This is a genomic window from Nostoc sp. (assembly GCF_036918245.1).
Lineage (GTDB): Bacteria > Cyanobacteriota > Cyanobacteriia > Cyanobacteriales > Nostocaceae > Nostoc.
On sequence record NZ_JBALEF010000070.1, the window covers coordinates 1 to 57,671 of the forward strand.

Annotated in this window: 47 protein-coding genes and 3 pseudogenes (1 of these 50 running past the window's edge); 27 read left to right on the forward strand and 23 right to left on the reverse strand. The window is 41.0% G+C overall.

Annotated features, from left to right (window positions below):
- The first annotated feature begins 500 nt into the window (after nucleotides 1-500).
- Nucleotides 501-1,649, forward strand: coding sequence for a DUF711 family protein (locus tag V7L12_RS18760; RefSeq protein ID WP_335086471.1), 1,149 nt, complete (start codon nucleotides 501-503; stop codon nucleotides 1,647-1,649).
- Nucleotides 1,650-1,651: 2 nt separating this feature from the next.
- Here V7L12_RS18760 and V7L12_RS18765 read toward each other — a convergent pair whose 3' ends face one another.
- Nucleotides 1,652-2,320 carry a 2OG-Fe dioxygenase family protein gene (locus tag V7L12_RS18765; RefSeq protein WP_334824309.1) on the reverse strand — a complete coding sequence of 223 codons (669 nt, stop codon included), beginning with the start codon at nucleotides 2,318-2,320 and terminating at the stop codon, nucleotides 1,652-1,654.
- A 239-nt stretch (nucleotides 2,321-2,559) separates the two neighbouring features.
- On the opposite strand from V7L12_RS18765, the gene sfsA reads away from it, so the two are divergent.
- Nucleotides 2,560-3,285 carry a DNA/RNA nuclease SfsA gene (sfsA, locus tag V7L12_RS18770; RefSeq protein ID WP_334824360.1) on the forward strand — a complete coding sequence of 242 codons (726 nt, stop codon included), beginning with the start codon at nucleotides 2,560-2,562 and terminating at the stop codon, nucleotides 3,283-3,285.
- A 191-nt stretch (nucleotides 3,286-3,476) separates the two neighbouring features.
- Here sfsA and V7L12_RS18775 read toward each other — a convergent pair whose 3' ends face one another.
- Nucleotides 3,477-3,878, reverse strand: coding sequence for a fasciclin domain-containing protein (locus tag V7L12_RS18775; protein ID WP_335086473.1), 402 nt, complete (start codon nucleotides 3,876-3,878; stop codon nucleotides 3,477-3,479).
- Between the two features lie 602 nt (nucleotides 3,879-4,480).
- Nucleotides 4,481-4,621: a hypothetical protein gene (locus V7L12_RS18780; RefSeq protein ID WP_334824306.1), complete on the reverse strand. Its 141-nt coding sequence runs from the start codon at nucleotides 4,619-4,621 to the stop codon at nucleotides 4,481-4,483.
- 46 nt (nucleotides 4,622-4,667) lie between these two features.
- Between V7L12_RS18780 and modA the strand changes: the two genes are divergently transcribed.
- From modA to V7L12_RS18805, 5 genes and pseudogenes are all read left to right on the forward strand, one after another.
- Nucleotides 4,668-5,474 (forward strand): molybdate ABC transporter substrate-binding protein, encoded by an 807-nt coding sequence (gene modA / locus V7L12_RS18785; protein ID WP_335086474.1) that lies wholly within the window; start codon nucleotides 4,668-4,670, stop codon nucleotides 5,472-5,474.
- Nucleotides 5,475-5,540: 66 nt separating this feature from the next.
- Nucleotides 5,541-6,143, forward strand: coding sequence for a DUF642 domain-containing protein (locus tag V7L12_RS18790; RefSeq protein ID WP_334824302.1), 603 nt, complete (start codon nucleotides 5,541-5,543; stop codon nucleotides 6,141-6,143).
- A 279-nt stretch (nucleotides 6,144-6,422) separates the two neighbouring features.
- Nucleotides 6,423-7,076, forward strand: a complete 654-nt coding sequence (locus V7L12_RS18795; RefSeq protein ID WP_335086475.1) for a DUF642 domain-containing protein — start codon at nucleotides 6,423-6,425, stop codon at nucleotides 7,074-7,076.
- Nucleotides 7,077-7,937: 861 nt separating this feature from the next.
- Nucleotides 7,938-8,194, forward strand: a pseudogene (locus V7L12_RS18800) (iron chelate uptake ABC transporter family permease subunit); the annotation flags it as partial.
- Between the two features lie 344 nt (nucleotides 8,195-8,538).
- A complete protein-coding gene (locus V7L12_RS18805) occupies nucleotides 8,539-9,354 on the forward strand; it encodes an ABC transporter ATP-binding protein (RefSeq protein ID WP_335086477.1) in 816 nt (271 codons plus the stop codon).
- Nucleotides 9,355-9,673: 319 nt separating this feature from the next.
- On the opposite strand, the gene V7L12_RS18810 is transcribed toward V7L12_RS18805, so the two are convergent.
- A complete protein-coding gene (locus V7L12_RS18810; protein WP_335086478.1) occupies nucleotides 9,674-11,737 on the reverse strand; it encodes a YfbK domain-containing protein in 2,064 nt (687 codons plus the stop codon).
- A 481-nt stretch (nucleotides 11,738-12,218) separates the two neighbouring features.
- Between V7L12_RS18810 and V7L12_RS18815 the strand changes: the two genes are divergently transcribed.
- Nucleotides 12,219-13,676 carry an alpha-amylase gene (locus tag V7L12_RS18815; RefSeq protein WP_335086480.1) on the forward strand — a complete coding sequence of 486 codons (1,458 nt, stop codon included), beginning with the start codon at nucleotides 12,219-12,221 and terminating at the stop codon, nucleotides 13,674-13,676.
- Between the two features lie 563 nt (nucleotides 13,677-14,239).
- Here the strand turns inward: V7L12_RS18815 and V7L12_RS18820 are convergent.
- Nucleotides 14,240-15,637 carry an ATP-binding protein gene (locus V7L12_RS18820; RefSeq protein ID WP_335086482.1) on the reverse strand — a complete coding sequence of 466 codons (1,398 nt, stop codon included), beginning with the start codon at nucleotides 15,635-15,637 and terminating at the stop codon, nucleotides 14,240-14,242.
- Between the two features lie 160 nt (nucleotides 15,638-15,797).
- Nucleotides 15,798-16,814, reverse strand: coding sequence for a FecCD family ABC transporter permease (locus tag V7L12_RS18825; protein ID WP_335086484.1), 1,017 nt, complete (start codon nucleotides 16,812-16,814; stop codon nucleotides 15,798-15,800).
- Nucleotides 16,815-17,067: 253 nt separating this feature from the next.
- On the opposite strand from V7L12_RS18825, the gene V7L12_RS18830 reads away from it, so the two are divergent.
- Both V7L12_RS18830 and V7L12_RS18835 read left to right on the forward strand, forming a co-directional pair.
- On the forward strand, nucleotides 17,068-17,847 hold the full coding sequence (locus V7L12_RS18830; RefSeq protein WP_335086486.1) for a cysteine hydrolase family protein: 780 nt from the start codon (nucleotides 17,068-17,070) through the stop codon (nucleotides 17,845-17,847).
- A 116-nt stretch (nucleotides 17,848-17,963) separates the two neighbouring features.
- Nucleotides 17,964-18,419: a cupin domain-containing protein gene (locus tag V7L12_RS18835; protein WP_335086488.1), complete on the forward strand. Its 456-nt coding sequence runs from the start codon at nucleotides 17,964-17,966 to the stop codon at nucleotides 18,417-18,419.
- 422 nt (nucleotides 18,420-18,841) lie between these two features.
- Here the strand turns inward: V7L12_RS18835 and V7L12_RS18840 are convergent.
- The 6 genes and pseudogenes from V7L12_RS18840 to V7L12_RS18865 form a co-directional block, all read right to left on the reverse strand.
- A pseudogene (locus V7L12_RS18840) lies at nucleotides 18,842-20,290 on the reverse strand (NACHT domain-containing protein); the annotation flags it as partial.
- A gap of 18 nt (nucleotides 20,291-20,308) precedes the next feature.
- Nucleotides 20,309-20,500, reverse strand: coding sequence for a hypothetical protein (locus V7L12_RS18845; protein WP_335086490.1), 192 nt, complete (start codon nucleotides 20,498-20,500; stop codon nucleotides 20,309-20,311).
- Nucleotides 20,501-20,735: 235 nt separating this feature from the next.
- Nucleotides 20,736-21,212 (reverse strand): hypothetical protein, encoded by a 477-nt coding sequence (locus tag V7L12_RS18850; RefSeq protein ID WP_335086776.1) that lies wholly within the window; start codon nucleotides 21,210-21,212, stop codon nucleotides 20,736-20,738.
- 226 nt (nucleotides 21,213-21,438) lie between these two features.
- Complete coding sequence (locus V7L12_RS18855) at nucleotides 21,439-22,527, reverse strand: 2-aminoethylphosphonate aminotransferase (RefSeq protein ID WP_335086492.1); 1,089 nt, start codon at nucleotides 22,525-22,527, stop codon at nucleotides 21,439-21,441.
- Between the two features lie 42 nt (nucleotides 22,528-22,569).
- Nucleotides 22,570-23,748 (reverse strand): phosphonopyruvate decarboxylase, encoded by a 1,179-nt coding sequence (gene aepY / locus V7L12_RS18860; RefSeq protein WP_335086494.1) that lies wholly within the window; start codon nucleotides 23,746-23,748, stop codon nucleotides 22,570-22,572.
- A 135-nt stretch (nucleotides 23,749-23,883) separates the two neighbouring features.
- Complete coding sequence (locus V7L12_RS18865; protein ID WP_335086778.1) at nucleotides 23,884-24,249, reverse strand: LysR substrate-binding domain-containing protein; 366 nt, start codon at nucleotides 24,247-24,249, stop codon at nucleotides 23,884-23,886.
- A gap of 483 nt (nucleotides 24,250-24,732) precedes the next feature.
- On the opposite strand from V7L12_RS18865, the gene V7L12_RS18870 reads away from it, so the two are divergent.
- The 4 genes and pseudogenes from V7L12_RS18870 to V7L12_RS18885 all read left to right on the forward strand — a co-directional run bounded on the left by V7L12_RS18870 (nucleotide 24,733) and on the right by V7L12_RS18885 (nucleotide 28,914).
- Entirely contained in the window at nucleotides 24,733-25,074 is a 342-nt protein-coding gene (locus tag V7L12_RS18870) for a hypothetical protein (RefSeq protein WP_335086496.1), read from the forward strand.
- A gap of 279 nt (nucleotides 25,075-25,353) precedes the next feature.
- The gene (egtC, locus tag V7L12_RS18875; protein ID WP_335086498.1) at nucleotides 25,354-26,166 is read left to right on the forward strand and encodes an ergothioneine biosynthesis protein EgtC; all 813 of its coding nucleotides are present in this window, start codon (nucleotides 25,354-25,356) and stop codon (nucleotides 26,164-26,166) included.
- A 788-nt stretch (nucleotides 26,167-26,954) separates the two neighbouring features.
- Nucleotides 26,955-27,164, forward strand: a complete 210-nt coding sequence (locus tag V7L12_RS18880; RefSeq protein ID WP_334819849.1) for a hypothetical protein — start codon at nucleotides 26,955-26,957, stop codon at nucleotides 27,162-27,164.
- A gap of 64 nt (nucleotides 27,165-27,228) precedes the next feature.
- A pseudogene (locus V7L12_RS18885) lies at nucleotides 27,229-28,914 on the forward strand (FAD-dependent oxidoreductase).
- A gap of 64 nt (nucleotides 28,915-28,978) precedes the next feature.
- Here the strand turns inward: V7L12_RS18885 and V7L12_RS18890 are convergent.
- Entirely contained in the window at nucleotides 28,979-29,299 is a 321-nt protein-coding gene (locus V7L12_RS18890; protein ID WP_335086500.1) for a DMT family transporter, read from the reverse strand.
- 597 nt (nucleotides 29,300-29,896) lie between these two features.
- Here V7L12_RS18890 and V7L12_RS18895 point away from each other — a divergent pair.
- Both V7L12_RS18895 and V7L12_RS18900 read left to right on the forward strand, forming a co-directional pair.
- Nucleotides 29,897-31,075 carry a GNAT family N-acetyltransferase gene (locus V7L12_RS18895; protein ID WP_335086502.1) on the forward strand — a complete coding sequence of 393 codons (1,179 nt, stop codon included), beginning with the start codon at nucleotides 29,897-29,899 and terminating at the stop codon, nucleotides 31,073-31,075.
- Nucleotides 31,076-32,706: 1,631 nt separating this feature from the next.
- Entirely contained in the window at nucleotides 32,707-34,029 is a 1,323-nt protein-coding gene (locus V7L12_RS18900; RefSeq protein ID WP_335086504.1) for a serine hydrolase, read from the forward strand.
- A 227-nt stretch (nucleotides 34,030-34,256) separates the two neighbouring features.
- Here V7L12_RS18900 and V7L12_RS18905 read toward each other — a convergent pair whose 3' ends face one another.
- Nucleotides 34,257-36,398, reverse strand: coding sequence for a cytochrome-c peroxidase (locus tag V7L12_RS18905; RefSeq protein WP_335086506.1), 2,142 nt, complete (start codon nucleotides 36,396-36,398; stop codon nucleotides 34,257-34,259).
- Between the two features lie 279 nt (nucleotides 36,399-36,677).
- On the opposite strand from V7L12_RS18905, the gene V7L12_RS18910 reads away from it, so the two are divergent.
- Nucleotides 36,678-37,601 (forward strand): DMT family transporter, encoded by a 924-nt coding sequence (locus V7L12_RS18910; protein ID WP_335086508.1) that lies wholly within the window; start codon nucleotides 36,678-36,680, stop codon nucleotides 37,599-37,601.
- A 507-nt stretch (nucleotides 37,602-38,108) separates the two neighbouring features.
- Nucleotides 38,109-39,818, forward strand: a complete 1,710-nt coding sequence (locus tag V7L12_RS18915; protein WP_335086510.1) for an alpha/beta hydrolase — start codon at nucleotides 38,109-38,111, stop codon at nucleotides 39,816-39,818.
- Nucleotides 39,819-39,929: 111 nt separating this feature from the next.
- Here the strand turns inward: V7L12_RS18915 and V7L12_RS18920 are convergent, their stop codons facing one another.
- Entirely contained in the window at nucleotides 39,930-40,373 is a 444-nt protein-coding gene (locus V7L12_RS18920) for a type II toxin-antitoxin system PemK/MazF family toxin (protein WP_335086512.1), read from the reverse strand.
- The gene (locus V7L12_RS18925; protein ID WP_094342324.1) at nucleotides 40,367-40,609 is read right to left on the reverse strand and encodes an AbrB/MazE/SpoVT family DNA-binding domain-containing protein; all 243 of its coding nucleotides are present in this window, start codon (nucleotides 40,607-40,609) and stop codon (nucleotides 40,367-40,369) included. Before V7L12_RS18925 ends, V7L12_RS18920 begins: the two co-directional genes overlap by 7 nt.
- 1,118 nt (nucleotides 40,610-41,727) lie before the next feature.
- Between V7L12_RS18925 and V7L12_RS18930 the strand changes: the two genes are divergently transcribed.
- From V7L12_RS18930 to V7L12_RS18940, 3 genes are all read left to right on the forward strand, one after another.
- Entirely contained in the window at nucleotides 41,728-44,139 is a 2,412-nt protein-coding gene (locus V7L12_RS18930; protein WP_335086515.1) for an ATP-binding protein, read from the forward strand.
- 52 nt (nucleotides 44,140-44,191) lie between these two features.
- On the forward strand, nucleotides 44,192-44,665 hold the full coding sequence (locus V7L12_RS18935; protein WP_334820601.1) for a response regulator: 474 nt from the start codon (nucleotides 44,192-44,194) through the stop codon (nucleotides 44,663-44,665).
- Nucleotides 44,666-44,972: 307 nt separating this feature from the next.
- Nucleotides 44,973-46,775, forward strand: coding sequence for an ATP-binding protein (locus V7L12_RS18940; protein WP_335086517.1), 1,803 nt, complete (start codon nucleotides 44,973-44,975; stop codon nucleotides 46,773-46,775).
- A 29-nt stretch (nucleotides 46,776-46,804) separates the two neighbouring features.
- Here the strand turns inward: V7L12_RS18940 and V7L12_RS18945 are convergent, their stop codons facing one another.
- A complete protein-coding gene (locus V7L12_RS18945; RefSeq protein ID WP_335086519.1) occupies nucleotides 46,805-47,326 on the reverse strand; it encodes a hypothetical protein in 522 nt (173 codons plus the stop codon).
- A 315-nt stretch (nucleotides 47,327-47,641) separates the two neighbouring features.
- Between V7L12_RS18945 and truB the strand changes: the two genes are divergently transcribed.
- Complete coding sequence (truB, locus tag V7L12_RS18950; protein ID WP_335086521.1) at nucleotides 47,642-48,526, forward strand: tRNA pseudouridine(55) synthase TruB; 885 nt, start codon at nucleotides 47,642-47,644, stop codon at nucleotides 48,524-48,526.
- Between the two features lie 49 nt (nucleotides 48,527-48,575).
- Here the strand turns inward: truB and V7L12_RS18955 are convergent, their stop codons facing one another.
- Nucleotides 48,576-50,096 carry an ABC transporter permease subunit gene (locus tag V7L12_RS18955; RefSeq protein ID WP_335086523.1) on the reverse strand — a complete coding sequence of 507 codons (1,521 nt, stop codon included), beginning with the start codon at nucleotides 50,094-50,096 and terminating at the stop codon, nucleotides 48,576-48,578.
- A gap of 252 nt (nucleotides 50,097-50,348) precedes the next feature.
- Between V7L12_RS18955 and V7L12_RS18960 the strand changes: the two genes are divergently transcribed.
- Complete coding sequence (locus tag V7L12_RS18960) at nucleotides 50,349-51,089, forward strand: class I SAM-dependent methyltransferase (protein WP_335086525.1); 741 nt, start codon at nucleotides 50,349-50,351, stop codon at nucleotides 51,087-51,089.
- On the forward strand, nucleotides 51,086-51,229 hold the full coding sequence (locus V7L12_RS18965) for a hypothetical protein (protein WP_334820589.1): 144 nt from the start codon (nucleotides 51,086-51,088) through the stop codon (nucleotides 51,227-51,229). The genes V7L12_RS18960 and V7L12_RS18965 overlap by 4 nt, the downstream gene beginning before the upstream one ends.
- Nucleotides 51,230-51,232: 3 nt before the next feature.
- On the opposite strand, the gene V7L12_RS18970 is transcribed toward V7L12_RS18965, so the two are convergent.
- From V7L12_RS18970 to V7L12_RS18985, 4 genes are all read right to left on the reverse strand, one after another.
- Entirely contained in the window at nucleotides 51,233-52,012 is a 780-nt protein-coding gene (locus V7L12_RS18970) for a hypothetical protein (RefSeq protein ID WP_335086528.1), read from the reverse strand.
- A gap of 229 nt (nucleotides 52,013-52,241) precedes the next feature.
- On the reverse strand, nucleotides 52,242-53,078 hold the full coding sequence (locus V7L12_RS18975; protein ID WP_334820610.1) for a CheR family methyltransferase: 837 nt from the start codon (nucleotides 53,076-53,078) through the stop codon (nucleotides 52,242-52,244).
- Nucleotides 53,079-53,120: 42 nt separating this feature from the next.
- Nucleotides 53,121-53,657, reverse strand: a complete 537-nt coding sequence (locus V7L12_RS18980) for a hypothetical protein (RefSeq protein ID WP_334820585.1) — start codon at nucleotides 53,655-53,657, stop codon at nucleotides 53,121-53,123.
- 184 nt (nucleotides 53,658-53,841) lie between these two features.
- Nucleotides 53,842-54,408, reverse strand: a complete 567-nt coding sequence (locus V7L12_RS18985; protein WP_335086530.1) for an HD domain-containing protein — start codon at nucleotides 54,406-54,408, stop codon at nucleotides 53,842-53,844.
- A gap of 245 nt (nucleotides 54,409-54,653) precedes the next feature.
- On the opposite strand from V7L12_RS18985, the gene V7L12_RS18990 reads away from it, so the two are divergent.
- From V7L12_RS18990 to V7L12_RS19000, 3 genes are all read left to right on the forward strand, one after another.
- Entirely contained in the window at nucleotides 54,654-55,394 is a 741-nt protein-coding gene (locus V7L12_RS18990) for an LmeA family phospholipid-binding protein (RefSeq protein ID WP_335086532.1), read from the forward strand.
- Between the two features lie 33 nt (nucleotides 55,395-55,427).
- Nucleotides 55,428-55,979 (forward strand): DUF2231 domain-containing protein, encoded by a 552-nt coding sequence (locus V7L12_RS18995; protein WP_335086534.1) that lies wholly within the window; start codon nucleotides 55,428-55,430, stop codon nucleotides 55,977-55,979.
- 468 nt (nucleotides 55,980-56,447) lie between these two features.
- Nucleotides 56,448-56,825, forward strand: a complete 378-nt coding sequence (locus V7L12_RS19000) for a hypothetical protein (RefSeq protein ID WP_335086536.1) — start codon at nucleotides 56,448-56,450, stop codon at nucleotides 56,823-56,825.
- 589 nt (nucleotides 56,826-57,414) lie between these two features.
- Here V7L12_RS19000 and V7L12_RS19005 read toward each other — a convergent pair.
- Nucleotides 57,415-57,671 carry the end of an alpha-mannosidase gene (locus V7L12_RS19005; protein WP_335086538.1) on the reverse strand. Its footprint extends 3,085 nt past the window's final position, so the window shows 257 of its 3,342 coding nt (coding positions 3,086-3,342); its start codon lies off the right edge, out of view; the stop codon is at nucleotides 57,415-57,417.

Below are 57,671 nucleotides of genomic sequence, written 5' to 3' on the forward strand. Positions count from 1 at the left end.
TATCAATTCTTGTAGTTCTGCGATCGCAGTTTGCTGATACTGGTTTATCATTGTTCCTTGTTTGACGCCTATATTCCTCCATATTATCTCGTAGCTTTTTTCAGAAATCAAATATGATTCCTATAGACCAAGCTCCTGCTCATATCAGTGGTGCAATTAATTGGCCTAAAAATATTATTCCCCTGCAACAAAGCCACCTCATTCCCCTGAACTTAATCCAATTGAAAGGATGACAGCAGTTTCTCAAAAAATCTCTCAAAAATGAACTTTTTTCTGGTTTGCAAGACTTACGCACTCGCATACAACAGTTGTTCGAGCAATTAACATTTGAGCAGGTAATGTCTATCTCCTCGTAGAACTTTATTTTAGAAGCTCTTTTCTATGCAGCTTCATATTAAATTGGTATAAGTTGTTATAAATGGAATTTATCCAATAGAATATTGTACACTTCCAGATTATAGAGTGAAGTTTAATTAAAATCTCACTAATTATTTATACCAATGAAAATTAGAACTATTACAACAGGTATATCAATTCAATCTCTAAAATATCAGGAAAAAATTAAGCGAGCTGCTGAGTTTAATCAGCAGGTGCAGATTTGGTTTGAAAAACAAGGATATAAAGTCCAAACAACTAGAATTGCTACTAATAGTTGGGAAGAATATCTACAAGGCTTGTCTAAAATCGAAATTATCAATGAAATTCAAGCTTTAGAACAACTTTGCCAAAGTTTGAATATCAGCTTTTTCAATATTGGTTATGCCAGCAAATCTGAAACTATAGATATAATTCCAGATATCAATAAAAATACATCAATTATTTATTGCTCTAGCAAAATTGGTGACAGGGAAAACGGTATAATTTTTGAGAATGCTAAGGAATCTGCCAAAGCTATTAAACGCATTTCTCAAGAAAGTGAAAATGGCTATGGTAACTTTCATTTTTGTGCATGGGCAAACTGCCAGCCAGATATCCCATTTTTTCCTACGGCATACCATACAGGCAATACATCTTTTGCTATAGGTTTAGAGTTAGGTGATTTGGTAATGCAAGCATTTTCACAAGCTAACAATATTCCTACAGCAGAGCAAAACCTGCAATTACTTTTAGAATTAGAATTAAATAAAATCGCAGTTATTGCTGAAAAAATCTCCGATAAATTTGCTGTTATATATAGAGGAATTGATACATCTCTAGCTCCATCTTTAGATAAAGAAAATAGTATTGCTTTTGCTTATGAAAAATTGATGAATGGCAAATTTGGGCATTCAGGAACTCTCGCAATTTCTGGGATGCTGACTCGCGTATTGAAAAATGTATCAGTAAAAATCTGTGGTTATTCTGGACTGATGCTTCCAGTTTGTGAAGATGTTGGACTAGCTACCAGAGCTAATGAACAAACATATAATATTACAAATTTATTATTATATTCAGCAGTTTGTGGCTGTGGACTGGATACAGTTCCGATTCCAGGTGATATCACAATAGAAAAAATTACAGCTTTATTAATTGATATGGCAACTTTAGCCATCAAGTTAGATAAACCACTATCAGCACGATTATTTCCAATTCCAAATAAAAAAGCTGGGGAAATGACTACATTCAATTCCCCATATCTCGTAGATTGTAAAATATTTACAGTTGACTAAAATTATTCTGAAAGCAAGCTGGGAGAAGTTAGCACAAAAACATCTCTACTTCCCTGAGCATCAATCTGTGGTTTGATAGGAGTGGTAAAGTGGAAAAAATCATGGTCATTAACCAATAAGAGTTCTCCCGGATTTAGAACTTTGCTAAACACAGGCTTTTCTTTTTTACCAGTATATAGATGTGTTTCTCCACCTTGAATATTATCTCTATCTACTGAAAATATACTAATAAAATCAGTACCATCTTGATGGATACCTTCAGGTGCTGGATTACCCAAATTATCTGCCGAACAAATAGTTCGAATTTGATGAACTCCGATTTCAGCTTCAGGATGAAGTTTACAAGAATCACTAAATGCTAAGACAAGATTCTTAAAAATATCAAGTTCTATGAGTGCATCTTCTAATTCTGCAAACTCTCTTTTTATGTCACCCACTAATGGATTGTAATCTTTACTTTGAAAGAGGTAGCCATGAGGTAATTTGATTAACTGATTTCCAGAAACTGTGAACCGAGATAATCTTCTGGAACGATAATTGCCTTTGATATAAGGGTCAATAGGCATATTACTAAAAAATGGCTTGAAACCTTCTGGATTGATTGAAGTTACTTTTCTTAGAGTAAAGAGAAAAGCATATTCTAATTCCGTTGATGTCCACACTTCTTGCATAGGATTTACCTCCTTGCACGTTGAAATTCTCCCAGATTTTTATGGGAGGCTTACAATACTTAGTATATGCTACTTTTTATTACTATGTTGTCAATTTAACTACAAAAATTGACAATCCATGATATATAAAGTTACTCAAATTCTGTTGCAGGGCGGAGTAGCTGCTGAAAAGATTTGCAGATATGGGTTTGGTGGGCAAAGAATCGACGTATATTTACAAACAGCAACAAGGTTCCATAATGATAGATTGGCTTTACCGTTACCCACCTTTGTATCCCGGTATTTTACTCAAGCGTTACAAGCGGTTTTTTGCTGACGTTCAACTTACTTCTGGCGAAATAGTGATAGCACACTGTCCCAATACAGGGCCAATGACTGGAGTATCGACACCTCTAAGTGCGGTACAGGTTTCCAAAAGCGATAATCTTAACCGCAAATTGGCTTATACCTTAGAACTAATTCAGGTACATGACAATGAGCCGACTTGGGTAGGCATAAATACTTTTTTGCCCAATCGGTTGGTAAAGCTAGCTTTGGCGAAACACCTTTTCCCGGAATTGGGCAACTACAGCCAAATCAAGGGCGAAGTGGTTTATGGGCTAGATAAAAAAAGTCGAGTGGATTTTTTCTTGACGGGGAGTGATGAGGAACGCCCGATTTATTTAGAAGTGAAAAATACAACTTTGTCTGAGGGGAGATTAGCCCTATTTCCTGACACGGAGACTACAAGAGGGCAAAAGCACTTGCGAGAACTAATGGCGCTGCTACCTTTGACTCGTGCGGTGATGCTTTACTTTATCAATCGGGGTGATTGTATCGAGTTCTCTCCTGGCGATCGCACAGATCCTGTATATGGTAAATTATTAAGGGATGCGATCGCTCTCGGTTTAGAAGTTTTACCTTGCCGTTTTGACATTTCCCCCGAAGGTATCCGTTATTTGGGTTTAGCAAAACTAAAAATTTGATTACAGCTAATTAAGAGAAACTAGCAATTGCAACGTTTCTACACGCATAAAACAATAAATCCATCTAGATTCTGTCTAGATGGATTTATTGGTAGTTGATGTTTACTAAAAAACATTCAACCAGACTGTAATGAAGAAACGACTATAGGTAGTCGCACCCCAGAAATAGCATTCGCTATTCTGACGTTTGGTTATGCAGGAATCAAAACTGTGTCAATGACATGGATGACACCGTTATCAGCAGCAACATCTGCTGTTGCAACTGTTGCATCATTAATCTTAACGCCATTAGAAGCGTCAATTTTTACATCTGAACCTTCAACTGTTTTAGCTGTCTTCAGCTTAACTACATCAGCAGCCAGTACTTTGCCTGAGACAACATGATAGGTCAAGATTTTCTTGAGTTTTGCAGGATCTTTCAGTAATGCGTCTACTGTACCTGCTGGAAGCTTGTTAAACGCTTCGTCAGTGGGTGCGAAGACGGTGAATGGCCCAGTACCTTTCAGTGTATCTACCAGACCAGCCGCTTGGATTGCTGCAACTAGTGTCTTGAAAGAACCATTGTTAGTGGCAGTGTCAATTATGTTGGCCATGTGTTTTACCTAATTCTGTGTAACTTGTTACAAATCTAAACTATTCGTTTAATAAAATCTATCTATCATTAGGCGTATGTTAAATATTTTTTTTTATTGGTATCATAAAAATTTGTATATATTTTTATACAAATAAAGAATTATATGTACATCGTCTAGGCGGATGAGTTATTAGCACTGCTGGATGCGCTCACGATTTTTTTTACGCAGTGCTAGAGGCGATCGCATCCAAAAATTGTCAAAGCAGTACTGAAAATACCAACAAAATTAGTTAAATAGATGATTAAAAGTATTTAGTTGGTATAAATAAAGCTTTAGATATTTAGGAGCGATCGGAAAATTTTATAGCATAATCCATTCTAGATAGACAAATCAAGGTTTTTAGAGAATTTAAATATACTTGGATTAGCTTTTTGTCAGGATTTATTGACCAAAAAAGTTGGTAAGAATCATATTTAACTGATATTATTGCATCACTAAATACATTTCACTCGCTGTTTGTGTAATTCCACTTGGAAATAACAAACGGGCCATTACACCAATGCTTTTAGCAATTGTGATTGCCTGGGCCGTTTATTTCCAGAATTTATGATGCGTAAGATTTACGCCAAAACCTTCTCTAACTCCCATTTATCTATATCCTCTACCTTCTGTGTGGTTGGTATTTCTGTTGCCTGTGCGTAAGTCAGGTATGTCAACAAAGAGACTTTTAGGTAATATTTTCCCCAAACTATGACTTTCATGAACAGAAGAAGACTTATCGCTTGGATTGCTACGGCAGTTACCAGCATGATGCTGGTAATAGGCTCTCAGTTTGTCAATTTCTCGCCAGCCAACTCTGCAACTACACTTAATGTGTATGCGGCTGTCAGCTTAACAAACGCGCTGAATGACATCAAGACTCAGTACCAAAGTGCTAACCCAAGCGTCAACGTTGTTTATACGTTTGGTGCTTCTGGTACTTTACTTAGTCAAATACAAGCAGGAGCTCCAGCAGATATTTTCATTTCTGCTGCCACCGATCAACTGGATGTCTTGCAGAATTCAAGCCCAAGCAAAATAGTAGCAGGTAGCCGTAAAAACGTTGTCAGAAACCGTCTAGTTTTGATAGCTCCGACGACAGCTCCTGTTAGTGCTGGTAGTGCAGCTCTGACTAGCTTCAATGGTTTAACCAACGCCAACATTACTGGTATTGCTATAGGTGATTACACAGGTACTCCGCCAGTTGTACCAGCAGGAAATTATGCCAAACAAGTTCTGACTAGCCGAGGTATTTTCACTACTGTTAGTCCTAAAACATACCTTGCTAGCAATGTTCGTAACGTCTTAACTGCTGTTGAAAATAAAACTCTTGTAGTTGGAGGCGTAAGTAAAACTATTGATGCAGGTGCCGTTTACAAAACTGATGCTGCAACTTCTACCAAGGTAAGAGTCGTAGAAACTGCTCTAACAACAGAGAGCGATCCGATTGTCTATCCACTGGGTATACTCACCAGAACTACAGTTTTATCGACAGCACAAAGTTTTTCTACCTACTTAAGTGGTGCTACTGCCCAGAATATCTTCAAAAATACTTACGGGTTTATCTTGCCTTAATCACCACAAAGAAAATCAATCAAGTACTAGCTGTCGTGAATTTTGAACTATTTGGAGTTATGTCTTGTGAAGTTCACTAAAAAACTCTCAATTATTTTTTGTAGTTTGACTACTGCTCTCCTTAATACTGCTGTGATTACCAATACTTATAAGTCAGCAGCACAAGCAGATGGATCAGAACGAATTATCAACGGGGGATTTGAAAACGATTCTCTTGTAGATCCGAATAATCCCAATGCTGCAAATCCTAATATTACAGGATGGATTAAAAATGGCGATCCGATGGATACATCAGGTACTAGGATTGACAATTTTGCTAACACTGGGAACCAAGGTTTATCGCTTGGTGGATTTTCCGCCTTGAGCTACATATCACAGAATGTCCCTACAGTCGTTAATCAATACTACCGACTTACTTTCTATTTAGGATCCACAGAGGAAGCGCCTGACCTAGATAATCAATTTCAGGCTTTTATACGTGAAAAGCCTGTTTGTACGAAAAAAAATACTTCTTACCAACCCTACACACAATACACGTTTTATTTTCAAGCCAAAGAAACATCCACCGAGATCAGGTTTGCTTCCAGAGCCAAGTATGCATTTTTATATTTGGATGATGTGAGTTTCAAATCTATAGATCAACTAGGGCAAAACTCTGTATGTGAGTGACGCTCCTGGGAGTGAATAAGCCACAGAGCGCCAGCTAACCCTCACTCTCTTAAAATTCCAAGCGATATCTGGCTCTATAGTCTTGAGAATGCCACTTAAATTCATCTGATTAAAAAACTCCATCATCGTTTTATCGAGAGATGAGCTATGGTGAATAACTAACTTTTATCAACTTGGATAAAGTGTTGATTTTTCTTGACACCAATTAGAGCCAGCATACAATGTAACTATCACCTTGTTTAAATTGCCGTAATTTGGAATTATTTGGAGTCAAGTTTTATGAACTTCACTAAAAAACTCTCAATTATTGTTTTTAGTTTTACTACTACCTTAATTAGCACTGCTGTAATTACTAATACTTCTAATGCAGCAGTACAAGCGGCAGAACTTGTTAAAAACGGAAGCTTTGAACTCGATCCCCTTGTAGATCCTAACAATCCCAACGTTACAAATCCGAATATTACAGACTGGACTAAGGCTGGCGATCCGATGGATATATCAGGGATAAGAATCAGCAATTTTCCTCAGCATAATAGTGGTAACCAGGGCTTATCACTTAGTGGATTTATAGACCTCAGCTACATATCACAGACGCTTTCTACACAACCTGGTCAGCAATACGAACTTAGTTACTATTTAGCATCTATAGATGAGGCCCCTGACCTTGATAATCAATTTCAGACATTTGTAGGTGGAAATAAGCTTTTTGATCAAAAAGACATTTCTTTTCAACCATACACGCAATATAAGTTCAATTTTACGGCAGATGCATTATCCACAGAGTTAAAGTTTGGGGATTGGGATAAATATGGATTCTTATACTTGGATAATGTGAGTGTAAAACCTGTGCCTGAGCCATCAACTATTGGAGGAATAGTTGTTACTGCTGGTTTATTGGGAATATGGCTGAAGAAAAAGAAAGCAATTAGCTAGAAAGAACAGCTCTTTTTTACCTTTTGGAAAAGAACAGATCATAAATCCCTCAAACTACTGTGCGGTAGTTATGAGGGATTTGGTCATCTTCTACTAAAAGTTATTCCCTGAATTGCACTAACTATTCATTTTTGTGTTACCTCAATCAAGTCAATTAGCCAAAAATATCAAGATTTGCGTCGAATGCTTGGTGAATACGAATTAATTGTAGATAGCGCAGAACCAGCTATAGAGAGACTTATAGACTATAATAATCAGAAACTATACTATTCGGTAAACAAAAAAATGCACACTCTAAAAAATCAGTTTATTGTGCTGCCGAAGGGAGAAGATATTGTTGATGTATATGTTGGAAAATTATGTAAAACAAGCGATATAGGTTGATTTCGAGAAACACGGCATAAATTCAATGTTGAATAAAAATTTATTGGTGACAAAGCTGATATTGGGGATAATACAATTACTACGCCACATAAAAAACCAAAAAAGTCAGATATTTTACAACTACAAAAGGAACAAAATAAACAACTATTTTCACGGAGAATTGGTGTTGAACACATGATATGTCAATTGAAAATATTCTGAGTAGCGAGTGAGAAATTTTGTTGATCTCGTTATCGCTATAATCAGGTAATAATGGCGGTATGTGGACTTGTCAGATTGCGACTTAATTGCTCATGGTTTTTATCTGTTAATACTTGAGTTTATCTGGGAAAAAGAAACTTTTATTTTTTCTATCTTTCCCTTGCTAACTGATAATTTAGCTCCAGTAATTCCCTCAAAGCCTTATTGTTGCGTCCACTAAGCGCTTGCGATCAGCTACGCTGGGCGGTTACGCCATCGCACTCGGTTAAAATCGCTTTATTACTATTAATTAGTGCAGCACTTTCTGGTGCAGCAGTAGCTGCTGCGGGTTCAATTGGATTTGTGGGATTAATTGCTCCCCATATTGCCCGTCAATTAGTAGGTGGAAATCATCAAGGTTTGATTCCAGTAGCAGGAATGATAGGAGCAATGATTTTGGTTTTCTCTGATTTTATCGGTAGAATTATTTTTGCTCCTATCGAAATTCCGGAATTGTTACTGCTGTGATTGGTGCCCCATATTTTATTTATTAATTAACAATCAAAAAAGTAAGACCTAACTCAGTATATTTCATACTAAGTAAGTAGAGAAAAATTCTTTTTTAGGTGTAGCATTAATAAAAGCGAATAGTGTGATATATCATGTCCCGGTAATTAGTTATGATTCCCATAGTTATTGCACCCTACACGCCAGTTGCTCATGGGGTTTCCCCTGTTACCGCGCTGGCTCCCCTTAATCCCTATCTACTTGCGGGAAGGGGAGACAAAGCGCTGCTTTAGCGGGGTGGGGTTCTTTGGGTTTAATTAAGTAATCAAACGGACATGATACTACATACTTACAAAATCATCAAAATATTCTCTTAAATTTAATTATGTCAATGTCATTATTGAACGATAATCTACATTACCAAATGTCAGCGAAGAATTTGACTTTGGGTTATGATAATATAAACATTATTAAGCATTTAGATTTAGATATACCACCAGGAAAAATAACTGCTTTAGTTGGTGCAAATGGCTGTGGTAAATCCACTTTATTACGGGGTTTAGCAAGATTATTAAAACCTCGTGTTGGCACAATTTATTTAGATACAACAGATGTCTTTAAGCTATCAACAAAAGATGTTGCTAAAAAATTAGGAATTCTTACTCAAGGCCCCGTTGCACCAGAAGGATTAACCGTTCGAGATTTGGTAGCTTATGGAAGGTTTCCTTATCAAAACTGGTTGCAGCAGTGGACAAAAGAAGATGAAAAATTAGTAGAACTTGCATTAGAAATTACTGGGATTAAATACTTGGCAGAACGCGAGTTAGATACTCTTTCTGGTGGACAGCGACAACGTGCTTGGATTGCAATGGCATTAGCTCAAAATACGGATATTTTATTGTTAGATGAACCAACTACTTTTTTAGATTTGGCGCACCAAATAGAAGTTTTAGATTTATTGTATGATTTGAACCAAAACCAGCAACGAACGATTGTCATGGTGTTACATGATTTGAATCACGCCTGTCGTTATGCTGATTATTTAATAGCGGTGAAAGAAGGTCAAATTTTTGCTGTTGGCGAACCTAATTTGGTGATCACTGAGAAGATGGTAAGGGAGGTGTTTGGATTGGAATGTCGGATTATCCCAGACCCGGTTTCCGGTACACCGATGTGTATACCAGTAGGAAGAAAGGGGAGAAAATAGAAACAAATAAAAACCTTACATGGCACAATACAGTTCAGTTAAACATTTCTTCTTTCTCGTCTTGGAGAGTAGGGAATAAGTTTTTTGACTAGCAGTGATGAAAAAACATCCCGCAAATATGCAATGCTCTCTTCTGAAATTAAATTGCTATATTGATTGCAGATATCTAATACAGTGGAGAGCGATCGCTCTTTTGATGCGGATTGTGAATATCTCCAAGATATTACAGCGGTTTTCAAGTAATTGAACTACACCACTCCCTACTCCTCGTCTCAGTTGTGGTCTCAATAATTGAAAAATGCTGTAAAAGCAATCTAAATCATTTTCTTGTAATCAACCCTCTAGATTGCTCCACTAGGCGAATAAACTCACCCCGATAGCCCTCCTGGTCTTCCCCCTTTCCTTGGGTTGCCAATTTCATCACCAAATCATAACTAGCATCCCCCTTATACTCAGAGTCACGCAGCACCATCCCAAAGGTAGCTACCGCAGCAGCAAATCTCAGGTTTGTGGAGGGTATCTGGTCGGTTCTCAAATCATCATCTTGGATGGTTTGGGTAATTAGTTGACTGGTACTGTCCTGGGGCAACTTATAGCGCAGTTTCACCTGCATCAACTCATTACCAGCAGCATCCGAGACAGTTTCACCAGAACGCTGATACCTTAAAGGGTCTATCTCTGGTAATTTCACATCGCTTTTTGTGCCAGTGGGAATTATTTCATAAAGCGCTGTCACAGAATGACCAGCCCCAATATCCCCTGCATCTTTCTTGTCGTCATTGAAATCCTGGTTTTGCAGCAGGCGGTTTTCGTAACCAATCAAGCGATATGCCTGAACTTTCGCCGGATTAAACTCCACCTGAATTTTCACATCCTTGGCAATAGTAAACAGAGTTCCCCTGAGATCGTTAACTAAAACCTTTTTGGCTTCCAATAGGGTATCGATGTAAGCGTAGTTGCCGTTACCCTTATCAGCCAGTTGCTCCATTTTTCCATCCTTATAATTGCCGGTACCAAATCCCAATACCGTCAGAAAAATTCCCTGATCTCGCTTTTGTTCAATTAATCGCGTCAGGTCGCCATCACTGGAAACCCCGACATTAAAATCTCCATCGGTAGCTAAAATTACTCTGTTATTACCAGACTTGAGGAAGCTTTGTTTGGCTATCTTGTAAGCTAATTCAATACCCTGTCCGCCAGCAGTCGAGCCTCCAGCCTCTAAGCGGTCAATCGCCGCTAGAATTGTTGATTTTTGACTACCAGGAGTAGCAGGTAAAACCAATCCAGCATTCCCAGCATAGACTACCAAACTTACCCGGTCTTCAGGACGCAGTTTGTTCACCAGCAATTTGAGTGACTGTTGCACCAAGGGTAATTTGTTTGGGTCATCCATAGAACCGGAGACATCAATCAGAAATACTAGGTTGCTAGGTGGTAAGGTTTTGCTTTCTAGGCGTTTACCTTGCAAACCCACCTGTACCAGCTTGTGTTGAGGATTCCAGGGAGCAGCAGCAACTTCAGTGGTGACGGAAAAAGGGCGTTCGCCTTTTGGTTGGGGATAATTGTAGGTAAAATAATTGATCAATTCCTCAATTCGCACTGCATCCTTGGGTGGTAATTCCCCTTGAGTAATAAACTGTCGCACGTTGCTGTAAGATGCTGTATCTACATCAATGGAAAAGGTGGAAAGAGGGTCATTACTAACGCGATGAAAAGGATTATCTTCAATCCGGTTGTAGTTTTCTGTATTGAATCTGTTATCTGTTTGTGGTTCCGGGGCAACCCTTCCAATACTGCCACGAGTTTGGAGTTTAGGCATATTTGCACGGTTAACAACTCGATCCTGCACAGATGAGCCAGACGGAATACTAAGGGGTAGGGCTGTGGGTAAAGGTTGAGTCTTTCGGGTAGACTCAGTTTGAGTCCGTTCTCTGGTAGTCGAAGTGATGGGACTACGAGCTTCCAATTCATCTATCGGACTTTTTAAGGTTGCTAACTCTGGTGCAAATTCTGACTGCAAGCGTTGCAGAATTTTTATATCTGCTGGGGTAACGCTCTTGGGATCGGTGGCTATTAGCTCATTGCTGCGATTCACGCAGGCATTCAAGACTGTGGCAAACTCAGTCCGGGTTACAGGAAGAGTGCCAAAGTTTTGGACGGGGACGACACAACTATACTGTTGTACCAATGCCTGGAGTGCTTGGTAGTCAGGGTGATTGGGTAGAATGGAAGTTTTTGGAGTAGAACTGGCAGGAGTCTGATTGGCTGGAACTGCAACTGTAGCAGACTGACGTAAAACGGCAATTCCTACCGAGGGTATCAATAAAAACAATATTACAATACTGACTCGCTGCCACATTTTGGATGGAATCGGGTAAGACATGACTAAATCCTTACACTAAATTTTTTCTGTCACATTTGACTATTTACCCAGAATAGTCTTGAGCAGCTTGGGATTTGATAACCGTTTCAGTTTTGGTAACTGTAACTTATACAACATGAACCATTCCCGTCTAGCATTAGGGAATATAACAGTGTTTGTTAGTATCGGCTCAATAATCCGGGTTAAGTAATTACTCAGTCGCTCAACTCCAGATACTCATTTGTGACAAAGTTGACGTGAAGTTTGGTGAAGTTGTATTAGTTGTAGTTAAGAAACATCATAAATCGGGAAACCACTAACCTTATCAATGCAAATCAGCAATTATCCCGTCCCAGTAATTCGTAATTGTTCTTTGTGAAGTCGTCATTGAAACCTAAATAAAATCGGGTGAAGTGAGGATGTGTGACAAAAGTAACATATCCTAGCATCAGAGATTTCTGACAGAAATCTGTAAAATCAAAGATTCTACAAAGGCGATCGCATGACCAACGGCGTAATAATGCAGTATTACCATTGGTACATCTCCAATGATGGTACGTTATGGGACAAGCTGGATAAAACAGCCAATGAGCTAGCTGATGCAGGCTTCACTGCCTTATGGCTGCCGCCAGCTTATAAGGGCAGTGGTGGAACATGGGATGTTGGATACGCAGTCTACGATTTGTTTGATTTGGGTGAGTTCGATCAAAAAAATACTGTTCGGACAAAATATGGAACACGCGAGCAATACTTAAGGGCGATTAAAACGGCACAGCGTGTAGGTATTCAAATCTATGCCGATGTGGTCTTCAACCACAAAGATGGTGGGGATGAAATAGAACGCATCTTTGCCCAAGAAATGGATTGGAATGACCGCAACCGTGCAGTCAGCCATTGGTACGAAATTGCAGCTTATACAAAGTTCAATTTTTCTGGTCGTGGAGATAAGTACTCTAGTATGAAATGGTATTGGTGGTGCTTTGATTCATTATCATATAACGCAGATACCCAAAATGTAGACAAGCTCTACCGCCTTAAAGATAAACATTTTGAGACGGAAGTTAGCCACGAACACGCCAACTACGATTATTTAATGGCCAACGACCTGGATACAGGTAATGACCTCGTCCACGGTGAGTTAATGTATTGGGGGCGTTGGTTTGTTGACACCACAGGTGTAGATGGCTTTCGCATTGACGCTGTTAAACATATCCGCTCCACTTTTTTCCGTGATTGGTTAAATCACCTGCGAGTTCATTTTGGTGGACGGGAACTGTTTAGCGTTGGCGAGTACTGGTCTCAAGATATCGATGCCTTACACGGTTATATTGCCTCTAGTGATGGGCGTTTGTCGTTATTTGATGTGCCTCTACATTTCAAGTTTCACCAAGCTAGTCGCCAGGGTAGTAGTTTCGATCTGCGATCGATTTTTGATAGAACCCTAGTTAAAGAACAACCTGCCCTAGCTGTTACCTTTGTCGAAAACCATGATACCCAACCTTGTCAATCCCTAGAGTCGCCTGTTGAACCTTGGTTTAAGCCCTTAGCCTATGCATTAATCTTACTGCGCCGAGAAGGCTATCCTTGCGTTTTCTATGCAGATTATTATGGGGCACAATATCAAGATAAAGGATGTGATAATACCCTTTACTCTCACCGTTTCTTGATTGACAAGTTCTTGAAGGCGCGTAGAGAATACGGTTTTGGCGACCAGCATGATTATTTTGACCATCCCAATACTATCGGTTGGACGCGCTTGGGTAATAGGGAACATCCGGGTGCAATGGCTGTAGTGCTGACCAATAGCGCACCAGGGAACAAGTGGATGAATATGTTCCGACCTAATCAGGAATTTTACGATGCCACGGGACATATAAACGATATCATTCACACCAATAACGACGGATGGGGAAATTTCCCATGTCCAGGTGGTTCAATATCGGTCTGGCTGCAAAAATAGTTTGAATAGAAAACTAAGGTAAAAGAGGTAGAAAGTAAGGAGTTTTTTCCCCTATTTATCTCTTTTACAATAGTATTCAACGTAGAATGGAGCAAAATTTTCTACAGGATTACGGAATTGCAATGACATCGCTTGAAGTCATAATCATCGGAACACAAACTGACTGCATTCACTGAACTTTTTGCTTGACCAACTCCAAGCAAGAAATCTGAAAACAGCCAAATAACTAAAGCTATTAAGGAGATAAATTAACATGAGCGAGAATAATAACTCACAATCCAAAACAAAAAAACAACCTCCTAATAATGGAAGACCAACAAAAACTGAATTCATTAACTCCGAACAACAGCCCAAAACACCAAAACTATCAGATATTAATTGATTAGGAGTAATCCCAATACTACTCGGTTAAGAAAATTTGTAGGTTGGGTTGAATGGAGTGAAATCCAACAAAGCCCTGAAAATGTTGGGTATAAGAAACTAGAAGTCTAACAGAAATATTCACTTGCTGCTATATTTTGGGAACCATTGGTTCCCATTTTTTTCATCTCTAATCCCATCGCTTATTGATTCAATAAGGGCAAGCAAATAGTGAAACAAGTTTTGCCTGGCTGCGACTCAAATGAAAGTGTACCGTGATGGCGATTTTCTACAATCCGGCGAACGGTTTCTAAACCGAGTCCTGAACCATGCCCCACTGATTTGGTGGTGAAAAAAGGTTCAAAAATGCGGGTTTTAATTTCAGGTGGAATTCCACTGCCAGAATCGATGATGTCAATATGGGCATAGCGATCGCAATGGTGTGTTGTAATTTCTAGCAGTCCTTTACCATCCATTGCATCAATGGCGTTGTCAATTAAGTTCGTCCACACTTGATTGAGTTCACTGCCATAGGCAAGAATTTTCGGAATATGCTGATCGTAATTGCGTTGCACTTGCACACCGCATTTGAGTTTATGAGCAAACAAGCGCAAGGTATCTTCTAAACCTTGATGTATATTTACTTCTTGCTGAGTGCCTTGATCGAGGTAAGAATAAGACTTCATCGCTTGCACAAGTTCGGAAATCCTTTCAGATCCTCGCAAACCATGTTTAATCATCGACATGACTTCAAAGGAAAGCGCTAGCCAGTGCAATCCCATTTCTCGCAATTCCGTGTTGTCGTTGCGCCAACGTTCCATGAGTTGCTCTAGGGTTTCAACCTCAACACCACCTTCGGCTAAAGGTTCTGCTAATTTCCATGCTTGGTTTACACCATAGTCTTCTAACCATTCCAGCAATATGGCTTCGCGATCGCTTAGTGTCACCGGATCTAGGCGATTATTCAAAATCGCATCATAGCCTAGATCGCGTACTCTCAACCAGTGTTGAGTATGGGCTTCCTCAACATTGCGTTGCCCATAAACTAAGTTCATTCGTTGTAACTCTAGGATGGCGGCTGGCATTTCTTTTAAAGTCCGAACCAGGGCTGCGGCTGGGTTGTTGAGTTCATGAGCTAGACCGGCGGCAAGTGTCCCTAAAGCTGCCATCTTTTCCCGGCCACGAATGAAAGACTCTAGCCCCCGGACACGACGTTGCATAATTCGGAAGACCATCCGCTCAAAATCACGACATTCATGCAGCAGTTTACGGAAGTCTTCTCCCTTCATTTCATAGAGGTGGCAATTTGTGAATGCCCGCATTGTCACAGGTGCAGGTTCATCTGTGAGTACTGGAATTTCACCAAAAAAGGATGGGGCTTCGTGTTGCCCGATGGGAATTTCCACTCCTTCACTGCGGCGGGTGATGTTGATTTTTCCTTTGACTAAGATAAATAAGCGACATACAGGGTCTCCCTCATGGGACAACACCTCTGTGGCAGAAAGTTCAACTGTTTGAGTGCGATCGCAAACCCACTGCAATCGCTCTTTAGGAAGTTGTTGAAATGGGTCTAAGTTGATTAATTCCTCAACACATAACATCAATTAACCTCCTTGAGGGGGCAGGAGGGGGTTATACAGCTGTGTTTCCCTATAAAGAATTGTGGCTCAAATAGTTGAAGAAGGCTTTAGTCTCAGTTTATCAGAATTCGCAAAAAACCCGATCCCTCTATACAGTAAGGATGGATAGTGGTCTGATAGCTCAAAATTTATTAAACCCAGCAGAACGACGATAAAGTAACCAGATAAACAGGGGTGAACCCAGCAAGGCAGTGACAGAACCTACTGGTAGTTCTACTGCTCCTAGTCTAGAGAGTAAATCTGCAAAAGTGAGTAACCATGCACCTGCAAGGGCGGAAAGTGGTAAAACAAAGCGATGATCTGTACCAACAATCAGGCGGACACCGTGAGGAACAACAAGACCAACAAATCCAACCAAGCCACTGATGCTGACTGCACCTGCGGCTAATAGAGTGGCGACACCACCAATTAACAAGCGCGATCGCGTCAACGAAAGCCCTAAACTCACAGCTAAATCATCTCCCAAAGCCAGTATGTTTAGCGATCGCCCCAGCAAGCATCCCCCGATCAATGCAACGATGATATAAGGGCCAGTCGTAGCAATTTCTTGCCAACCCCGTCCATTAAGACTACCAACTAGGAAACTGAGCGCAATTTGAATTTGCCCATCTTCAGCTAAAAGCAGCAATGTACTTTGTACAGCACCAAATAAAGAACTCACCGCCACTCCGCCTAAAATCAACCGCTCAACAGAAATTCCCGACCCCGAACGACCCAGTAAAATAACGATCGCGGCAGTTAAAATTGCTCCCATCCATGCTGCTAAAGGAATTGCGATCGGGAATATTTGGCAGACAATCATCAGAATTACAAGTAGTCCTGCACCCGCTGAAATGCCCAAAATAAATGGATCGGCAAGACTATTACGTAACATTCCTTGCAGCAGTGCTCCTGACATTCCCAAAGCTGCGCCGACAATTATTGCAGCAGTAATGCGTGGGAGACGTAAATCCCAGAGAATTGTCTGTTTAACCGGATCGCCTTTGTGGAGAATGGCTTGCCAAAATTCCGACATATTTAAAGGTACTGCTCCTTGAGAAAGCGACAGTGCTAGTGTTACCACCAGTGCTGTCCCAAAGAGTAAAACAGCCCAAAATACGCGGTGTTCAGTAAAAATTGTCTGAAATGGTCTATTCATATTATGTCCAGGTTGCCATCTATGGCAGTGCCAATTACTTGTAGATTGGGGGAAATGGCTGCGATGTCTACAACAGGCTATTTGGCGTCGCTCCATCTACAATCTGTACATCTACTGTTGGATAATCATCACTGACGGCAATCAAAACATTCTGGATAGTGAAATTTACCATATTTAACCTTGATTAAGTAATTGTATTTTGACTTGAATTTCAAGTTACAAAATAGAAAATGGTGTTGGGTATTGCAATTTTATGAATTTACCATTACGGACATTGGGAGTTGCACCAAATGCGTGGACAGTGAATGATGCGATCGCAGATATCACTCGTCTTCAAAAGACCCCACAACCCGTTATTTTATCAACAGAAACTAAAACCCTGCACCTAGACTTGGCAAAAGCTGCTATCCTCGTCATTGATATGCAAAACGACTTCTGTCACCCTGATGGCTGGTTAGCGCATATCGGTGTAGACGTAACTCCAGCGCGTCAGCCTATTGAACCTTTGAACAACTTACTTCCAGAATTGCGTGAGGTTGGTGTTCCAGTGATTTGGGTAAATTGGGGGAATCGTCCCGACTTGCTCAATACTAGTGCTGGTTCGCGTCATGTCTATAACCCCACAGGGGGAGGTGTAGGATTGGGCGATCCACTGCCAAGCAATGGTGCTAGAGTACTCATGGCAGGTAGTTGGGCCGCGGCAGTAATAGACGAGCTAGAACAAATTCCCGAAGATATTCGTGTGGATAAATACCGCATGAGTGGGTTTTGGGATACACCTTTAGATAGTATCTTGCGGAATCTGGGAAAGACAACATTATTTTTTGCTGGTGTTAATGCCGATCAATGTGTGCTAACTACCTTATGTGATGCCAATTTCTTAGGATATGACTGCGTGTTGGTTAAAGATTGCACTGCTACCACTTCTCCTGAATATTGTTGGCTGGCGACATTGTATAATGTCAAACAATGCTTCGGTTTTGTCACTGACTCGCAAGGAATTTTAACAGCGCTGCAAAATGGTGAGGAGTGAGGAGTTAAAAATAATTAGTGATTTTGTGATTTAGAGATACAACTAACAACTCAATATTCAGAACTCAGATTTCAGGAATTTTCATATCCATCAATAACTTTAGAGGGGATAAATAAATGTACGGTACTCGTTGTGTAATTCCCGTTATCAAATCTCCCAAAGATTACCAAGTATATCGCATCAGTCCTAACGACTCTAATCGATTAGCAATTATCTTCGATTCGACAAATGCTAATACTTCCTTGACTTGCTGCGTAGAAATTTTTGATGTTGGTGGACAAACACCGCCAAATCGCCATCAGTGGGCGGTGGAAATGTTTTTTGTCCTCAAAGGAGAAGCGATCGCTATGTGTGACGGCAAGACTACCACGATCAAAGCTGGAGATAGTTTATTGGTGCCTCCCACTGGTACTCATTTGATTAAAAATACTGGTTCTACTCGCTTGTACACGTTGACTGTTATGGTTCCCAATGAAGACTTTTCGGAACTAATTCGCAGTGGGGTTCCGACAGAGTTAGATGAAGAAGATATGGCAGTATTAGGGAGATTTGATGCTTTGATGCCCTGTTAAAGATATTTGAAACCTCTCTCTAAATTTATCTTTTTACTTGGCTACGGTGTACACACAAGTTTTGCCGTAGCCAATGACTGTGGGAATCATAACTAATTATCCAGACTTGATATTATCTGTGAAATTCCTCAATCTGACAACAAATGTCACACACCTGTTGTATGGCATCTGTAGAATCTTGATTTACAGCAGTTTTCATGTATTTGAACCACACCTGTCATAGGGGCGCAAGGCCTTGCGCCCCTACCGCGTGGTCTATTTACCTGAAAATAGCTGTAAGTCATTTGTTGCCACATATTCCGTTTTGCCGATAGAGACAGTTACCGGGAATATTTTCACTTTTTTATCTTTACATGGTTTAGAACCTGACGGCTAATCTCCCGAAGCTCATGTAGGGCTTAGTTTCTAGCCAACGAAGCACATTATCTAGTCCGCAACAACTGCACGAAAGTATTACTCACCGTATTGTCTTTGGTGTCGGCGGCGTATTGAATCAATTCTTCCCGCAGTTTTTTGGCTGCATCTATCTCAAGTAAGGTTGCTAGCAAGAAATAAACACCACGAAAACGCGGATCGCCCATTCTATCAACTAATAGTCCTTCGGCGGTATCAGTTTCGCCGAGAAAGTTTTGCACTAAGAAGAAATCCATGATTTTATCGTGGCGGAAATACCACTCTTTCTGGGCTTCGCCTTTTTCATCTTGCCACTGACGGCTGACTACCATCTTGTATTTCTCGTCTTCCAAAGACATAGCAACTTGGTAAAATTCATCTGCGGGTAAGGCTTGTTTGTCTTCGAGTCGCATTTGGTAGACGGCGGCTGAGAATTTCTTTAAGGGAAATTCTTGATTCCATTCTTTGAGGTATTCTGCCGCCATTAAATTGTATTGCTGTTGTTGCAGGTGAAACAAGTTAGGGTGTTTGCCTTGTGATAACATCAGCGCTACCACTGTTAGATCCATTGGATTGGAAAGAATTCGGCGGATAGCATCTAACTCTTCTTTGGCTTGTTGTTGGAAGACTTCTGATAAATAATCGGTGCAGGCTTTGGCGTAATCAGCACCTTGAATTTTGGCATCTTGGGGTAGTCGCAGCTGACGGGAAATCAAAAACTCTTGAATTTGTTGTTGCTCAAGGGGCTGCAATTTATATATCTTGGCTGTTGAGGGTGGTGTCCACTCTAAGGGCTGGGTAGTCATTATAATGTTGCCCCGGAAATAGCTTTCGACAAACTGGCAGATTTTTGCTCGTGTTTCGGCGGTAACTTCGTTGAGTCCGTCGATGCAGATGTCAATTGCACCACTGTAAATCAGGTTTTTTAGGAAGTCGGCATCTTGGGCTTGGCCGTGTAGCTTGTCTTGGATGGCTTCAATTACGCCTTTATAACATTTCTGGGCGGGTAGATAAACGACTATGCGTTGGGAGTTTTTCAACAGATGACGGAGAAACATCGACTTGCCTAAGCCGGAATCTCCTTCTAAGATAATTTGTCCTTGAATCCTGGGTAATGCTGCGGTAATTGGCAAGATGTCTCCTGAGACGGGAACTTTGACTTTAGATGCTGGGAAGTATGATTGGTCATAAAAATTATCTAAGCCAGCATCGGCTAATAGGGAAGGTTTGAATGGTTCAAATAATTTGCGCCGGAAGGGGGGAAACCAGGTGAGGAGAAAGCCGACATAGCCGACGCCGAGAATCCGGCGTACCCAAGGGTTCCAGAAGAAGATAGCTTGGACTTGGGGAAATTTGGGGTAGGCGAAGATCAGGGCAAGCCAAAAGGCAATGTGAGCGATGATGGTGATTCTGGCATTGAAAAACCACTGCCAACCCTTGAGGTTAACTATGACTGATTGCAGCGAATCAGCTTCGTTATTCCTGATTGAGAGTCTTTAATACTCGTGGACGAGTATTAAAGACTCATTAACGATGCTCTGAGGTTCATCGACGATGCTTTGAGGTTCATCGCCGATGCTTTGAGGTTCATCGACGATGCTCTGAGGTTCATCGGCGATGCTTTGAAGTTCATTGGCGAAGCTTTGAGGTTCATCGACGATGCTTTGAGGTTCATTTACGAGTATCAAAGACTCATTTAACGTAAATTTGATAAACCTCTCGCTGCCTTGAACTTTACTTCAAGCCTGTCCCTCTCCGAGTCAGAGCTATAGCGTACACACAAGTCGAAAATAGTAGTCTGTCAAGGAATAATTGACGAGTACATTCTCTCTCCGGACGGCGATTTATCGCGTCTCTCTAACGTGCCAGTTTATTAGACGCGATAAATCGCGTCTCTACATGAGGTCTGGCAATGTTTACAGGCTATGAATTAGATGCAGCTTTTGCAGGTTTACTTTTTATAGCTTTAAACCGTTCGCCTAATTGTTCAGCAATAGTTTTTAACCCTGGAGTTTTCTTAGCAGCAGTCTTCACGTAATCATAAACTGTCAAACTGCTACCCATTGCTTCGCTACCGACTGCCATTAGGGTATCATCTACCTGTTCTGTCAGTTGTCGCAGTCCAATCAAAACTTCAGTGAGGTTAGCAGCTAGTTGATAATCCCGCACAAATTCATCTAAATCAAAACTGGCTGGTAAAATATCTCGGTTAGATTGGGCAGCAATCAGGCTATTGTTGACAAAAGCTAGTCTTTTATCGCCCATCTTAAATAAGTTGCGTCGTTCTTCTGCACTCAGAGTCACGAGAAAAGGCATCTTTGCTTGGATAGTCGCAAAGGCTGCTTTAATTTCTCGGATATCTGCTGGGGAAAGGGAAGCGGTAATGTTTTGGTATGCCATTGGATGTTTATTGTGGTAAATCTGTTTGTTATGATTCCCACTGGTAAATGCGATCGCACAGTATTTAAGGAATGGGGAGTAGGGAAAATAACCTCTCTGGTTGTACACACAAGTCGAATTACCCCCCTTAATCCCCCCTTGGAAAGGGGGGAAACCAGAAAATCTAGTTCCCTCCCCTTTCCAAGGGGAGGGTTAGGGAGGGGTAAAACTTACGCTTCAAGTCAGTTTACCGAATAATTTCCTTAACAACAGCAACAAAGCGTTCCATATCAGCGTGGGTAATAGCTCCCATTGTCGAGACTCGGAAGATAGATTGAGCTAAATTCCCCTGTCCAGAATAAATTATATAGTCCTGTGCTTTCAGTTGGTCGTGAAATTCCTCATAGCTGAAACCGTTTGGCAAATAGTAGGCATTCAAGACAACGGATGAACTGCCAACAGGAAGTAAGGGTTTAATTCCGATTGAGGCTAACCCGTCTTTAACTAAGCTAGCAAGTTGGTTGTAATGGCTGTATCTGGCACGCCAACCTCCGGCTTCTGCCATTTCTTGCAAAGCTTCTGTTAGGGCATAAAATGTCTGTACTGATTGCGTAAAAGGTGTGCCGCCTCGGTCTTGCTGCTGGCAATAGGTTGCTAAATCTAAATATAAAGTGCGAGGGATGGTGTCTACTGACGGCAGTGCATCCCTTTGCAAGATGACAAAGGACACTCCAGGAACACCATGCAGACATTTATTCGCTGTCGCAGCGCAAGCGGTGATTCCCCAATCTGCAAAATTTAGTTCCTCAGCACCAAAGCTGCTGACTGCATCTATTAATAGTTTGATACCGCGTTCTTGGCAAATTGGCGCAAGTTCCGCTAAATTATTTAGGCGACCGGTAGTAGTTTCGTGATGGACGATCGCAAGGTGGGTGATGTCGGCGTTTTCATCCAGGAGTTTGACTAAAGCCTTGATATCTATTTCGGCATTCCAGGAATGGGAAAGTGTAATGTAATTAATGCCGTGGATTTTGGCAATTTTGGAAAGTCGTTCGCCATATACACCGTTTTCAATTACCAGCAATTTCCCATCACTTGGGACTAAACTGCTGATCATCGCTTCCATTGCTGCGGTTCCAGAACCAGTGAGGAGAACTGCTGCCCAGCAATCGCTTCCAAGACCATAAACTTGAAGTAGCTGTTCGCGGATTCTGCTTTGAAGTTGGGAAAATTCCACCTCACGGTGACACAAATCAGGGCGCAACAGGGCATTTCTGACGCGATCGCTCAAATTGACAGGGCCGGGATTTAGTAAAATCATTTTGTCATTTGTCATTTGTCATTAATAAATTAAGAGTTTGTACTTTGAATTTATTAATTACGAATTAGGAATTATAAGGTCAGAACCAATATGTTTCATAAAGCGTTGTAAAACTGCTTCTGGGGTGAGGTTGGGTCTGGGTAGCTTTTCTAAAGTTCCGGGACGGATTTTTAAATGAGCGAATTTAGGTCTAGTGTCGCTATCTGCGGTAAATAAGGCATCTAAAAGGGCGGGGTCATCTCCGGCTAATGTAACGCCGTAACCGCACGCTTGTGCAATTTTAGCAAAAGATATACCCGCAGAAACGGTGGCTTGTGCGCCTGTGGAATCGTGGACTTCATTATCTAAAAGAATATGGGTTAAGTTAGCACCGCCATAAGTGCCGATGGTAGCAAAATTACCCATTCGCATCAGTGCTGCCCCATCGCCATCAATTACTACTACCTTGAGGTCTGGACGTGCTAAGGATAATCCCAATCCCATTGAGGAAGCACAGCCCATCGAGCCGACCATGTAAAGATGATTGGCACTGTCTTTACTAGCGAAGAGTTCGCGTCCCGTGTATCCGGTGGTGGCAATTACTACAGTGTTTTCTGGATCGATGAGTTCCACAATCCGAGCCAATGCTTCGCTGCGAGAAATGCGTTGTTCTTTGTTATCCCGAAAAAAGCTTTGCTGAATATGAGCGCTATTACTATTTTCTCGTTCGGGGATAGAAGAACAGGTGAGTGCATGGGGGGCAATCGCTCCTTTACGCATAATTAAAGCATAAGGACAGCGTTCTTGTTGCATATAGGCTGTAGCTCTTTGTAGAACGGGTTCTATTTCTGCTGCGTCTGTGGGAAAAAATTCCCAAGGTATAGTCATTGTTTGCAGCAATTTCTCTGTAATTTGCCCCATTAATTGATGTTGCGGTTCATCTTGCAACAAGCGATCGCCTCTTAGAGTACAAATCAGCAGCAGTGGAATCCGAAAGATATAAGTGAGGGAGGTTAGCGGGTTAACTGCATTTCCCAAACCAGAGTTTTGCATCATCACCACAGCAGGTTTACCAGCAATTGCTGCTCCAGCTGCGATCGCTACAGCATCTCCCTCATTGGCTGCGGAGATATATCTAAGTTGAACGTCATTGATGACGTAGTTAATAAAAGGCGTGAGAAAAGAACAGGGTACGCCAGTGTACCACCCAAAGCCAAGATTACGCGCAGCTTCTACAAATTCCTCTGCCTGAATCATAATTAAAAATTTACAGTAAATTTTGAGATAGGGAGAGACACGATTAATCGCCTCTGTAGTGGAGAATTGAGAGAAAAGATTATTACTTCGACCTCATAACTCGAAACCTCAACCTTAGAATAACGTGAGGTGGCATCATTTTAACTGACCAGATTCAGCAATAAAATCAACGAAGGTTCGCACTTTCGATGAAAGATATTTGCGGCTGGTGTACACAGCGTAAAGCATGGAGGCTGGAAATCGATAATCCAGCATCACCCTCTCTAGATGTCCGGCGGCAATATCGTCTTCAATCAGCCAAGTCGGTAAGAATGCCAAACCCATCCCATCCATTACCGCGTTGTGGATTAGATTTTCATTGTTAGTTCGCAGCACCGACGACTTGATCTGAACACTTTCTTTCTTGCTTACTCCTTCAAAAGGCAGTTCAACATCTGAAAGTAATGAATAAGTAATCATAGCGTGCTGCGATAAATCTTTACAAATGCTTACTACGGCTATGCTTGTTGGGGAGCAAAAGCTAAAATTGCAGACTTAGAACAATGCTATCCCGAATTATTAGCAACCATACTCCAGCAGCCACAAATCAGTTTAAATCTAGATCGTACCATTATCGATTTTGCTGATAAAAATGCCTCATTCCAGTAGAAATAGTTGACAAGATGCATAGTTTTTGCAGATGCTAATTTATCGGAGAATACGGTATCAGGTTGCAGCAATCATCACTGTAAAATACTTTCATTTCTCCGTTGGGGAAAAATCTCGCGCACCATCCGTTTCTAAGACGCTATAGCGTATTTCAGGTAAATGAAGTACACGGGTAGGGGCACAACATGTTGTGCCCCTACGATTATCTGTACCTCACCCTGCGGGTGACGCTCCTGCGTCGCTAACGCTGCGCTAACAGCAGTCGCTCATGGGGGAAACCCCCAGACGCTCGTTCGCCCTTGGCGTCTCCCCTTGGGAGAGGACTCGCTCTAAGCGTTGGCGCAGCCTCTTGTAGAGAAGCCATGCCAAAGGCTTTACGCTGCGCTATGCGCTAAAGCGTCTCCCCTTCTCCCAAAGGGAGAGGCTAACGCCTTTCCTTCTCTACGAGAGGCTGCGCCAACGGAACGCTCCGCGTTCGCGGAGCGTCTCGTAGAGAAGGGAGAAGACCGCGCTGCTTCACCAAGATGCAATCTGCTGTATCTCTTGATTACAGGTGACTGGTATCTAATCAGTAAAGACAAAGCCACAAACCCTGACTATCCAGTAATAACCAGTGTAGAACTGACCCGTATTTTCCAAGCTTTGCTGCAATTTCAGCTTCAATCCCTTCCAGCCTAATTAGCAGATTAATATAATCTACGATGTAATACTAAAGTTAATTAACTTAACTTTTTTCGTTTATTTATTGATATCTAAATTCCTTAAATCTTTTTTTAAAAAATATTTTTTTAAAAATCATAAACAAAACCATGACTAAAGTCACAGTTCAAACATACACAAGATAAACAATAGTTGTTAAATTAGTAATGCTTCGCAATAATTGTCCAGTTAAAAGGTTCGATTTTTATCGGGGCTTGTGACTAATTTTTCTTACTCTTTCAGCAACATCGTTTTTTTATGTGTAGATTAATTGGCTATCTTGGTAACGCCATCCTCTTAGATGAGTTGCTGTATAAACAAGAGCATTCGCTCTACAAACAAAGTTACAGTCCTTTGGAATTAAAATCAGGAGTAGTTTGTGGAGACGGAGTAGGTGTAGGCTGGTACGACGAAGTGGGTAAACCCTTCATTTACCGAAATACGATCCCGCTGTGGAATGAGCCGAATCTGGAAGATTTGAGCAACTATGTACAATCCAGTTGTACTGTAGGCTATGTCCGATTAGCTGGGATAGGTGAATCGCTCGACATTAGCAATTGTCAGCCATTTCGTAGTGGGAAACTTTTGTTTGTGCATAATGGCGAAATATCAAACTTTCAACAAACTCTTTATAGACCAATACGTGAGAGCCTCTCTGATTCCACATACCGCCTGATTAAAGGCACGACTGACTCGGAACACATCTTCGCCCTACTAGTGGAAATGTGGCAGTCGTCTCCAAACAGCACTCTGTTGTCAGCATTAAATGCCACACTTCAAAAATTGACTAAGTTGGCATCAGAACACAACACCAGCTTTAGTGCCAATGTAATTGTCAGTGATGGTCAAGCAGTTGCAGCAATTCGCTATGCTTATCGCACACAAGCCCCTACTCTTTATTGGTCTTATGATGAACTCAAGCAGCCAAACCAAGTTATTGTTGCTTCTGAGCCTTTATCCAATAACCAAAATTGGACTGCTTTTGGTGAGCAAAGTGCGCTATTTGTTGAAGCCCAGTCATTACAGCCAACAATTAGCCTGTTGGAGAGATTTGTTCCCATTGGGGTTTAGATAAGCATTGCGATTTTGTGGAAATTGAGCTTTTCCCTCTAAAGTTGGTGTGATGGTAGACAAGCATTGCTGTTGCTTGTGCCAAAAGACAACAGTTAGAGGCAAGTCAGAGAGACAACATAAATTATCCGTCTTTCAACTACTCTGGGAGTTAGCGTCACCGATAGCGAATGCGAGTGCGTCTCGTAGAGAAGCGTTAGCGAGTCATTGGTGACGCAATCATCATTTGCTTTATGGCTCCCTTGTACTCTGTCCACCACTATACCCACGCAAGGTAGAACGATCGCATACTTACTTATAATTCTTAGAGGAATATGGTAGCTGTTCGTTCGCTTATTTTAGAGATGGCAAGATGAATTAATGCCTTGAGAACAAAGGAATAGGACAATTTTCCAACCCAATCGCATAACGTCTGCTATTTCTCAGTAGTGTAAAGAACAGCAATAGCGCAATACTTGGCTAAAAGCGTAGTTTACCAACGTTGGCAAAGCCTCTCATCGCTGATTGTGCCGAGTACGAGTATAGGGGGAAACAGATGATTTCCTAAGACCTCAACGTCAGGAATGCCCTGCTGCCTTATTCAATCCAATTTCAGATTAGCGTGAATGACCCAAATAGTTTTATGATTCTCTACGAAAGCATATTTGAAATTATTTAGGTCTACTACCAAAATATTCTCAAGCTCATTCTGGAACATGGTGAATGGTGAATTACCGAAAGGTGATTTGTGCAATACTGGTTTTGAAGCTTCTTCCAGAGTCAAATAAAGTGCAGGGAGATGAAAAGGTATGGTTGAACACTCATTTCATGACCAACTGAGTTTAGAGGAACAAACTGAAAAACTCGGAAAGCAAGCAGTAAGCTTGGGTTTGATTCCCAGCTTTGTGGTACATTACTTTCCTGATACTTGGGTATTTTATATACCCAATGAAAGTAAATCGGAACCGCTGACACCAGAAGAGGCATACTTTCGTTTAAAGCAACTGGTTAAACAGTAGATATTTTGACGACAGATTTTTGAAGATAACGGCTAGACACTGCAATTGTTAAGTAATAGTAGTTATGGCGAAACCAGCAATTTTAACCGTCGATGACGATCCAGAAGTGTTGCAAGCGGTGTCACGAGACTTGCGTCATCAGTATGGCGATCGCTTCCGCATTGTCCGGGCAGATTCAGGTATCACGGCTCTGAATGTGGTGCAGCAACTAAAATTGCGGAATGAAGCAGTTGCTCTATTTTTGGTGGATCAACGTATGCCCCAAATGGGAGGCGTGGAGTTCCTTGAACAGGCAAAAGGCATCTTTCCCGATGCGAAACGTGCTTTGTTGACAGCCTATGCAGATACGGATGCTGCCATTAAATCGATTAATAGTGCCAGACTTGATTATTACTTACTCAAGCCCTGGAATCCACCAGAAGAGAGACTATATCCGGTTTTAGATGATTTGCTAGATGACTGGCTAGCTGGATTCCGCCCACCCTTTGAAGGCATTCGAGTCATTGGTAATCGCTGGTCGCCTTTTTCACATCAGGTGAAAGACTTCCTGGCGCGTAACCAGATTCCATTCAAGTGGTTAGATATTGAATTGGAGCCGGATGCAGCAAAATTAGTGGAATTCGCCCAAGCTGATTGTAGACAACAATTGCCATTAGTGCTGTTTCCCGATGGTTCCCGGTTAATTCAACCATCTAATTTAGAGATTGCCGCTAAAATTGGACTACAAACTCAGGCAGAGCGCCCCTTCTATGACTTAGCGATCGTGGGTGCTGGCCCTGCCGGACTGGCAGCCGCCGTCTATGGTGCTTCTGAGGGATTGAGTACTGTCTTAATTGAGCGTGAAGCGCCAGGAGGCCAAGCAGGCACGAGTTCGCGGATTGAGAACTATTTGGGGTTTCCTATTGGCTTGAGTGGTAGTGATTTGGCAAGGCGGGGAGTCACCCAGGCGCGGCGATTTGGGGTAGAAATTCTCACTCCTCAAGTCGTAAGTGGGGTTCGACTGGAAGATCCTTATCGGGTTTTGCAATTGGCAGATGGTAGCGAGATTAGTTGCCATGCACTTTTAGTTGCAACCGGCGTTTCTTACCGTTGGCTAAAGGTTCCAGGAGCAGAGAAACTCACAGGAGCAGGAATTTATTATGGTGCTGCCATGACTGAGGCGCTCGCCTGCACCAACGAAGAGGTTTACTTGGTAGGCGGGGCAAACTCTGCTGGACAGGCAGCAATGCACTTTTGTAAGTATGCCAGCAAAGTGATTATATTAGTGCGGGGTGAGTCACTAACATCAAGTATGTCCCAATACTTGATTGACCAAATTGCCGCTACAGAAAATATCCAAGTTTGCACGGGTTGCAGCGTCGTGGAAGTCAAGGGAGAAGAATATTTAGAAGCAATTGTGATTACCCATGCCAACACTGGACAAACGGAAACCGTGCCGGCGCGTAGGCGTAGCCCGTCGTAGACATCGCTGTTTATCTTCATCGGTGCTAGCCCCAAAACTGATTGGCTTGAAGGTGTTATTCAACGCGATGCTCAGGGTTTTATCATCACAGGGCCAGACTTGATGCATAATAGCAAATCTCCTCGTGGTTGGCCTTTAGAACGCTCTCCTTTCTTATTAGAAACCAACATTCCCGGAATCTTCGCAGCCGGAGATGTCCGCTATGGCTCAATTAAACGGGTGGCATCCGGTGTGGGAGAAGGTGCGATCGCCATTCAATTCGTTCACCGCTACCTAAGTAATGTTTAGCTAAAGCAGCCAATACTAAGCTGTATAAAATCTGCAAACCCTCTCCCCTGCCCCCCTGCCCCCTTCATTGACTTGCGTTGATGCCAATTACCCCGATGATGATTAAGGCGATCGACACAAGTTTGATTAATGTGGCAGATTCCCGAAACCAAATAATACCAATAATAGCTACTAGAATAGTTCCCAATCCAGCCCAGACAGAATAGGCGACACTTACTTCAAGTCTCTTGAGAGCAAAGGTCAAAAAAGTAAAACAAAGTCCATAGAAGACAAATATTAATACTGAAGGAGCTATTTTAGTAAATCCCTGTGATAATTTCATGCAAGTTGTGCCTGAAACCTCAAAAAGGATTGCTAATATAAGATAAATCCAACTTGTTGACATATTTTTTGTAAGTAATTTGTTAAGAGCAGATGGCCCTAAAAATAGAATAAACAGTCTTGAGGTAACTCATGAAAAATCTTTACAAGTATAATATCAATTCTCCATGAAGATGCTTTGGGGGCAAGGCGTAGCTGAGGGTAAATATATGCAGCCTTATAAAGAAACGATCTAAGTAAATACAGTTCAGAATGAGCAACAAAACCCAAATGTAGAGACGCGATTTATCGCGGATTTATCGCGGATTTATCGCGTTTTGAAAGACTAATTATCTACACCAATAACCCTTAATTGAACATATTAGACTTCTTGCATGAATCAATGAGCTTTCACCCTAAATCCATCTCCCATGGGAGATGGACTTTGAATTTGGCTCCCCTTCTCCCAAAATTGGGAGAAGGGGTTAGGGGATAAGGGCGAATTTTGCATTTGTGCAAGAGGTCTATTGATTGCGATATAAGTATTCCAACATTTAAAACCAAACGTGCAGTAGTATAATTGAGGCTAATTCCGGGGCTTTATGGCGATGAAATTGCTCAAGCATTGGGGCAACATCTGCTGTAGTATGATTGTGTTTTTGTCCTACTAATGGTATAAGAGATGACGGCTCAATTTGAATACAGCACTCTTGCCCATCCACAGGATATTCAGCAGCTTGGGGCTATCTTTGACCAATGTTTTGTCAACACACTTGGCACTGAGGAAGTTTACATCAACCAGGTTGGCGTAGAAAATTTTCGCATTATTCGTGAATCAGAGCAATTAATTGGTGGATTGGCAACTCTGGATATGGGTCAGTGGTGGGGTGGTGAGCGTGTACCAATGACGGGAATTGCCGTAGTGGGCATTGCTCCAGAATACCGTGGTTCGGGAGCTGCGATCGCTCTCATGCAGCAGACGCTCAAGGAACTTTATGCTAGAGGTATACCGCTCTCTGCTCTTTATCCAGCAGTTCAAGGCTTGTATCGAAAAGTCGGATATGAGCAGGGGGGTAGCTGGTGTAATTGGGAAGTTCCGACTAAAAGTATCCAAGTGCGGGGTCAACCCCTACCTTTACAACCAATAGTGAGTATCAATCATCAAGTCTTTCACGAACTATATCAGCAGCAGGCCAGATTAACACATGGATATTTAGACAGACATCCCGCAATCTGGGAGCGCTTAATTCAACCAGATGACAAGGAAACATTTTACGCATATTTTATCGGTACAAAAGAGAAACCTGAAGGCTACATCCTTTTTAGTCAACATTCAACAGAGGATGGCGCAATCCTGCGAATCAAAGATTGGGTAATTCTCACAGCTGCGGCTGCACAAACATTTTGGTCTTTTCTTGCCAGTCATCGCTCCCAAATTGAACAGGTGCGATGGAGGAGTTCTGTGAGCGATTCTTTAACATTGCTGCTACCAGAGCAAACTGCCAAGCTCAAGTATACGATGCGTTGGATGCTGCGGGTAGTAGATGTAGTCAAGGCGCTGGAGATGCGGGGTTATCCATCGGGAATTCAAACTGAACTGCACTTAGACATTCAAGATAATTTGCTAGATGCAAACAATGGTAAATTCATTCTTTCTGTTACCAATGGACGCGGTGAAGTTACAAAAGGTGGAAAGGGTGAGTTGCAGCTAGATGTTCGAGAACTAGCACCAATATATACAAGTTTGTTCTCTCCCTACCATTTGCAAATAGCTGGAAAACTGCATGGGACAGAAACAGCTATTTCAGCAGCTACGCAAATATTTGCAGGTAGTTCTCCTTGGGTGGCTGATTTCTTTTAACGTGAGATGTCAACCAACCTTTCTCTGCGTCAGTTCAAGTCTGTAAGGGGGGACAGTAATGTGTAGTTAAACCAGCCGATCCCGTCTCAATTTTGTCACGCTTCGCTTCGTCTCGTCAAACGCTTACGTCTCGTCAAAAAGATAGGAAAAGTGGGAAAATTGCAACATTTGAGTAATGACACGCCAGTAGAGTGCGTTATGGACACGCCGAAATAACAAATGCGTTCGCCGAAATAACAAATGCGTTCGCCGAAATAACAAATGCGTTCGCCGAAGTAACAAATGCGTTCGCCGAAGTAACAAATGCGTTCGCCGAAATAACAAATGCGTTCGCCGAAATAACAAATGCGTTCGCCAAAATAACAAATGCGTTCGCCGAAATAACAAATGAGTTCGCCGAAATAACAAATGCGTTCGCCGAAATAACAAATGCGTTCGCCAAAATAACAAATGCGTTCGCCAAAATAACAAACATAGCGGTTCTCAATTGCGGGAAATACAGACCTAACCCCCAGATCCTTCCCTGCGTTCGCGCAGCGTCTCGTTGGCGTAGCCTCTCGTAGAGAAGAGAAGGAAGGAGAGTAAGCCTCAAAGCCTTTCTTTTTTTAGACTACAGTATACACACAGTCAAATTACCCCCTCAATCCCCCCTTGCAAAGGGTGGAAGCCGGAAATCTAGTTCCCTCCCCAATACATACGGGGAGGGTTAGGGTGGGGTAAAACCCTGAAAACCTGGTTAATCAGCTATTTGCGACTTGTGTGTGCACCGTAGCACCGATGCCTTGGGCCTAGGGTGTACACACAGTCAAATTACCCCCCTTAATCCCCCCTTATAAAGGGGGGAAATAAGAAATCTAGTTCCCTCCCCGTATGTATTGGGGAGGGTTAGGGTGGGGTAAAACCCTGGTTAATCAGCTATTTCCGACTTGTGTGTACACCGTAGCACCAAGGCATCGGGGAGGGGCGGTTTTGGCTTTAGACAAAACCGGGGTGGGGTGACGCGGTGAGTAACCGTAAGTGAATGAACTCTATATCACGTCTTGACAAAAGTTTTACGTTAAGTTGACACTAATGGGCAATGCTGTGCAGGGCGACCGCATCATGTCAACAAAAGGATTATATTCTCAATAAGCTCCAAAATAGGTCGCATTAATCCCTGCTTATTGACACACATTTAGCGATCGCTTTGAGCCTGGGAAACTAAACCAAACGAGAAACGCTGATTAAATCGATTGCTTCTTAACCTTGGTTCCGATCAAGAGTAATTTAGATGCGTTTGCCCTGCAATGCTGTGCCCCTACGCGAAATCTACATGTATTAGGGTTTTAGTAAATGGGTTTTACTTTCTCTCTCTACAAAACATAAGTTGGAAACATAATTAATCCTTCGCTCGTCCTTCCGCTAGATTAACAATTTCTGTTGTTGTCAACTCACACCACAAATAAAACTGTCAGCGATTTACTTTTAATAAGTAATGATGATTTATCGTGCTTATCTAATCCCAAATATCATCTCAAAAAATAACTCAACGGGATTTATGACTTTTTCTCCGGAAGTTCAGCACAGTCATCAGAAAACAATCTAAGTAAACCTGATTAGTTGATCCTTACTTGCACACCCACATTCAGAACATGAAATCACATCTACTGGCGATTGGTTTAAGCAGTTTGGTTCTAGTTGCAGGACAAGCTAAAGCCTCACAATTACAGTCTTGGTACTATGATTCTAGCCAAAACCAATTAGACTTAACTACCACTTCGGGAATAGAACCAAAAGCCTTTTTATTAGATAATCCGAATCGGTTAGTGATTGACTTACCTGGAACTAATTTTAATTCCGATACTGTCAAACAAAGTTTTGGTAAGGCGATAAAAGAAATTCGCCTCGGCAAACCAGACTCTCAAACCACTCGTTTTGTCGTCGAGTTAGCTCCTGGTTATGATGTTACTTCCCAAAATATATCAATTAAAGGAGATTCCCGTTCGCATTGGATTTTCAAATTCAATTCATTTAACCGCCAAAGTAATCCCATTCTTGGAGAAAATCGAGAAGATATTGCCATCAAATCCACAGATGCATCTACATTTGCTGGAGTTGTGAATCTTGGTCAAGAGATGGCTGGTATTACTTCTCAGATTCGCAGTTTGTTAGCAAGTTATAAAACATTGAATCCGGGAATATTTTTCTTAGATTTAGATACAGGAAATTATATAGATATTAATGGCGAAAAAAGATTTGCTGCTGCCAGTACAATCAAATTTCCCTTATTAGTGGCTCTTTTCCAAGAAATAGACGCAGGTAGAATTAAACTTACCGATAAATTAGTGATGCGGCGCGATTTAAAGGTTGGCGAATCTGGAATTATGCAATACAAACCCATCGGCACTAAATTTAGCGTCCTAGAAACTGCTACCTTGATGATGACAATCAGCGATAATACTGCCACAAATCTGGTTCTCGATCGCTTGGGTGGTGCCGCAAAAGTTAGCCAACGTTTTCGCAGCTGGGGATTGCAAAATACAGCACTTCGGAATCTACTTCCAGACATCGGTGGCACAAATACAACTAGTTCTAAAGATTTGGTCAGATTAGCGGCGTTAGTTTCTAATAATCGTTTGTTATCCCCAACTAGCCGCAATCAAGTTTTAGGCATTATGCGCCATGTCAAAACCAATAGTTTACTACCAGCAGGTATCGGCCAAGGAGCTACCATTGCCCACAAAACTGGTACATTGAGATTTATCATTGGTGATGCGGGTATTATTCAAATGCCCAACGGCAAAAGCTATTTAGCAGGTGTTTTAGTGCAAAGACCAAACTACGATCCCAAAGCTGGAGATTTTGTCCGTGAAGTTTCCAGAAGAGTCTATAATTACCTAGACAATACCAAAATTAGCAATATAGAACCGATACTTGGCGATGCCTCCGGCGGGCTACGCCTACGCACTCCTTAGTCAAGCAATCGTAACTACTAGTCCACCACATCAACTTTGGTGGATGAATAAGTTCGTAGTAAGGACTTTAGTCCTGGATTTTTAAGCATTGAAGTGCTTACTACAAACTCATCATATTTAATGGGACAAACTACCACTCTAATTGCACCAAATCGCAAAAATAGGGACGTACATCTGTACATCCCTACATATCTATCTGTATTCAGGTATTTCGTCGTGAAATAGGATTAACTCAGGAAATTTGGTGTACCACTATTACCATTCCTACCAACAGCAGGAATTTCCACTGTGTCATCTTTAGCTTTACCAGTGCCGTCATTGACAACGTTATTAGAGTTACCCACATGTCCATCAGGGATAAACAATTGTGGATGGTCAAAGGGCGCTTTATCATACCGAACTCGGTCATCAGTCAGCCCTTTTAAAAAGGCGACCAATTCCTGTTTTTCTTCTGGTGAGAGATTTAGCGGTGGAAGTACTCCAAAATCACCACCCCGATTGTAAAAATCAATCAATTGCTCTAGAGTCGCCTGACCTCCATTGTGGAAGTAGGGAGCAGTGAGTTCCACATTGCGAAGTCCAGGTGCTTTGAAAGCTCCGTTTGCAAGCACAGTTTCACTGGAATTCAACGGTGGATTAAGGGTTGGGGGGTTTTCGCCAAGGAGATCCTTAAATTTGCCCAACTGAGCCAATCGTGCCTCTGAAAGCGGATTACTACCCGGGAAACCGTCATGACCACCCAAACCGGGGTCGTCTGTGGGCGGTCTGACACCGATATTGAAGAAACCAGTGTCTTCGGGAGATTTTGTCCCGAACGGCGCACGTTTGATTCGTCCGTCTTTAGCCACGCTGCTTACTGAAGCCGCTGTTAATTCTACTCCACTGTGGCAAGCAATACACAGTGCTTTGCCCTCAAACAGTCCTTTCCCTCGTTGCTGCTGCGCGGTTAGAGCGCTGGTGTTTCCTTCCAAAAAGCGATCGTAGGGCGTATCATTGGCAATGAGTGTAGACTCGTACAACTGAATTGCCAGCCCAAAGAATAGCGAGAAGTTGTACTCTAGCAATGTGTACTCATTAGTATTCAAGGAGCGATCAAGTTTCTTGAGGACAGTGCGTTTACCGTCAGCGTCAATTTGGATGAGTTGATTAGACTTCCACCACTCAGGCTTGAAGGCATCTTGAATCATTTGAGTGTAGGTTCTATCTCTAAGTCCAGGTTGAGGCGATCTACTATCTTCACCTAAAACGCTGTCTTGTGGATGAACAAGCTGTTTACCTAGCGGTCTAAGAGGTAATAACTTTTTCGCAAGTTTTCGAGGGAGCTTTTTACCCTTACTAACGCTGAGGGATCTTATGTCAATTCGCCCGAACTTATCACCAATTTCTTGAAAAGTGCGACCATCTGCGGACGACTCAAAGGAACTGAGTGGCGGCCCAACTGCTTGGGATGCCAAAGACGAGTTCTTCAGGCTGACTTTCACAAATTCTAGATTACTAATTGGGTTTACAGCCTTGGCGAGAGCGGCATTAGGATCTCTTAAACCGAAGGGATTCACCCCATTAAAGATGTTTTGTGCCCTTCCATCCCAAAAGTTGCGGAAGTTGAATGCGGCATTAATCACGGTTGGCGTGTTACGCGGCTCGACGCGTCGCACATTGATACCTCCCACGTTAAACACCGGATCTGACTCGTTTGTAACTTTGTCTTCTGCATTACCAGGTGTGACATCCAGAAACTTCGTATTGAAGATCCCCTGAGAAGAACTGACATCGTTACGGTCAGATACAATAGTCGTAGGATCGTTTGGGTTTGACAGCTTGTGGAAGGGAAAATCTTCTGGTTTAAGTTGATAGTTTGGTAGCCCGCCGACATTAAAAACTGAATCTGGATTCTCTGTACCATCGGCATTGACACGCAAAAGCCCAGGAGCGATCTGATTTTTGGATCTGTTGTCGGCTCCAGCATGGAAGTGACAACTAGCACAGGAGGTCTTTCCATCGCTCCCAACCTGCATATCCCAAAAAAGAGTCTTTCCTAACTTGATTGCAGCTGTTTTGTCTTTTACGAAGTCTCCAAGATTGTCAGGTTCTGGAACCGATACGCTCTTGAGCGAAACTGGAGACGGGCCTGTAACTGCTGATACAGTATTTCCGGCTATTACTGCTACCAGAATAATGGCAGCAATTGTTATAGTCCTTGAAAATCTCGATCTTAAGTAGTTGGGCTTGCTATATCTGAATCTCCACTCTTGCCGCTTTATTTTTGTCACCAAAGATTTGAGCAAAAATCGACCTCTTGAGGTCAGCAGTAAGCAACTTGATAAGGCAGTGGTAAAGATTACTAAGCTGATTATGGGTATAATCCCCATAGTTGTTTTATAAAGTAACGCCGAGATAAAGTATACATTTACGAGGAAGTTTGAAATTTAAGATTCATGTAAAATGAGCACATAAATTACGAATTTTACGTGAACAAAAAAAACACCCTCTTCCGGCTACGAATAATAAATTAAGTTAGATAAATGGATTATCTTATATTGAATTTACATCAACTAAGCTATTAATATCTTTTGTCAACAAGAGTTTGATAAAATCAGTTAGGTATATCTTAAACTTATTATTAGCCCTACTTTGTGTAGGAGATTTGAATGTTACTACATCAAAGTTCTGGTCGGTGGCGCTTAGGGCTAGCGTTATCGCTATTAACAGTGTTATTGTGGGGAATTTTACCTATTGCTCTAGCAGTAACTCTACAAGTACTTGATATCTATACCGTAATTTGGTTTCGCTTTTTGGTATCATTTATATTGCTTGCTGTGTATTTAGGAATACGCAATAAATTACCAAAATTAGAACAATTACGCTCTGCTTCTGGTAAATTATTAGCGATCGCCACAATATTCTTAGGGATTAATTACTTTTCGTTTACCCAAGGTTTAGCATTAACATCGCCTGCTAACGCTGAAGTTCTCATTCAATTATCTACCCTTTTATTAGGTTTCGGAGGGTTAGTAATTTTTAAAGAACGTTATCGGCTGTCTCAATGGATTGGCGTTAGTGTAATGATTTGCGGTTATCTTTTATTTTTCCACGAACAACTAACGAATTTAATTACAGCACATGGCACATATATACTAGGTAGTGTTTTAATCGCGCTAGGATCGACAGCTTGGGCTATTTATGCTTTGGCACAAAAGCAGTTATTACAATCTTTATCTTCCACCAGTATCATGTTGATCATTTATGGAGGCTGTGCTTTATTATTCACTCCTCTAGCTAAATTTAAATCACTTTTTATACTTGATACTTTCCATTTAGGAATGTTGATTTTTTGTGCCTTGAATACTTTTATTGCTTACGGTGCTTTTTCGGAATCATTACAACATTGGGAAGCATCACGAGTAAGTGCAGTAATAGCTTTAGCTCCTATTGTCACATTAATATCAGTCGTGGTTGTATCAGTTATTGCACCTGATTGGACACCACCAGAACACTTCACCCTCATCGCAATATTCGGAGCGGGTTTAGTAGTCACAGGTTCAGTAGCGATCGCCTTGGGAAAAGCTGATTAATTGCAATGCTTTTCAGGATTTTTACTAGCTTTTTCATTTAGTGATTTTGTGCAATATTCAAAGCTACAACATAAATACTGAGGCAGACTATTTTTTATTTGTTATGATTTAATAGTGAAGGCAAACTACTGAAGTCAGCTGGATACTTTACCCATCTGCGTGATTTTGTAGTATTTGATTGTTGACTTTCTAGCCGAAATCTCCTTGAAAAAGAATTCAAAAATCAGAATTCAGGAGTCAGAATACATTACTAGGGAATTGGGAATCACTACTTTTTAAAACCACACAATTTAAGATTTAGTAGGAATTTAAAACCCATCATTACCCATCACTTTAAGCAAGCTACATTCGCAATTCATACATAATTCCTCCTGATTTATAACTCCTGACTCCTAAATTCTGTTTTGATAAAATTGAGGCTAATAACTTTAAGTAAACTAAGCAGGGCGCCCGAATAACTACCAAAGCCAACACCCGATAAAACTAGACTACTGAAATAGTTGAGCGATGAATAGTTTGTTTGGTAATTGGGCCAGCACTCTCAAAAAAAATTCTTTATTGCTGGTTCTTTCAATGGTGCTGCCAACATTTGGAATTAGTAATTCCGTCTTGGCAGCAGAGCGGATTTATGCATCTTATTCAGCTTTGGAGCTTTCCATTTCAGTCACAACTTTAGAGAACTACGCCAAAACAGGTGTAATTAACGAAGACTTAGCAGCCTATCAGCAATATCTGCCTCTAGAACAGCTTCAAGAATTGCGGCAAATTTTACTTAATCGTGTGAAAGTTAGTCCGGTAGTAGTTTCACAACTTCTTTACACACCGCAAGGAGAATTTTTACTGCATCGGTTGGCGCAAGTGATTAAAACTAGTCAACCAGAACCAGGATTAAGTACTTTGCGTTCGGCGCTAATTTTAGCCTCTGGTGAATCGGGAGGCTTGACACTTTTAAATGTGTTGCGGAAATATCCCACCAGCAGCATTCACCTTGATGTCGCCGAGACTTTGGAAATAGGTACACAATTAGAGGAACTTGTTAATCAAACCCATCAAGCGATCACAGCTGTTTCCCAAAAGTCTAAAATAGAAGCTGATAGCATTTCCCAACCAAATTTCTCGCAATTGCCCGATTTAAAGGTTCCGGGAAAATTTAAGTCGCAAAAATACACCCTGAAGTTTTTCGACTCAACCCGCAATCGACTTTTATTGACTGATGTTTACATTCCCAATGTCCAGAAGACTGCACCGGTAATCGTAATTTCTCACGGCTTGGGTTTAGACAGCAGTAACTTTCAATATTTAGCTACTCATCTAGCTTCTTACGGATTTGCCGTTGTCGTTCCCAATCATCCTGGTAGTGATGCTAAACAATTGCGTTCTCTGTTAAAAGGACGCGCCATTGAAGTCGCACAACCAAGTGAATTTCAAGACCGACCTTTGGATGTAACATATATACTGAATCAATTGCAAAAAGGCAATCAATCCGATTCACGATTTAAAGGTCGCCTAAATCTGCAACAAGTCGGAGTATTTGGTCAATCTTTGGGAGGCTACACAGCCTTGGCCCTAGCAGGCGCTAAAATTAACTTTCAGCAGTTAAAACAAGACTGTCAACCAGCAGCACTGCAAAATACCTGGAATATGTCTTTACTGCTTCAGTGTCGCGCTTTAGAATTGAGCATCAGCAAGTCTGGCAAAGATTATAACCTGCGGGATGAGAGAGTGAAAGCTGCGATCGCAGTTAATCCCATTACTAGTTCGATTTTTGGCAAAGCTGGTTTAAGTCAAATTAAAACTCCAGTGATGATTGTCAGCAGTAGTGATGATACAGTTGCACCAGCTTTATCCGAGCAAATTTTACCTTTCTCCTGGTTGGCAAATTCCCAAAAGTATCTCGTCATGCTTGTTGGTGGCACACACTTTTCCACCATTGGCAATGCAAACCCTGCAAATCAACAAGTAGCATTACCTGCCGATATGATCGGTGATGCTTCTCAAGCACGTCGTTACATGAATGTTTTAAGTTTACCTTTTTTCCAAACATACATTGCAGGCAGGCCGCAATACACACCCTACCTAAACGCCGCTTACACTCAAAGCATTTCTGGTAAGTCTCTTGGCTTGAGTCTCGTCAAGTCATTGAATACAACCGAATTAGCACAATTATTGGATATAAAAGGAGCCAAACTCGTAAAAAAAAAGTTCCCAACACCATAGTCAGCTTCGGATTTTGGATGTTGGATATTGGTGTTGCATTGCTGCATGTAATGATTTTTATTTGATTTTTACAGACGTAATTAATTACGTCTGTAAAATTTATTTGCGTGTTTATAAAATTAAAGGCTCAATTTTTGCTTGAACTTCTTCAATTAGCTCCTGTTCAACTTTCTCGACAAACAAAACCTTCCTAGCTTTCCAATCAAGCGATTTGATCTGAGAGGCTAGCACCACGCCACTGGTTATCATTCCATCAGGAAGCAGAACCTCAAAATTAAGACCTTTTTTTTGATTAGTAATTGGACAAATTAGAACTATAGAAGCCATTCGATTGTATTTTAATGGCGACATAACTAAAAAAGGACGGTAGCCCATCTGCTCACACCCTTGAGGTTTTAGTTCAGCATTAAGCGTTTCAGCGATATCTTCAAATGACATTCCTGATGTTCTCAGGGCTAATACACGTCGAATCGAATCAGCCGTAATTTGCTTTGTAGTTCCGCAGTCCAACTTGACAATATCACCTCTATCTGGAATGTATGGTTTAACTACCAAACTTCATTCCCCACAGCAGATCCAGTATCTATTTCAGAATGGAAATTATCTGGAGTCATACCTTCCAACAATTCATCAAGCGTATATTTTTTTCGCTGCTGCGGCGTGATTACAATACTATTGCCTGAAATGCTGAAAGTTATGTCTGTCCCCTCTTTGACATTAACTTGTTCAGCCAAAGCTTTCGGAAGTCGAATAGCTAGGCTGTTTCCCCACTTAGCAACAACTGTAGTCATAACTACCTCAAAATAAATGCTTTATTAGAGAATTTCACACCCAAACATAAAACTTTCGGAGCTTGACGCACCTATTTTGGACTATTTTACGTATCTACTTTGAATATACCATAAGCTGTAAGTGACTTACAAAAAAGCCACAAACAAGCATCTATAAGTACATTCCCAAGATGGTGTGGTAATTACTGATATAAATTTAGGTTAGAATTTTATTTGATTATTGTATTCATCTAATATTCTAGTTGTAGTTGTAGTTGTTAGCGCCAATTTAAATTTAGTCCCTATAATTAAATATATTTCTGAAGATATAGTAAGTCAAATTTTAATAGAAAATACTAATAAACAATCTTTTTACACAAAATTCATCATTGATACTTTTAAGGTTTTACAAATTATTGCTAATGCTTTTAATAAAGTTTATTAAAATTATAAAGCTTACCAAATTGAAATATGTATAAATAGAATTATTATCTTTACAGCAGAAATCAATCAAACAAAACATATCAATTTGAAACTGGCTACAATGCTTATAGCTTACGAATATCTCTTGTTAAAATACTTGATATCTAAAGGTTTAGCAAGGGATAAAATTGGAGAAAATATTCAAAAAAAGTTAAATCAAGTAAATTGTTATCTAGGATTTATTCCAAGTGAGATGACGAAAGATACTTTATGAGAATCCATTCGTAATCCACTATTTCATCAAGGAGATCTCCCTGATTTTGATATTTACGATAAAATAGATATTTTTAATAAATACTACGATTGATTGATGAGAATTATACTAAAAGTTCTCGGTTATACAGGAAAATATGTATCTCTATTAACTCATGAACCTACAGATACTTAAAATACCGCTATTACTTCTCAAAATGTTTTTTTTACAGCCAGTCTCTTAAGTAAAAGTTAGATATAAGGCTACTTCAGATTTTCGGTGCGTTATGGAAGCCGTAATACACCCTACACCATCTTCTCATTATTTGCACTTACCTTATTTACTGTAAAAACCGTAACAAGCACAGATATATGCGATCGCATTCATACTTTCGACATATACTTTAAAGAAATATGACATTTAATTACGCTATTGTAAAAATCAGCTTTACATAAGTTCAGTTATGAGCCAGCCTGAATATACTACAGCCCAAGTTACTGCCCTGACTAACCACGATCGCAAACCTATTCACATACCTGGCTCTATTCAACCTCATGGCGTTCTAATAGCACTCAGTACTCAGCTAGAGATACTGCAAGTTAGCAACAATACCCAAGTGTATTTGGGCAAAGCTCCAGAAAATTTGCTCGGTCAACCTTTGAGCTATTTACTTGACCCTCAGCAAGTGGAAATTGTCAAGCAGTGCTTAGTAAAAAAGATTGGTAGTGCTAATGCTTTTAAAGTATTAATACATACTTTATATGGGGAAATATATTTTGATGCTATTGCTCATCGTACAGAAGAAGCTGTGATTCTGGAGTTAGAACCAACTGACTCGGAATCTGAGGTGAGTTTCTTAAACTTCCATAGTTTGGCGAGTGAAGCGATCGCTAAAATGCAAAGCACATCCAATCTGGAAGAATTTTTGCATTTGATCGCTGAAGAAATCCAAAAAATCATCGGTTTCGACCGGGTGATGGTCTATCAATTTGACGAGTCAGAAGCGGGTTCTGTTGTTGCAGAAGTTAAACGGGAAGATTTATCACCTTATTTAGGACTCCACTATCCCGCTACAGATATTCCGGCGCAGGCTAGGGAGTTATACACGCGCTGCTTTCTGCGATTTCTCCCCGATTTGACTGCCGAACCTGTCAAACTAGTTCCAACAGAAAATCCAACAACACATCAGCATCTTGACTTAAGCTACTGTCTGCTACGGAGTTTTGATTGGTGTTGTACTGAATATCATCAAAATATGGGAGTAAAGGCTCTTTTGGTGATTTCACTTATTCAAGAGCAGAAACTTTGGGGATTAATATCCTGTCACCATCAAACACCAAAGTATATTTCTTACGAAGTCCGCAAGATGTGCGAATTTTTGGGACAGATTGCGTCTTCAGAGTTAGCACACAAAATTAGTCACTCAGAATGGGATTATAAAGTAAAACTCAAATCGCTACAGTCTGAGTTTCTAGAATCTATTTCCCAAGCAGACAATTTTATCGATGCCCTAATCAAACCGGAAATTCGCTTGTTGGATCTTGTTAGTGCTTCAGGAGCGGCGGTTTGTCTGGATAATGAAATTACCCTTGTAGGGACAACACCGAATATTGATGAAGTTCGGGCGCTCATTGAATGGGCGGATACCCAAGTTAGTGATAACCTATTTTCTACTGATTCTCTGCCAAAGCTTTACCAAGAGGCGCTGGTATTTAAAGATACTGCTAGTGGCTTGTTGCTACTGCGGATTTCTAAAGTCCGGCGCTATTACATCCTTTGGTTTCGCCCCGAAGTTATCCAAACGGTACACTGGGCAGGAAATCCACAAAAATCCATGCAAGCACAGGCAGATGGTAGCCTTACCCTGTCTGTACGAAAATCCTTTGAACAATGGCAAGAAACTGTTAGATTAACTTCTCTACCTTGGAAACCTTGTGAACTTGACAGTGCGATCGCTTTGAATAATGCGATCGTTGGTATTGTACTCTCGAAGGCGGATGAATTAGCTAAAATCAACCTGGAGTTAGAGCGCAGCAACCAAGAACTAGCATCCTTTGCCTACGCCGCTTCCCATGACCTCAAGGAACCTTTGCGGGGCATTTATAACTTCTCAACAGTGCTGCTAGAAGACTATGCCCAAGTATTAGATGATGAGGGAATTGAGTGTTTGCAAACAGTAGTGACCTTGTCTGTACGCATGGAAACTCTGATTAATGCTCTGCTGCGGTTATCGCAGTTAGGACAAGCACAACTGCGCTTGCAAGCAACTGACCTCAACGAATTACTCAACCAGGTAATTGACGTTTTTCGTGCTAGTCGCCAAGACTCTGGGCTTGTGGATATTCGCATTCCTCGGCCTTTACCAACAGTTTTATGCGACCAAGTTCTCGTTAATGAAGTCTTCAGTAATCTGCTTGGCAATGCGTTCAAATACAACGATAAGGCAGAGCAATGGGTTGAGATTGGCTACTTAGATCAGGGACTGGGGACTAGGGACTGGGGACTAAGGAAGAGTTTTCTTAACCCAATCCCCATTACCCCTTATCCCCAGAGGGGACCCCACCTTCCCCATTACCCCTTATCCCCAGAGGGGACCCCACCTTCCCCAATCACCAATCCCCATTACCCCTTATCCCCAGAGGGGACCCCACCTTCCCCAATCTTTTATATCCGTGATAACGGTATTGGAATTCCAGAGCATCACCTAAAAATCATCTTTAGATTATTTAAGCGGCTCCACTCTCAGGAAAAATACGGTGGAGGAGCAGGTGCGGGACTAGCTATTGTTAAGAAGATTGTTGAGCTTCATAACGGTCAAATTTGGGTTGAATCTAACGTAGGCATTGGCTCGATGTTCTATTTTACGCTGCAATAGTTTAAGATAATGACTAAATATATATTTTTGTTAAGTTCTTTTAAGACCACTAATGACAAAAAAACTTCATGAACCGCTGCTCGTTGTTGAAGACAGCAATGAAGATTTTCGGATCCTACAACGTCTGATGCAGCGTATGTCCGTCCAAAACCCCATACATCGTTGTACTAATGGAGATGAGGTTTTAGAGTTCCTTTATCAACAGGGAAACAATGCCTACGCTAAGAGCGAAGACCGACCCAATTCTAAAGTAGGATTACGACCCTCTGTAATCTTGCTCGATCTCAATTTGCCAGGTGTTGATGGCCGTGACATTTTAGATCGGCTCAAGCAAGACAAGAGTTTCAAGGGAATCCCCATCGTGGTTTTTACCACATCATCTAACCCCAAGGATATTGAATTGTGCTACCAAAAGGGTGCAAATGGATATCTGGTCAAACCGATGGATGCTCAGGAACTAAAAAAGACGATCCAGGCATTCGTGGACTACTGGCTTGAAGCCAATACACCGCCAGTCTTCGATTAATTTGTTTATTTATTATTCTATTGATGAAGCAGTAGGGACAAAAGGACAACAAGAAAGACGGCTCAGAGGGCACAGCCATATTTTCCTCTTTGAGTCGCTGTGTCTACTTGTCTGTTGTAGATGAGTTTTCTGATCGTTCTGCTTTTCCGACTGTGTTCGACTGCTTGTATTGCTTTAAAATCACTAAAGAATTTAGATTTTATTTATTTATTTATTTATACTACTTTTATATTAGTTTTAGAATTATGCAATAAAAACACAATCTGGATAAAAGGGATCTACATCGCTCACTGATCCTCATAACCTTATGTTGGACACATGGACGCTACTTATCATCGATGATTGTGCCGCAGATCGGAAAATCTATCGTCGATATCTTTTGAAAGATCCGCACCAGTCCTACAAGATTTTGGAGGCAGACTGTGCAGAAGAAGGACTTGCTTTGTGCCAAAAAGAACGCTGCGATGTCATACTGCTGGATTTTTGCCTACCTGATATGAGTGGGTTAGAACTTTTCGATCGCATACAGCAGGAGATATTTAAGACTTCTGTCCCCGTGATTATGTTGACAGGGCGGGGCGATGAAGAAATTGCTGTGCAAGTAATGAAACGGGGTGCTTTAGATTATTTAGTCAAGCAACATTTGACACAGGATGTGCTGCAACTAGCAGTCCGCAATGCCATCAAGCAATCGTGCTTACAAGCCCAACTGATCAAAACTCAAGAGCGACAACGCCTAATTGCTACGACTGCTTTACGAATTCGCCAGTCTCTTAATCTAGAGCAAATTTTGAATACGGCTGTAGCCGAGGTACAGCAACTTCTGAAGTGCGAACGCGTGATAGTGTATAAGTTTGCCCCAGATACAGATGGTAAAATAGTTGCCTCATCAATTGAGCCATACCGGACTGTGGCATTGTGCGATCGCGTCGCGGCTGGGGACAGGGGACAGGGAACTGGGGACTGGGGACTGGGGACTGGAGACAAGGAGACTAGGAGACTAAGAGACATACTGATAACTAGGGAAGAATTTTCCCAATCCCCAATCTCCAATCCCCAATGCCCAATCCCCAATCCCCATTACCCCTTATCCCCCGAGGGGGCCCCACCTTCCCCAATACCTTATATCTATGAGCTTAGCTTGTGTAATTGTGTCAACCTAAAAGAGCAATTTAATACTAAGGCAAATCTGGTAGTTCCGATTAATTTGAGCAACAATGGGAACCCAACCCCCAAGCTTTGGGGTTTATTGATTGCTCATCATAATTCCGGGGAGCGACACTGGCAAACTGATGATGCAGAAATGCTCAATGAAGTATCAGTACAACTAGCAATTGCTATTCAACAGGCGGAATTGTTAGCCCAAACTCAAGCAGCCCTTGCCAAAGAAAAGCAACTCAATGTATTTAAATCCCAAATAATTACAACGGTTTCCCATGAGTATCGAACGCCGCTAACTTCAATTCTGGCTGCGGCATCAACTTTGGTAAAACATAGTCAGCAACTGGATGAGTCTAAACAACAGAGGTTCTTGGGAATCATTGAACAGAAAGCAAGGTATATGTCCAAACTCGTGGATAATATGCTTCTGGTTAATCAACTTGAATTGGAAAAACCCAAGTTTCAACCAATCTCAGTCAATTTACTGCAATTTTTTTCTGACCTTTTAGAACAAGAGCGAGAAACAGTAGGCGATCGCCACGAATTGATTTTTAAAATTACTGGTAATCATCATGGATTTTGGGGCGATCGCGGACTTTTGCAACAAATTTTTATTAACTTAATGTCCAATGCAATCAAGTACTCTCCAGATGGAGGTAGTATAGAATTCCACCTGATCGGCAAAGAATCAGAAGCAATTTTTTACATCCAAGATCGGGGAATTGGTATCCCGATGGCAGATCAAGAAAATTTGTTTCAATCCTTCAGTCGTGCAAGTAACGTTGACACAATTCCTGGTACAGGCTTAGGGCTAGCGATCGCTAAAGCTGGTGTCGAGTTACATAGTGGCAGTATTACCTTGTCAAGTGAAGTGGGGCAAGGAACTAAAGTTACAGTTAGCTTACCAAAGATATGCCCAACTGGTCAACTATCCCCATCATCCACTTGATTTAGATAATTTTAAAAAGCAGATTGTAATTATTGATCTTGAATTTCTATCTTGCTAATTAACCATTCTTTGATTGTTTTCCCGCAAGGCTCAGAACTTTGGCAATCACTGACGTTCTCTAGAGAATAATACATTTTTGCTTTTTTGTTGACGTATTTATCTGGTTCGCAAACCTCAAAGACTGCACCGACACCTTCATATACTTTGCCATTTTCATCGACAACAGTAACGTAGCATTTTAAGTCTCCATTTTGCATATCTTTGATAGTACCAGAAATTGGATTATTGTTTTTAATTTCCTTGGATTGATTGTTTTTAAGAGATGTTTTTTCAGTTGATGCTGAATTAATAGTTTTTTTGCTATTATCTAGTTTGACTTGATTTACAGAAATAGATTCAGAATTAACTTGGGTAGCTGTTGCAGTATTTGCTGGATTAACTTTATTCTGTTGATAAGCACTATTGCCTGAGTTACTACAACTCACAATCAATATAGAGAAAAAAAACAATGTAGTAGTGAAGATTGATTTTTTCATTTGATTTATGTTCATAAAAACTATTGCTAGTTCTTTTGCTAAAAGCGCTACAGGTAAAATATTTGATTTACAATAAAAACTTTCATGAAGTTTTCTATTATATTTCTTGATTATTACAGTTTTATGTCTTGGAAGTTATAAATGACATCGTGATATTTGCGGAAAATACTCGGCGTTATCTGCACTTTTTGGATATTATTCGGTAAAGTGCTTAGAGAATGTCTTGATACTGATAAAATAATGCTTAAATAAACTTTGATTGTTAAATATTAATGCTTTGAGCATTAAAGAAGTATTTAATAGAGTTTAGAAACTGTAAGTATTGATTTTGTGTTATTTCAAGGTTTTCTCAACTTAAACAAACCATTTGACTGGACTTCCCACGACTGCGTAGCGCGGGTGCGAAAATTGTTGCACCTCAAACGTGTAGGACATGCGGGAACCTTAGATCCAGCAGCAATAGGGGTCTTACCGATCGCACTTGGTAAAGCCACAAGATTATTGCAATATCTGCCAGAAAACAAAGCTTACAAAGCTACTATTCGTCTGGGTGTGCAGACTACAACCGATGATTTAGAAGGTGAAATTATTAGTTCTCAAGCTTGTGCTGGGTTGAGTTTGGCAAAGGTGAAAACTGCACTGGCACAATTTGAAGGCAAGATTGAGCAAATCCCACCAAATTATAGTGCAATTCAAGTGGATGGGAAACGTCTCTACGACTTAGCACGCCAAGGGAAAATAGTGGAAGTTCCAGTGCGGACAGTGGAAATTTTTCACATAGAAATTTTGGACTGGAGAGAAGGAGATTTTCCCGAATTGGATGTGGCGATCGCCTGTGGATCTGGTACATATATTAGAGCGATCGCTCGTGACTTAGGTACAATCTTAGAAACCGGTGGCACACTTGCGGCTTTGATCCGTACCCAAAGCAGTGGTTTCGATTTAACAGATAGTCTCACTTTCACCGACTTAGAAACTAAATTGCAAGGTGGGACATTTCAACCTGTTGCTCCTGATACAGCCTTACAACATTTGTTGTCTGTGACTTTACCAGCAACATCTGCTCAAAAATGGTGTCAAGGTCAGCGAGTTTCTCTAAATTCTGAGGTTACTGGGATAGTGCGAGTTTATCAAGAAGAGATTCGCTTTTTAGGTGTTGGACAATTACAAGATGAAGTGTTAATTCCTCAAATGGTTTTTGAACCGATTTCTTAAAACTTACCTCATTTTTCGACCCCTGAGTAGTCACAACCAAGATTCTCTATCACTTGCTCTTTTCCTTAATGGGATTGAGCGATCGCTCAAAGCGACTAAACGCTTGAGAAGAAAGCAGCGTCAGAAATAAATAAACCAACGCAACAGTGGCGTAAATCTCAAATGAACGATAGTTGTCAGCGACAATCAACTGTCCTTTGCGGAACAACTCTTCAAACCCGATGATAGCGACTAAGCTGGTGTCTTTGAGCAAGCTAATAAACTCATTGCCCAAAGGTGGTAGCATCTGCCGGAGGGCTTGAGGAAAGATGACATAGCGCATCGTTTGCACTGAGCTTAAACCCAGTGATTGAGAGGCTTCTCCTTGCCCAGGCTCAATTGATTGAATACCTGCCCGGACAACTTCAGCAATGTAAGCAGCGCTATTGAGACTCAATGCAATCACCGCTGCTGCTAAACGATTTAAAGTGAAGGTGAAACCAAAACTTTGGGCTAAAGCAGGCAACCCAAAGTAAATCATAAAAATCTGCACCAGCAACGGCGTTCCCCGGAAAAAATCTATATAAGCCCTAGCAATCCAGGGTAAAGGCGGAGTGGGGAAAAGGCGAACAATTCCAATCAGTGTACCGCCGATCATACCCAGCAAGACTGAGATTGCTGTGAGTTCAAGTGTTACTAAAGCCCCACTCAGCAAGGTGGGTAGCGACTTAAAAATAATGCTTAGTGAGGTAAATAGTTGAGATACGCCTTTTTCGGGAGTCTGGTTTTCGATGGGTGATTTTTCTGGTAGTTGTGGCGGTTGGATACCAAACCACTTTTGGTAGATTTTGGCGTAAATGCCATTTTTCAGCACCGTTTCTAAACCTTGGTTAATCGCTTGCAAGTTGGGCGATCCTTTAGGTGTAGGAATGCCATAAAATTCTTCTGTTAGCAGAGTGCTAACCACTTTGAGTCCCTGAAGGTTGCCGCTCTTTATGCCATATAAAATAACGACCTGATCATTAAGAACGGCATCGACATTACCATTGATTAATGCTTGAAGGGTTAAAGGTGAATCATTAAAAGTGCGAATTTCAGATCCGGGAATACTTTTAGCCTTTTGTGCGCCAGTTGTGCCAATTTGCACGCCAATGGTTTTGTTCTTAAGATTATCGAAATTGGTAATGTTTTGATTATCTGTGCGGGTGACGATCGCTAGCCCTGATTTGAAGTAAGGACGCGAGAAGGAAATTGTCTTGGCCCGTTCGGCAGTAATCGTCATTGCCGCAACTGCGGCATCTACAGTTTGCGCTTGCAATGCTGGAATCATACCAGCAAAAGGCATATTTTGATACTTAACTTTCAAGCCAGCAGATTGAGCGATCGCATTCATCAAATCAATGTCAAAGCCTTGCAACTCACCACTGGCAGATTGAAACTCGAAAGGCGCAAATGTAGGTTCTGTAGCAACCGTAAGTGTCTTAGCAGCTGTGGAACCATTTGTGATACAACCTGAAAGTAAAAGTAGACAGCTTAAGCCCAAGCCAAAAACTAGCTGACGTAACCAAAGGACAACAGTTAATCGAGTCATATTCTTTAGACTTCTCCAAAAATACCCAAGTTTAGACTATGACTGGCGATCCTTAATAAAAAATCCAGTTAAGCACAATTGTTGTAATAATAGTAAAATTTTGTAGAACAATGGACACTTTGTTGTGGTAAAGAGTTGTCTGTAGACGCTTATGTGGATGGGTTTGCAACTGATGCTGGCAACTTCAGTAAATCCTTTTCAAAAGTATCATCCCACACATATTGAAAATTCACTTTATAAATCAGATTCAAAATGGTTGCAAATACATTTCATGGTAACAGCGTGTTCGAGGAAGATTATCTTTATTTTTATGAAACGTTGTTGACACCAGAACGTACTCAACACGAAGTTGCTCTCATTTGCCGATTGCTAGATTTACAAGCAGGGATGAGTATTTTAGACTTAGCTTGTGGGCATGGACGGATTGCTAATCAGCTAGCATCTCGTGGTTATCATGTGACTGGACTTGATGCAACAGCTTTCTTCTTAGAAAAAGCCTGTCAAGATGCGGCTAGTAACGGCGTTAAGGTAGAGTACCTTCAAGGCGATATGCGTTCCCTACCCTTTAGCGATCGCTTCAACTGCATCATCAACTGCTTCACAGCCTTCGGTTACTTCGATGACAATGAAAATAGATCGGTCTTAACCCAAGCGTATCGTGCTCTAAAAGCAGGTGGGAAATTGCTAATTGATATTCAAAATTTTAGCCGCGTCTTGCAAGAATTTACGCCTGAATTGATTACTGAGCGTGAGGGGAATTATATGCTTGCACGCAGCCGCTACGATGCGCTTACCAATCGTACCTATACCGAGCGGATTATCATTCGTGATGGACAAGTGCGGCGCGGTCAATACTTTGTTCGCAATTTTACCTTTCCTGAAATCCGTGATTGGCTCCTGCAAACAGGCTTCAGCGAAGTAGAGGGCTATGGTTACGATGGTGAATCGTTTGCGCTTGATAGTCGCCGAATGATTGTGGTAGCAAGTAAATGAAGAGTCATGTTAGCGGAGCGGGGCGTTTAGCTCGTGCTGAGTTAGCAGTGTTGCCAAATACTAGATGCAATCGTTATCACCCGCCTTATATCCCGCCACTGATTCAAAGTACCAAATTCAGTGGGGGACTTATGGCGTAATAGTTAAACCAAATAACTCGTATTGGGTACGATCGCAAAGAAGGCATACTCATACCAAGCAGTCCAGATGAAACTGCGAATCCATCGCTGACGCTTGTCGGGACTCAATTCATATTCAAACGCCCCACGAGATACATCAATGGAAGATAAGTGAGAGTTGCAACCGCAGCCATGCTGATAAGTAAAACCATATTTAGAAGCAATACTTTGCACCTTCATTTGGATAGCAAATACCTTACCTGCATGGAGTATGGCATCCCAAGCACGTTTATGCTCTATATCGCGTTGATCAAATCGCAAGGCACGTTCTTCAAAAACATGATCGCGGTAAATTGGTGCTAAATGCACGTGATAAAAGCTAGCAGGTAGTTCATAACCAAATTCATTGAACAAATCTATGCCAATACGAGCCACTTTTACTTCATTCGCGTAATCGATTCCTTTTGACTCTACATCACGGAGAATTTCTGCAAAGTTCGGATAGCTGTGTTTGAGAAAGTCTTGTCCAAAAAACTCTAAAGTTTCCCATGCCAGTTGTGCAAATAGCTGGGAAAATGATGCTATCAAGTGAGCTAGTTGGGGGCGATCGCTAAATAAATCAACATCACCACGTTGTAATTTATACAAAAATAACTGTGCCATCTCAACATAGCTTTGGGGCTGGGAAAGTCCGACACTCGTCGTTCCTCTAGCAATGTCTTGCCATATAGAAGGTAGTTGAGAAACATGAACCGCATTTTCTCCAGCAATGACTGCAATAGGAGGACATTCGAGAAGTTGCATCGACAATCTCCTTTAAGGCTTTAATGTGTAATTTACCTTAAGCGATCGCTAAATCTATCTTCTGAACACAATAAAAAATGTTTGACAGACTGTCTTTTGACAGGGATCTCTACGATGGGCTATGCCTACGCAATTTTATTCATAATTTTTAGAGCATTGGGCATTAGTTATTTTAGGATAATTCATACTTCATAATTCATAATTCAATTACCCACTCAAAGCATTCTCTTCACCCACCAGCTATTTTCCGATATATTTTCTCACCCTTGATTAACTCTTCATAGTACTGCTCATAAGAGGTGAACCTGATAGATTCTTGTTTTCCTAAACCTAAGATACCAAAGGTGCAAAGGCTATTGTAAAACAGTTCGTGTACCCGTTTTTGAAGTACCTGATTAAAATAGATAAGGACATTACGACAAAGAATAACATTAAACTCATTAAAAGAACTATCAGTGGCTAAATTATGCTGGGCAAAAACAACATTTTCTCTTAGAGACGAGCGAAAAATAGCATTGTCATAAGCTGCTGTATAATATTCTGAGAAAGATTTCTTGCCGCCTGCTTTCAGATAAAGGTGAGTATATTCCTGCATGATTTTCAGCGAGTAAATCCCACTTTTGGCAGTTTGCAATACCTTCTCATTCGTATCAGTGGCATATATGCGACAACGGTGATAAAGTCCTTCTTCTTGCAGTAAAATTGCCATTGAATAGACTTCTTCACCAGTTGAACATCCAGCGTGCCAGATCCGAATAAACGGATAGGTTTGTAAGAAGGGAATAACCTGATTTCTGAAGGTGTTATAAAAGCTGGGATCGCGAAACATTGATGTTACGTTCACCGTCAGAGCAAGCAAAAATCTTTCTAGATAGGGGCGGTTGTGGAGTAACCGCTCTTGCAATGCAGAAATATTTGCTACCCCTTCTAATTGCATGAAGCTCTGAATGCGGCGCTTGAGCGAGGAAAGAGCATAATTACGAAAGTCATAACCATAATACTGATACACACCTTCCAAGAGCAGGTGTATTTCTATGTCCTCCAATATCGGTTTGGGCAGAGGCATAATATTCATAATTCATCATTGATCATTCATCATTCATAGGTTTCAGTTTAACCAAGTGGCTCTTACTACTAAAACAGCGATCGCAATTATTGAAATTCCAGCTAGCCATTTAACTTGATAGCGCAGATTTTTAATCTCTTGGCTCAGATTTTCTGTCTCTGGTATGGAATATGGTTCCAGTTTTACAACTTCAATAGGTACTTGTTCGGGTGTCTTTTGGAGCTTTTTAAAAGATACTTGCGTGTGTAGCCAATTAGTAATCAGTTGGGGACAGTTCTTTTTAAACCAATTTAAAGCTAAGGTTCTAAAAACTGGTTTGGACATTCGGGCAATTAATTTCATCACCCTATTTAAGGGTTTCAAGCGAAGCTTTTGATTGATCAGATTGACTGAACCAACATCATAAAGACAATCCAGAATGAGTTTCACAGTGGCTTCTTCACTGTTAATCAAGTTTTGCAGTAAAAGCAGAACATCATGCATACGCTCTGCTTCCATATACTTTTCTGCCAAGTTTTCTGGAGGATTTACAGAAGGATTTAGAGTTGGATTTAGGGTGTTTTTTCTTACTATTGTCATATTGGTAACATAGCAGCCAGCATAATATTATTATACCTATCTACCGAGAGAAAGATTTTTTATCTAGAGAGAGAACCTAAAAGCTAAAATTTATTCGTGAGATACATCACTATATCGTGTCTGTAAAAAACCTATTTATGTATATTTGGTAAAGTTTTTATCTACTTCTAGGTAAATAAAATTTTTATTTAGATGCTAACACCTCAATTTGCAAAATCACCCGTTCTAATTCCTCAATAATTACAGGACTTTCAGTCTTTTTAAAAGCATCTACAAACGCCCGATAATACCAAAGAGTACCTTCTTTACGCCCCTGGAAACGTTCCCAAAGTGATTCGCCCAAAATGCGATAATCTTTGAGAATAGACTGGGCATTGTAAAGTTTATCAGCTAATGACACCAGCAGTACTGATGGGGAAGCTGTAGGAATATGAGCAATATATGCCTCCTTGCGCTGTCGCCAAGGGGGTTTTGGAGTTGTATCAGCGTCAGTACAACCATCTACAATTGCCGTTACATTGTCACCAAAGCGACGGCGAATTTCTTCTCGTGTTGCAGCGCCACCTTGATCTTCGATCGCATCGTGTAAGAGGGCTGCGATCGCTTCATCTTCATTTGCCCCGTATTCTAAAGCAATACTAGCGACACCTAATAAATGAGCAACGTAGGGCACACCTGAACCTTTACGAACTTGGTTGGCGTGTAGTTGGGTGGCGTAGGTAAGGGCTGCGGTAAAACGTTCTGAGAGCATTGTATAAAAAAATTCCAGCAGTCAGAAGAACTCAACTGAAATATTGGGTTTGTGTCAATTTTATAACAAATCGCTCCAAGTGCAGAGGTAATAAAGGATGAAAAGGGTATAGAGGTAAAATTGAAATTTGAAATTAGATAGACAACATTTAAATCTATATTCCATCGCCAGATAGATAAAACTCTGCTGTTAGTTTATTAAATTTACTCAAGGATGTACTTTAAACTAGGAGTTAACTTAACAGAATGCCAGAAAATCCTGGATTAGGAGAGCAAGCGCTCAATAAAGCGGCAGAAATAGGATTATCTAGTCAATTAGATGAAGTAGAAAATTTAGATGTAGATATCAAGACAGACCCGCTGAAACTGGTTCAGGGAGAAGTGGATGAAGTCACGATTAAAGGTGAAGGTTTGGTTATGCAGAAAGACCTCCGCATGGAGGAATTTGAAATGCAAATGACTAGTGTTGCCATTAATCCTTTAAGTGTGGCTTTTGGCAAAATTGAACTAACTAAACCGACTGAAGCTCATGCACAGGTTGTGTTAACCGAAGCTGATATCAATCGTGCTTTCAACTCCGAATATGTGCGTTCACAACTGCAAAGTCAAAAAATACATATTAACGGACAACTGAGGACTATTGAACCTCAAGATGTAGATTTTCGATTACCGGGTGATGGGAAAGTAGCACTAAATGCCAGCATAAAATTAGTAGAAACTGGTGAAAATCAGCAAGTTGCTTTTTCCGCAGTCCCCAGGATTAGCAGCAATGGAAAAAGTGTGACTTTGGAAAATATCGAGTATGGTGAAAGTGAGGAAATCTCGCCAGATTTGACAAAAGCTTTGATAGATCAAACTAGCGGAATTTTGAATCTAAGTAACTTTGATTTAGATGGCATAAGTTTGCAAGTAAATCAACTAAAAGTAGAAGTAGGCAAACTAATCCTACAGGCTGAAGCTTATGTTGAAAAAATTCCTTCAGCTTAAAAATGTAACGTTCATAAATTCAGGATACTAATAATGGAAACTACAGAAACAACGCAAACAGGTTCAACACCTTTTCCAAATATTCCACCAGTTATTGAAAGTAACGACAGTGAGTATCGTGATACCGGTGTACCCAGTACAGTTGCGATCGCCGGACATCCCCTACACCCCTTGAGTGTGATCTTTCCCATAGCCTTTTTAGCCGCCGCCTTGGGAAGTGACATTGGTTACTGGTTAACTAGCGATTTCTTTTGGGCTAGGGCTTCGCTATGGTTAATCGGACTTGGATTAGCTGGAGGTGTCCTTGCATCTGCGATCGGTCTTAGCGACTTTGTGAAAATTGAACGAGTCCGCAAACGCACCGCTGGTTGGACGCATTTGATACTTAACGTTTCTATATTAGTTTTATCACTCGTTAACTTTCTCCTACGCTTGGGCAACGCTGAGTCCCGAATAGTACCTTGGGGACTATTAATCTCGCTCGTTGTTGGTACACTAACCAGTGCTTCTGGTTGGTTCGGTGCTGAACTTTCCTATCGCCACAAAATTGGTGTAGTTGGTGGAGGTAGCAAAAGATATCCTTAAAGGAAAAACGCAGCACTTAACAAGATAGTTGGTCAAACCTACAAACTCAGTAACAGATTATTATTTACAGCTGACGCTAAGAATATTTAGCAGTTATCGTTTGTATTTGATACAGTTTTGATATATCTTGTGGGATGGAGATAAGTCCGATACAAGGGGTTCCAAAATTAAAATTTTGGAGGATATTTCCTTTACCAAGTAAGACTTTTAAACCCATCTCACAGGAAAAAATGTAGTTTGTTTAATGAATAACTGTATACTTTATCTATATAGTGAAAAAAATTACATACTGTTAAATATTAACTATTTATATACATAAGCTTATAAAAATTACAATCAGACAAAAGGGTGAAATTGCAATATTTAATTTCATACTAATATTAAGTTTAAAAAAGTTCGCCAGCGGTAAATTTCCGACTTTAAAGTGTTTTAATAAAGTTATTACCGAAAGTTTAGAGAAGCAAAAACATGAAAGGTTTCAGGAAGTTATCTTCAATAGCACTATTGCTATTTGCCTTTGTGTCTCCGCCCTCATTAGCTGAAGCGAAAGATATTTCTCTAAGTAATTCTTTGAATGAACAGAGCGTTACTCCAGATGCCAACATAGTTGGAAATAAAACTGGAGAGCTTTTGATTGCTCAACGGCGGTCAGGACGATACCAGAGAATCCGACGACGGCAGATAATCCGACGACGGCAGCCCTACGGACGATACCAGAGAATCCAACGACGGCAGCCTTACGGACGATATCAGCGAATCCAACGACGGCAGGACTTCAGACAACGCCAGATTATCGAACGACGGCAGCCCTACGGACGATACCAGATTATCCGACGACGGTATTAGAGATATGAGTAAAAATGACGTAGGCATAATACCCTTCTCATAACAGAGACGCTACGCGTAGCTTGCTTCCACGAAGTGGTATAGGAAGCCTTCGGCTACATGGATTTTGCCTACTAAGGATTTTGGATAAGGCACATAATTAGTTTCTAGAGATGTCTATTGAGGACTGGTAATACAAATAATATCGTGTCCGGTTAAAGACTTATCATTAAGACCGCAGAGGGGCAGAGGGGACGGGTTTTTGGTCTTTCTGGATAGATTCGGGAATTATAACTAATTAGCCGGACATGATATAAGCCAATTGTTAATAGAAATCTGGTGAAAAAGAATAGACCTCTTGCAAAAATCCTTGAATCACCCCTCCCCAACCCTCCCCGATGTGTTGGGGAGGGGGTAAGATTTCAAGTTTCCCCCCAATATATCGGGGGGATAAAGGGGGGTCTATTCGACTTATGCAAGAGGTCTAATGTAGAGACGCAGCACTGCTACATCTCTACAAAGGTTTGGATAACACATATTTAATTTCACCAGATGTCTCTCTAATGGTTAGTGGTTGTTCTATTAATCACTAACCATTAACTATAGTGGCTCACTCCAGCCTGGGATTAATCGCTGGTATCACCTTGAAATTGGCGATTTTCCAAGGTTGTATCATCAAGATTTGTTGTTGAGATGAAAATTCAGTACTGGCAGAACGCTCTAATAAATCTACTGTATTTCCGAGATTCAACCCTAAATCACTTTGCAAAGATAACTCGGCTCTTTCTCCGTGAGATTCATAACATCGTAGAATTAACTGCTGTGGATCGTCTTCAGATGGCTTCAAGGCCATCAAGATTAAATTTT

Bases quoted from the DNA above. Each gene is read 5' to 3' on its own strand.
- V7L12_RS18760 (WP_335086471.1), top strand. From the start codon at position 501: ATGAAAATTAGAACTATTACAACAGGTATATCAATTCAATCTCTAAAA.
- V7L12_RS18765 (WP_334824309.1), bottom strand. From the start codon at position 2,320: ATGCAAGAAGTGTGGACATCAACGGAATTAGAATATGCTTTTCTCTTT.
- sfsA (WP_334824360.1), top strand. From the start codon at position 2,560: ATGATAGATTGGCTTTACCGTTACCCACCTTTGTATCCCGGTATTTTA.
- V7L12_RS18775 (WP_335086473.1), bottom strand. From the start codon at position 3,878: ATGGCCAACATAATTGACACTGCCACTAACAATGGTTCTTTCAAGACA.
- V7L12_RS18780 (WP_334824306.1), bottom strand. From the start codon at position 4,621: ATGAAAGTCATAGTTTGGGGAAAATATTACCTAAAAGTCTCTTTGTTG.
- modA (WP_335086474.1), top strand. From the start codon at position 4,668: ATGATGCTGGTAATAGGCTCTCAGTTTGTCAATTTCTCGCCAGCCAAC.
- V7L12_RS18795 (WP_335086475.1), top strand. From the start codon at position 6,423: ATGAACTTCACTAAAAAACTCTCAATTATTGTTTTTAGTTTTACTACT.
- V7L12_RS18805 (WP_335086477.1), top strand. From the start codon at position 8,539: ATGTCATTATTGAACGATAATCTACATTACCAAATGTCAGCGAAGAAT.
- V7L12_RS18810 (WP_335086478.1), bottom strand. From the start codon at position 11,737: ATGTCTTACCCGATTCCATCCAAAATGTGGCAGCGAGTCAGTATTGTA.
- V7L12_RS18815 (WP_335086480.1), top strand. From the start codon at position 12,219: ATGACCAACGGCGTAATAATGCAGTATTACCATTGGTACATCTCCAAT.
- V7L12_RS18820 (WP_335086482.1), bottom strand. From the start codon at position 15,637: ATGTTATGTGTTGAGGAATTAATCAACTTAGACCCATTTCAACAACTT.
- V7L12_RS18825 (WP_335086484.1), bottom strand. From the start codon at position 16,814: ATGAATAGACCATTTCAGACAATTTTTACTGAACACCGCGTATTTTGG.
- V7L12_RS18830 (WP_335086486.1), top strand. From the start codon at position 17,068: ATGAATTTACCATTACGGACATTGGGAGTTGCACCAAATGCGTGGACA.
- V7L12_RS18835 (WP_335086488.1), top strand. From the start codon at position 17,964: ATGTACGGTACTCGTTGTGTAATTCCCGTTATCAAATCTCCCAAAGAT.
- V7L12_RS18850 (WP_335086776.1), bottom strand. From the start codon at position 21,212: ATGGCATACCAAAACATTACCGCTTCCCTTTCCCCAGCAGATATCCGA.
- V7L12_RS18855 (WP_335086492.1), bottom strand. From the start codon at position 22,527: ATGACAAATGACAAAATGATTTTACTAAATCCCGGCCCTGTCAATTTG.
- aepY (WP_335086494.1), bottom strand. From the start codon at position 23,748: ATGATTCAGGCAGAGGAATTTGTAGAAGCTGCGCGTAATCTTGGCTTT.
- egtC (WP_335086498.1), top strand. From the start codon at position 25,354: ATGTGTAGATTAATTGGCTATCTTGGTAACGCCATCCTCTTAGATGAG.
- V7L12_RS18880 (WP_334819849.1), top strand. From the start codon at position 26,955: ATGGTTGAACACTCATTTCATGACCAACTGAGTTTAGAGGAACAAACT.
- V7L12_RS18890 (WP_335086500.1), bottom strand. From the start codon at position 29,299: ATGTCAACAAGTTGGATTTATCTTATATTAGCAATCCTTTTTGAGGTT.
- V7L12_RS18895 (WP_335086502.1), top strand. From the start codon at position 29,897: ATGACGGCTCAATTTGAATACAGCACTCTTGCCCATCCACAGGATATT.
- V7L12_RS18900 (WP_335086504.1), top strand. From the start codon at position 32,707: ATGAAATCACATCTACTGGCGATTGGTTTAAGCAGTTTGGTTCTAGTT.
- V7L12_RS18905 (WP_335086506.1), bottom strand. From the start codon at position 36,398: ATGGGGATTATACCCATAATCAGCTTAGTAATCTTTACCACTGCCTTA.
- V7L12_RS18910 (WP_335086508.1), top strand. From the start codon at position 36,678: ATGTTACTACATCAAAGTTCTGGTCGGTGGCGCTTAGGGCTAGCGTTA.
- V7L12_RS18915 (WP_335086510.1), top strand. From the start codon at position 38,109: ATGAATAGTTTGTTTGGTAATTGGGCCAGCACTCTCAAAAAAAATTCT.
- V7L12_RS18925 (WP_094342324.1), bottom strand. From the start codon at position 40,609: ATGACTACAGTTGTTGCTAAGTGGGGAAACAGCCTAGCTATTCGACTT.
- V7L12_RS18930 (WP_335086515.1), top strand. From the start codon at position 41,728: ATGAGCCAGCCTGAATATACTACAGCCCAAGTTACTGCCCTGACTAAC.
- V7L12_RS18935 (WP_334820601.1), top strand. From the start codon at position 44,192: ATGACAAAAAAACTTCATGAACCGCTGCTCGTTGTTGAAGACAGCAAT.
- V7L12_RS18940 (WP_335086517.1), top strand. From the start codon at position 44,973: ATGTTGGACACATGGACGCTACTTATCATCGATGATTGTGCCGCAGAT.
- V7L12_RS18945 (WP_335086519.1), bottom strand. From the start codon at position 47,326: ATGAACATAAATCAAATGAAAAAATCAATCTTCACTACTACATTGTTT.
- V7L12_RS18955 (WP_335086523.1), bottom strand. From the start codon at position 50,096: ATGACTCGATTAACTGTTGTCCTTTGGTTACGTCAGCTAGTTTTTGGC.
- V7L12_RS18960 (WP_335086525.1), top strand. From the start codon at position 50,349: ATGGTTGCAAATACATTTCATGGTAACAGCGTGTTCGAGGAAGATTAT.
- V7L12_RS18965 (WP_334820589.1), top strand. From the start codon at position 51,086: ATGAAGAGTCATGTTAGCGGAGCGGGGCGTTTAGCTCGTGCTGAGTTA.
- V7L12_RS18970 (WP_335086528.1), bottom strand. From the start codon at position 52,012: ATGCAACTTCTCGAATGTCCTCCTATTGCAGTCATTGCTGGAGAAAAT.
- V7L12_RS18975 (WP_334820610.1), bottom strand. From the start codon at position 53,078: ATGCCTCTGCCCAAACCGATATTGGAGGACATAGAAATACACCTGCTC.
- V7L12_RS18980 (WP_334820585.1), bottom strand. From the start codon at position 53,657: ATGACAATAGTAAGAAAAAACACCCTAAATCCAACTCTAAATCCTTCT.
- V7L12_RS18985 (WP_335086530.1), bottom strand. From the start codon at position 54,408: ATGCTCTCAGAACGTTTTACCGCAGCCCTTACCTACGCCACCCAACTA.
- V7L12_RS18990 (WP_335086532.1), top strand. From the start codon at position 54,654: ATGCCAGAAAATCCTGGATTAGGAGAGCAAGCGCTCAATAAAGCGGCA.
- V7L12_RS18995 (WP_335086534.1), top strand. From the start codon at position 55,428: ATGGAAACTACAGAAACAACGCAAACAGGTTCAACACCTTTTCCAAAT.
- V7L12_RS19000 (WP_335086536.1), top strand. From the start codon at position 56,448: ATGAAAGGTTTCAGGAAGTTATCTTCAATAGCACTATTGCTATTTGCC.